The sequence below is a fragment of the Streptomyces sp. NPDC002206 genome (assembly GCF_053593595.1).
Map to the genome: position 1 here is coordinate 286,737 of NZ_JBSFCW010000006.1, position 55,050 is coordinate 341,786.

Genomic DNA, 55,050 nt, shown 5'->3' on the forward strand with positions numbered 1-55,050 from the left:
CACCGCCCCTTCCCCGGCGAATTCGGGTTCCGTTTGGGCTTTCGGGCCGTCAGAGGCAAGACTGCTCCCGTGACGTCCCGTACCCCGCGCGACTCCAGGCTGCGACTTGTCCGCCCGCGACCCCTTGCCACCGCCCACAAGGTCGTGACCACCCGGCGCACCAGGCCGGCCCCCCGCCCGCCCGAGGGCACCCCGCCCCGGGCGGAACTGGCCCGCCAGGCCAGGGCTGCGCTGGCCGACGCCGTACGGATCGCCCGCTGGGCCGCCGACGGCGCGAGCCCCGGCACAGCCCTGCTCGCCGCCCACGCTCTCGAACGGGCCGCGGCCGCACTGGAATTGTCCCCGGCGCAGGTGCGCTCCGGATGGGACCGGGCCCGCCTGGCCGGCCTCGTGGAGCTGCACGGCGAGACCGCACGGCCGGGCTGGCGGCTGCGGGCCTGGGACCGCGACGACTCCGCAGTGCTCCGCGGTTGGGTGGCGCTCTTCGACGCCTGGTCGCTCGTCCACCCGGCGCCCGAGGACATCGAGGCCACCGCGGTCGCCGAAGCCGTCGAGGCCGTGCCCCAGGTGCTCTCCCTCCTCCAGCTCTCGGCGGGCCCGGTCACCGTGCCCGCCCTCCTCGATCTTCTCGGTCAGCGCGTCGCGGAACTCCACGAGGAGCGCTGCGAGGTGCCGTACGGGCCGCAGGCGCTGCCCGAACCGGCCGAGCCCGCCCCCACCGCACACCCCGCCGCCCTGGTGGCGCGCCTCCTCGACTGGGCCCTGGAGGGGCTGGCAGCCGTCGGCGCACTCACGCTCGGCGTCGGCCACGCCACCCTCACCCCGCTCGGCAACTGGGCGGTCTGGGTCAAGCTGGAACAGATCTGCGTCGCCGCCCAGAGCCCGGCCGGGAACATCGAGCAGTCCGCCGCCGACATGCTGCTCGGCTGCGCCCGGCTCACCCCGGGGCCGGCCCGCGCCGAGTACCGTGCCTGGCTCGCCGCCCGCCCCGTCGGCAGCGCCGTCGCCGAACTGCTCGCCGTCGCCCGCGGTGAGGACGCACTGCTGCGGGGACTCGCCTTCGAAGCGCTCCGGGTCGTCGGCGCCCCCGCCGAGCCCGTGGTGCGCTCCGTCGTCACCGATGCGTCGCTGCGTCCGTACGCACTGATCTGGCTGGCCGAGTACGACGGAGCCGACCCCGAGGACGCCCAAGAGGTTCTCAGCCGCGAGGAGTCCACCTGGCTCTGGGTCGACACGGCGGCGGCCGTCGCCGACCACGGCGAGACCGCGCTGCTGGTCCGCCATCTCGACTCGGCCGTCCAGGGCACCGTCCCGGCCCTGCTCGAAGAGGTACGGGCCGTCGGCCACCCGCGCACGGTCCAGGTGCTGGTGGCGCTGGCCGCCGCCCACCCGGATCCGGCCCTGGCCAAAGCCGTCCGCCGCGCAGCGTTCCAGGTGCACACCGGTGGCGCCTGACCGACCCGCGGCCGGCCGGGGACGCGGACGCGTCAGTGCCTGTCCTCGGCCCCGGCCCCGGCCCGGGGCCGAGGCCGAGGACACATGTGCTCAGTCCGCGGACCCCGGGGCGTACGTCCCGAAGCTCCACACATTGCCTTCCGCGTCCCGCGCCATGTAGTCGCGCGAGCCGTAGTCCTGGTCCGTGGGCGGCATCAGGATCTCCACCCCGTGTTCCACGGCCCGGGCATGGTGCGCATCGACCTCGTCCACCACGACGTACACACCGCTCGGCCCCGCGCCCGCCATCGCCTTGGCGAAGACCCCTTCGCGGCCCTTCGACCCCAGCATCACCCTGCCGTTGCCGCAGGACAGCTCCGCGTGCAGCACCGTGCCGTTCTTGCCCTCGTACACCGCCTCCTCGGTGAACCCGAGGCCCTCCGTGAGCGTCCTGATCGCGGCCTTCGCGTCGTCGTACAGAATCGTCGGATAGATCGTCGGAACCCCGGCCGATGCGCCTGCCATGGCGCTCACCTCATTTCGCACTCCGCTTGGCCCTCTGCTGTGATCTCCGTCTCAGTCTTCCATCGGCCACTGACAACGGCCCGGACCGGCTCAGCGGAAGGTGTTGCAGTCGGCCATGTCGCCGCTGCGGAAGCCGGTGGTGAACCACCGCCGGCGCTGCGCGGCCGAGCCGTGCGTCCAGGACTCGGGGGTGACCCGGCCCTGGAACCTCTCCTGGATCCGGTCGTCGCCCACCGCCGCGGCCGCGTCGAGCCCGTGTTCGTGTCCTGGCCGGTCCGGCAGCTCTGCTCGACCTGCGCCGCCGAGGACGCGGTCGCCGTCGTACCCGCGTTGCCCGACGAAAGGCCCAGCTGGTCGGGGCCGACACCGAAGAACAGCCCCAGGATCAGCGCGATGGCACCGATGATGCCGCCGCCCACCGTGGCCTTGCCGCCCGGAATCCGGCTGCCGCGCACATCCCGGACCTCGGACGTGTCCAGATCGGCGTCGTCGTCGAACTGCGTGGGGCGCCACTCTCTGCTCAGGCCGCAACTCACCGACCTTCGCCGAGTATCGGACAGTTCATCCACACCTGCCCCTTTTTGGTAACAGGGTGCAGTGGGCCGACGGCACTGGGCGAGCGCCCGGCGGTTCCGGTGGGGCAGCGGCGCCGGCACGCGGAAAAGCGGTTGCACACCGCCAGTAGACTGACCCCTATGGCAATTCTCCTTGTGCACTAGACGGCGTCGAGATAACTCCGCCCGTCGTCCCGCCCGCCGTCCATACCGCCCTGGAGTTTTACCCGTGATCACCGCTTCCGGCATCGAGCTGCGTGCCGGCGCCCGCATCCTCATCGAGTCCGCCTCCTTCCGTATCGCCAAGGGCGACCGCATCGGTCTCGTCGGCCGCAACGGGGCGGGCAAGACCACCCTCACCAAGTGCCTCGCAGGCGAAGGTGTGCCCGCCGGCGGCACCATCACCTGCTCCGGCGAGGTCGGCTACCTCCCGCAGGACCCGCGCACCGGCGACCTCGACATCCTCGCCCGCGACCGCATCCTCTCCGCCCGCGGTCTCGACGAGATCCTGCGCAGGATGCGTGAGAACGAGGAGCGGATGGCGAACGGCAAGGGCGCCACCCGCGAAAAGGCCATGAAGAAGTACGAGCGGCTGGAGACGGAGTTCCTCACCAAGGGCGGTTACGCCGCCGAGGCCGAGGCCGCCACCATCGCCGCCGCGCTCAGCCTGCCCGACCGAGTGCTCGGACAGCCGCTCCACACCCTCTCCGGCGGGCAGCGCCGCCGTGTCGAGCTGGCACGCATTCTCTTCTCGGACGCCGACACCCTGCTCCTCGACGAGCCGACGAACCACCTCGACGCCGACTCGATCGTCTGGCTGCGGGACTACCTGAAGAGCTACCGCGGCGGCTTCATCGTGATCTCCCACGATGTCGACCTCGTCGAGACAGTCGTCAACAAGGTCTTCTACCTCGACGCCAACCGCTCGCAGATCGACATCTACAACATGGGCTGGAAGCTCTACCAGCAGCAGCGCGAGGCCGACGAGAAGCGCCGCAAGCGCGAGCGTCAGAACGCCGAGAAGAAGGCCGCGGCCCTCAACTCGCAGGCCGACAAGATGCGCGCCAAGGCCACCAAGACCGTCGCCGCGCAGAACATGGCCAAGCGCGCCGAGCGGCTGCTCTCCGGCCTGGAGGCCGTCCGGGTCTCCGACAAGGTCGCCAAGCTGCGCTTCCCCGAGCCCTCGCCGTGCGGCAAGACCCCCCTGATGGCGGAGGGGCTTTCCAAGTCCTACGGCTCGCTCGAAATCTTCACCGATGTGGATCTCGCCATCGACAAGGGCTCCCGCGTCGTCATCCTCGGCCTCAACGGTGCGGGCAAGACCACCCTGCTCCGGCTCCTCGGCGGCGCCGAGAAGCCGGACACCGGCGAGGTCATCGAGGGTCACGGGCTCAAGCTCGGTTACTACGCGCAGGAGCACGAGACCCTCGACCCGGAGCGCTCCGTCCTGGAGAACATGCGCTCCGCCGCCCCGGACCTCGACCTCGTCGAGGTCCGCAAGACGCTGGGTTCGTTCCTCTTCTCCGGCGACGACGTCGACAAGCCGGCCGGGGTGCTCTCCGGCGGTGAGAAGACCCGTCTCGCGCTGGCGACCCTGGTGGTCTCCTCCGCCAACGTGCTGCTCCTCGACGAGCCGACGAACAACCTCGACCCGGCCAGCCGTGAGGAGATCCTCGGCGCGCTGCGCACGTACAAGGGCGCGGTCGTTCTCGTCACGCACGACGAGGGTGCGGTCGAGGCGCTCCAGCCCGAGCGGATCATCCTGCTGCCGGACGGCGTCGAGGACCTGTGGGGCGCGGACTACCGGGACCTGGTCGCACTGGCCTGATCCACTTCGACTGGATCATTCGGCCCAGACGTGATCCATCATCTGTGTGAGGACCTCTCATACCTCGGCGCGGCGCCCGGCAGATACCTGCCGGGCGCACTCATGTGGGGCCGAAGCCCCCCGTACGGCCCTGACCTGGCCGTTCATCTCGGACCCGCGGCCGCTCGCCCCCATCGCCCCACGGAACACCGGATTCCGGTTGTGATGGCGTATTCCCGCGGTGCCAAACCGGTTGTACGGACCTTGCCGAATGGGTGGCCAGGAAGCCCGCGAGGGGTGATCATGAGAGTCCAGAGCGCACTTCCCATGAGGAGGCACGGGTGGCCGAGACTCTGAAGAAGGGCAGCCGGGTTACCGGCGCCGCGCGCGACAAGCTCGCGGCAGACCTGAAGAAGAAGTACGACTCCGGTGCGAGCATCCGGGCGTTGGCCGAAGAGACCGGCCGCTCCTACGGATTCGTCCACCGGATGCTCAGCGAGTCCGGAGTCGCGCTGCGAGGGCGTGGCGGAGCAACACGAGGCAAGAAGGCCGCCGCGGCCTGACGGCCGTCGGCGGATCGGGACACGTCGCAGGACGGACGCGTTCCGAGGGCTCACCGGTTTCGGCGGTGGCCACCCGGTAGATCGCGTGATCGACCGGGTGGTTACTGTTCAGTCACTTAGCTCGACATGCTGACTGCACCCGATCCCGGAGGCGCCCCATGACCTCGCTCGACTCTGTGCTCGACCAGGACGGCGTACGACTCACCGTCGATGACGCGGTTGCCACAGTGACCCTCACCAACCCGGCCAAGCGCAACGCTCAGTCCCCCGCTCTGTGGCGGGCGTTGACGGCGGCCGGAAGGGCACTGCCCGGCAGTGTGCGGGTCGTCGTGCTGCGCGGCGAGGGGAAATCCTTCTCCGCCGGCCTCGACCGGCAGGCGTTCACCCCTGAGGGGTTCGACGGTGAGCCGTCGTTCCTGGACCTGGCGCGCGGCTCGGAGTCCGATCTCGACGCGACCATCGCCGAGTACCAGGAGGCGTTCACCTGGTGGCGCCGCAACGACATCGTGTCGATCGCGGCCGTCCAGGGACATGCCATCGGCGCCGGCTTCCAGCTCGCCCTCGCCTGCGATCTGCGGATCGTCGCCGAGGACGTGCAGTTCGCCATGCGCGAGACCAGCCTGGGCCTGGTCCCGGACCTCACCGGCACGCACCCTCTGGTGAACCTGGTGGGGTATGCCCGTGCGCTCGAAATCTGCGCCACCGGCCGCTTCGTGCACGCGGATGAGGCCGAGCGCACCGGCCTCGCCAACCTCGTCGTCCCCGCCGACCAGCTCGACGAGGCGGCCCGCGACCTGTCCGCAGCACTGCTGGCGGCCCCGCGCGACGCCGTCATCGAGACCAAGGCGCTGCTGAGCGGCGCCGTCTCGCGTACGTACGAGGACCAGCGCACCGCGGAACGCGCGGCACAGGGCCGCCGACTGCGCGACCTGGCGGGCGTCACCGACTGAGAGCACGGCACCGGCCGGGCGACGAGCCGCCCGGCCGCCCCTCTCAGTCCTCCTCCACCACCGCGGTGACCAGCACGGTGACCGGCGGATGCCCGTCCACGGCATCCGACACCGCCGTGCGCACCGCCAGCGCCACGTCGAGTGCCCGGTGCTCCCCGGACGTCGCCAGTTCGACCCGCACATGGTCCGGAGCCGTATGCACCGCGCTGCCCAGCACCCGGGTCAGTGTCGCGACGCCGGGGACCCCGGCGGCCGCGGTTCCCGCCACGCCCTCCGGCTCCGTTCCATGCACCGCGGACGGCTCCGGTGCCGGCCGTTCGGGGACCGTGTCCAGCAGCTCCGTCACCCGTAGGTCCACCTCGCCGACCACCAGTCCCAGCCGCTGTGCGGCGGCTGTCAGCAGCGCCGAGCGCAGTGCGGCAGCGGCGGTGGGCAGCGGCCGGTCGGCCGTTGCCGACATCGTTGCCTCGATCCGCAGCGGCCCGGGCGGCAGCGCACTGGGCGGGGCCGGCAGTGCCGGGTCCGGGGCGGAGCCGGGATCCGCCAGCGCGATCCGAACCTCACCGAGCACCGGGCCGGGTGCGCCCGCGGTCCGGCGCAGCACCGCGACGGCGGCCCGCTCCGAGATCCATGCGCCGTCCGCCGGACCGCCCAGAGGGAGCAATCGGCCCAGGCCGAGCCTCTGCCGTACCGCAGCTGTCCATCCGTCGGCCCTGTGGGGGCTGTCAGCCGTCGTCATTGCTCCAGCCTGCCGCATCCACGGCGCGAGATGGGGCAAGCGCACTTAATGTGGGCAACGAAGTCCGACCCTGCCCTGAAGGGAAGTGTGGCGATGACCGACACCCCACAGCGGAACCGGCCCGAGACCCCCGACCACGCGACGGGGGACGAGAGCAGAAGGAGCCCGCTGACCAAGCGCGGTGGGGGAGATCCCGCCACCCGTGGCCGTACCACCATCGCCGACGGTGTGGTCGAGAAGATCGCCGGCATGGCGGCGCGCGACGTGGTCGGTGTCCATGCGATGGGAAGCGGCCTCTCCCGTACCTTCGGCGCGGTGCGCGACCGGGTCCCCGGCGGCGGCAAGTCCGTGACCCGCGGCGTCAAGGCGGAGGTCGGCGAGTCGCAGACCGCCCTCGATCTGGAGATCGTCGTCGACTACGGCGTTTCGATCTCCGATGTCGCCCGTGATGTGCGGGAGAACGTCATTGCGGCGGTCGAACGGATGACTGGGCTCGAAGTCGTCGAGGTCAATATCGCGGTCAGCGATGTGAAGCTGCCCGACGAGGAGGACGAGGACCAGTCCGAGCCACGTCTGCAGTAGGCCTCCCACCCGAGGCAGTTGAGGAGCGCACGATGAGCATGGCTGTGGTCGGCCTGGTGGCCGGCATGGCGCTCGGGTTCGCCGGTTACTTCGGCGGATTCGGGGCCTTTCTGCTGGTCGCGGCGTTGGGAGCGGTCGGCTTCATCGCCGGTCGCTTCCTCGACGGCGATCTGGAACCCGGCGACTTCTTCCGGAGTCGCGAGCGCGGCGATCGACGGCGGTGACGGCGTTGTCGGGGGTACTCGGCCGGATCGCCGCCGCGGAACGCGGGGAGACCAGGATCGCCGACCGGGTGGTCGCGAAGATCGCCGCACAGGCGGCGAAGGAGGCGATCGACGAGCCGCCGAAGGAGGGTGCGTCCCCGCGTGCCACCGTCACGGTGCACCGAGACACCGCACGGGTACGGGTCAGTCTGGAACTCGGATACCCCAGCGACATCGGCCGCCAGTGCGGTGCCGTGCGTCGGCGGGTCATCGAACGGGTAAGAGCGTTGGCGGGGATGGAAGTGCCCGAAGTGGCCGTACAGGTCGAGCGTCTGCACCCCGCGGGAGCGAGCGCCGCGGCACAGGGGAGGATCAGATGACCGAACCCCAGGACCCGGGGGACAGCACGAAGCGCCTGCCCACCGTCGACCCTGTGGAACACGGCGGAGCGGTGGCCCTGGACCAGTCGGCCTCCGCCGCCTCGTACGACCCGGCACCGACGAAGGAAGGCGGCGGCAGTGCCGGCCGCTTCTGGTCCGCGCGCCGCATCCCCGCCGGCCTCGTCGCACTGGTGGTCCTCGGCGGCGCCGGCCTGCTGCTGTACGACGTGGCGGCGGTACGGGCCGACCATCCGGCGATGCGGTGGCGCCGCTCGCTCGCCGACGAACTGGCGCAACGCCCGCTGAACAACGTGTGGGTGCTGGTCGGAGCGGGCGTCGCCATGGCGATCGGCCTGTGGCTCGTCGTCCTCGCCGCCACGCCCGGCCTGCGCGACCTGCTGCCGATGCGCCGCGACCGTCCCGGTGTACGGGCCGGGCTCGACCGGACCGCCGCCGCCCTGGTCCTGCGCGACCGGGCGGTGGAGGTGTCCGGTGTGCAGTCGGTACGGGTCCGGATGGGGCGTGCCAAGGTCGCGGTGCGCGCCGTCTCGCACTTCCGTGAACTCGACGACGTACGGGCCGACTTGGACACCGTACTGACAACAGGCATCGACGAACTGGGCCTGGCCAAGCCGCCGAGCCTGTCGGTGCATGTCCGCCGTCCGGCCAAGAAGGGGTGACCGCGGTGCTCAGTACCGTCAACCGGGTACTGCTCGGGCTCGTCGGCCTGGTGCTGATCTGCGGCGGCGGCGCGGTACTCGCCGCCGGGCTCGGTCTCTCCGTACCGTCCTGGTGGCCGTGGGACGGCAAGGCCGATGTGCTGCTCTCCCAGGCCGACCGGGACCGCTGGCGCGCCGACGGCTGGTGGTGGCCGACCGTCATCGTGGTCCTCGCCGTGCTGGTCGTCCTCGCGCTGTGGTGGTTCTTCGCCCAGCTCCGCCGCGCCCGCCTCGCCGAGGTGCTGGTCGAGAGCGGCGACGGCGAGGGGGCGCTGCTGCGCGGCCGGGCCCTGGAAGGCGTGCTCGCCGGGGAGGCGGGGACGCTGGACGGGGTGGCACGTGCTCAGGTGATGCTGGTCGGCCGGCGCAGTTCGCCGCAGGCCCGGATCAGGCTGCTGATGGAACCGCACGCGGCACCGGGCGAAGCGCTCAGCCGCCTCACGGACGAGGCGCTGGCCCATGCGCGGGACTCGGCGGGGCTGGCGCAGCTACCGGCCGAGGTGCGGCTGCGGGCCGTCAAACACCGCGCAGAACGCGTGAGTTGACGGCGGGGGCGTCCGGCAGCGCACAATCGTGCCCGTCGAGGACCTCTCCCGCGCCCTTGAGACCGTGCGAGAGGTCGAGGACAGGATCGGCCACCGGACGGCCCCGGCGCTCGCTCAGAACCCGTGCCGTACACCGCCGTCCACGGGCACCATGATCCCGGTCAGATACGACGCCGCGGGCGACAGCAGGAAGGCCGCCGTCCGGCCGAACTCCTGCGGCGTACCGTACCGGCGCAACGGAATGCGCGCCTCGGCCGCCGCACGGGACGCCTCCGCGTCGCCCGACAGCGCGTCCAGCTCACGCACCCGGTCCGTGTCGATCCGGGCCGGCAGCACGCCCACCACGCGGATGCCCCGCGGGCCGAGCTCGTCGGCCAGGGACTTGGCGAATCCGGCCAGGCCCGGTCGCAGACCATTCGAAATGGTCAGCCCGGCGATCGGCTCATGGACCGAGCCGGACAGCACGAAGCCGATCACCCCGCCCTCGCCGAGCGACGCGGCCGCCGTACGGGCCAGCCGCACCGCACCCAGGAACACCGAATCGAATGCCGACTGCCACTGCTCGTCCGTGTTGTCCGCGACGAAGCCGGGGGCGGGCCCACCGACGCTGATCAGGATGCCGTCGAGCCGCCCGAACCGCTCATGGGCGGCGTTCACCAGCCGCTGTGCGGCGGCGGGCTCCGCATTGTCGGCGGCGAAGCCGACGGCGTCCGGCCCCAGTTCGGCGGCGGCCGCCTCGACCCGCTTCTCGTCACGGCCGGTGATGATCACCTTCGCGCCGTCCGCCACCAGCTCCCGCGCCGTGGCGTTGCCCAGCCCCCGGGTCGCGCCGGTGACGATGTACACACGGTCCTTCAATTCAAGATCCATGGCCCCTATCCTGCCGTCTCGGCCTCCAGCATGTCCTCCCCGGTCAGTGCGACCGCGGTGCCCACCAGTCCGATATGGCTGAATGCCTGCGGGAAATTGCCCAGCTGCCGCTCCGCCACGGTGTCGTACTCCTCGGCGAGCAGCCCGACATCGTTGCGGAGCGCGAGGAGCCGCTCGAAGAGTTCGGTGGCCTCCTCGGCGCGCCCGGTCAGGCGCAGCGCGTCCGCCAGCCAGAACGAGCACGCCAGGAACGCCCCTTCGCCGCCCGGCAGCCCGTCGATCGAGACACCCTCCGTGCTGTAGCGGCGGACCAGACCGTCGCTGCCCAGCTCGTCCCGGACCGCGTCGACCGTGCCGACGAGTCGAGGATCGTCCGGCGGCAGGAATCCGGTCCGGGCGATCAGCAGCGTCGCGGCGTCCAGGTCCCGGGAGCCGTACGACTGCGTGAACGTGTTCCGTACCGGGTCGTACCCCTTCTCACACACCTCCCGGTGCACGGCGTCCCGCATCACCCGCCACCGTTCGGCGTCCCCGGCCAGCGACGGGTTCGCCTCCAGGGTGCGCACCGCGCGGTCGGCGGCGACCCAGGCCATCACCTTCGAGTGCACGAAGTGGCGGCGCTGGCCGCGGATCTCCCAGAGTCCCTCGTCCGGCTCGCGCCAGGTGGACTCCAGGAACCCGAGCAGGCTGAGCTGCAGGCTCCAGGCGTGTGGTTGATCGGCAAGGCCCGCCTCGCGCGCGAGCCGGAGCGAGTCGATGACCTCTCCGTACACATCGAGCTGCCGTTGCCGGACCGCCGCGTTGCCGATGCGGACCGGGCTGGAGTTCTCGTATCCGCTCAGCCATGGCAGCTCCGCCTCGGGCAGCCGCCGTTCGCCCGACAGGCCGTACATGATCTGCAGATCGGCGGGGTCCCCGGCGACGGCGCGCAGCAGCCAGTCCCGCCAGGCGGCGGCCTCCCCCACATAGCCGGCCGAGAGCAGCGCGTTGAGCGCCAGGGTGGAGTCCCGCAGCCAGCAGAAGCGGTAGTCCCAGTTCCGTACGCCGCCGATCTCCTCCGGCAGCGATGTGGTGGGGGCCGCCACGATGCCGCCGGTCGGGGCGAAGGTGAGCGCCTTGAGGGTGATCAGCGAGCGGATCACGGATTCCCGGTACGGGCCCCGGTACTTGCAGCGGGCCGACCACTCGGCCCAGTCGGAAAGGGTGTTCTTCAGCGCCTCGTGCGGATCGACGAGATCGGGGCGCGGCGAGTGCGAGGGGTGCCAGGTCAGTACGAAAGCCACCTGCTCGCCCGCGGAGACGCTGAACGACGAGCAGGTGGAGAACTCCTGGCCCCACGTCTTGACCGGTGGCTCGCTGCGCAGCCAGACCGAGTCGGGTCCGGCGACCGCCACCCGGTGACCCTGCGAGCGGCGCACCCACGGCACGATGGAGCCGAAGTCGAAGCGCAGCCGGATCACCGATGTCATGTCGACGGTGCCGCTGATCCCCTCGACGATCCGCATGACATCGGGTTCCTGGTCGCGCTGCGGCATGAAGTCGATGACCTTGACGGTGCCGGTGCGGGTCTCCCAGAACGTCTCCAGGACGAGGGAGTCACCCACGTAGCCGCGCCGGGTGCAGGTGTCCGCGCCCTTCGGGGCGATGCGCCAGTGGCCGTTGTCGTCGTCGCCGAGCAGGGCGGCGAAGCAGGCGCCCGAGTCGAAGCGGGGCAGACAGAGCCAGTCCACAGAACCGTTCCTGCCTACCAGGGCGGCTGTCTGCAGATCGCCGATGAGGGCGTAGTCCTCGATGCGTGGGGTCACGTTCTGCCGTGTTCCCGAACCGGGGCCTCGCTAAGCAGCCGGTGTCCCACGGGCGGCCGCAGACTCCTGCCGCGGAGCCCGTCGAGCGGCCACCGGTCGAGCTGTCGCGGGCACTGTGTCAGGCCGTCGCCGGCTCGGGCTTCTCCGGCTCTCCCGACGCCTCGGCCTTGGCCGCGGCCTCCACCCGGTCGCGCTTCTCGCGCCGGGCCAGCACCACATATCCGACCGGGACGCCGGAGGCGAACAGCCACCACTGGACCGCATACGCCATGTGCGGACCGATGGAGCTGTCGTCGGGGGCCTCGATCAGCTCGGGGACGTCGCCGGCCGGTTCGGGCCCGGTCTGCTCGATGTAGCCGCCGAGGACCGGCCGGGAGAGCGCCTTGGCCTGCTGGGCGCTGTTGATCAGCATCACCTGGCGGTCCGGCAGGTCCGACAGATCCTTGATGCCGCTTGTTCCCGTCGTCTCGTCGGCCTTGAGCCGCCCCGTGACGGTCACCTCGCCCTTGGGCACGGCCGGGACGTCCGGGAAGGCGCGCTGGTCGTCGGCGGCGGGGACCCAGCCGCGGTTGATCAGGACCGTACCGCCGCCCTTGAGGTCGAGCGGGATCAGTACGTGGAAACCGATGCTTCCGTCGGTGGAGGTCCGGCGGCGCACGACGACCTCGTGCTCCGTGTCGTACGTCCCCGTGGCCGTCACCGCACGCCAGTAGTCGGAGCGCGGGATCGTGTGACCCGGGGAGGTGAGCGTGGCGACCGGAACCGGCTTCGCCTTGAGGTTGTGCGAGATCAGAGCGTTCTGCGCCACCCGGTGCTCATGCCGGTGCAGCTGCCAGAAGCCCAGCTCGACCATCGTGGGAATGAGGACGAGGGTGAGGAGGGCGAGGATCAGCCACTGCCGGGTCAACAGGAAGCGGTACACCCCACGACGGTACAACTGCGTCATGGGGTGCATCGCGGAGGGGGTGGCGGAACGGGGCCGTGCGGCCGGTGGTCAGACTTTGTCGATGATGCCCACCTTCCCCTCGGCCCGGGCGCAGTGACCGCCGCAGAACCAGTGCCCGTCCACCTCGACACCCTGGCCGATGACCTGGACCCTGCAGTGCTCACAGATGGGCGCCATCCGGTGAATGGCGCAGGAGAAACAGTCGAAGACATGCACCGCGCCCTGCGCGTGCACCTCGAACGACATGCCGTAGTCGTTTCCGCAAACTTCACAACGTGCCATGCGCCACAGGGTGGGACGCGGGGGCGCCGGGCGGCGAGCGGCGGACGGGCGAGTCGCCCCCGGTTCACTCCGATGACGGCGTCGGCAGGGCGGGAGCCACCGGGGCCCCCGTCGTCGTCGACACCTGTGCCACATCCCGCAGCAGATGGGTGAAGGCGCTCTCGTCCACGATCGGTGTGCCGAACGCCTTTGCCTTCACGGTCTTCGACGTCGCCGCGTCGGGGTCGTTGGTGACCAGCAGGCTGGTCAGCCGGGAGACGCTGGTCGCCACATGCAGCCCGGCCTCGATCGCCCGGTCCTCCAGCAGCTCACGGTCGATGGAGGTGTCCCCGGAGAACGCCACCCGCATGCCCTGCATGAGTGGTTTGTCCTTGTTGTACCGTCCCGGGTTCGGATACGGGCAGGCCGGCCGCTTGCGCGAAGGGCGCCAGCTGCTCTGGCTGCCGTACGACGGCTGATAGCCGACCCGCGGGGTGACCGGGGAGTCCGACCACTCGGTCAGCGGGCGGCACTCCAGCAGCGGCAGCCGCACCCCGTCGCGCGCCGCCGCATGCAGACTCGGCCGGAACGCCTCGGCCAGCACCCGGGCATCGTCCAGCGCGTGGTGCGCATGCTGCTGTACGACTCCGAAGTGCGCGGCCAGTGACTGCAGCTTGTGGTTGGGCAGCGGCAGCCGGAGCTCCTTGGAGAGCGCGATGGTGCAGAGCCGGTGCTCGACCGGGGCGACGACCGCGGCGCGCGCGTACTCCCGGGCCAGCATCGACCAGTCGAAGGCGGCGTTGTGCGCGACGAGCACGCGGCCCGCGAGCCGCTCGGACAGCTCGGCGGCGACTTCCGGGAAGAGCGGGGCACCCTCCAGGACATCGCTGGTCAGGCCGTGGATCCAGACGGGTCCGGGGTCCCGCTCCGGGTTGACGAGGGTGTACCAGTGGTCCTCGACGTTGCCCTGCGCGTCCAGCCGGTAGACGGCAGCGGACACTATCCGGTCGTCCCGGGCGAGTCCGGTGGTCTCCACGTCGACGACCGCGTACCCCTGTGGGTAGGCGGTCGGCCACGGTGCTGCGGTCTGGCGGTCGTCGAGCATGGTCACAGAGAATACGGGCCGGGACTGACAGCCCCCCATCCGGGAGCGTTCTGTTCGAGCCGCCCGGCGAGGGTCCGGCTAGCTTCCACCGGTGGCGAGCAGTCCGTTCACCAGCGCCCGCATCGACGCCGTGAACAGTCGTTCCTGGTCGGCGGGGAGAGCGAGCGCGCGGGCCAGCGCCGGGTCGTGCTCGGCCGTGACCGCGTCCCAGAGATCACTCTCGCCGGGGGACTGGACCGGGGAGCGTTCCCGGTTGCGTTCGACGAGCAGGAAGCCGACGGTCTGGAACTGCACCGCCCGTACCGCGTCGGCGGCCCGCGCCCCGCGCAGCCCCGCGGCGTGCACCTCGTGGACGAGGGCCTGCTGAGCGGGCAGGAACATCCGCTCCGTGAGACCGCGTTCATGGACCATCGCGATCAGATGGGGGCGGGCGCGCAGTTCGCGGCGCAGACCCCGGGCGACGGAGACGATCCGGGCCGCCGGGGTCCGTCCGGCCGGGCGGACGGCGCCCATCTCCTGGACGGTGCGCTCCACCAGGGCGTCGAGCAGCGACTCGCGATTGCCGACATGCCAGTAGATCGAGGTGACCGCCGTGCCCAGCTCGGCGGCCAGCTTGCGCATGGTGAGGGCCTCCGGGCCGTGCTGCCGCACCAGGGCGGCAGCGGCCTCCAGAACCTCTTCGCGGGTCAGCGACGTTCGCGCCACGGTACTCCCAGCTCTCCGAACTCCATTACGTGCACGCCTATTTACCCTTCATTCGCGCCGGTGTAACTGTGTTACAGAACCCGGGCACGGACAACCGAGAAGGGTGGTACGTCCATGGCACGTGTACGGTACGGTGCGCGCACCGACGCCGAGATCGCGACGGCCCGCACAGCCCGCTCCAAGCTCCCCGACATCTGGTCCACGGGGGTGGTCGCCGTCTGGGAGAGCGACCCCGACGCGGTGGCGGCGGTCCTGCCACCGCCCCTCAAACCCGCTGGACGCCCGCTCGTCCGCGCCGCCATCAGCAAGGTCGACCTCCCCGGTTATCCGCTCGGTGCGGGCTCCGTCGCCGTCGCCGCCGTCCACGACGGGCACGAGGGCTGGTATCCGCTCGTCATGCCGATGACCCACGAGCGGGCACTGATCGGCGGCCGTGAGGTCTTCGGCGAACCGAAGAAGCTGGGTGAGGTGACTGTCGAACGCGACGGACTCGTCGTCCGGGCCGCGCTCGTCCGGCACGGCATCGCGTTCGTCGAGATACGCGGCGCGGTCGGCGAGCAGCTGCCGCTGCCCGAACCGGCGGAGAAGCTCGACTTCTACTTCAAGTTCCTGCCCGCCGTGGACGGTGAGGGCTTCGACGCCGATCCCGTACTGATCCACTGCATCCGCCACGAGAAGGTCCGCAAGCTGGAGCGGATCTCGGGCGATGTGGTGCTGCGTGAGTCGATGTACGACCCGGTCGCCGACCTCCCCGTGCGCCGGCTGATCGATCTGAGCATCGGCGAGAAGACCAGCGACCAGCAGGGCAGGGCCGTCGAGCGGGTGAGCGCCGAGGCGCTGCTGCCGTACATCCACCAGCGCTACGACGACCCGCAGCAGATCCACGACGGCCCGCCGCAGGGGAGTGTCCGATGAGGCTGGGGGAGGGGCAGGTCGCTGTCGTCACCGGCGCCGCGAGCGGCATCGGGCTCGCGATGGCCCGCAGGTTCGCGGCCGAGGGACTGAAGGTCGTCCTCGCCGACGTGGAGGAGGGCGCGCTCGACAAGGCGGCGGGGGAGCTGCGCGAGGACGGCGCGCAGGTGATGGCGCGGGTGGTCGACGTCAGCGAGCAGGACTCCGTCCAGGCACTCGCCGACGCCGCGTACGACACCTTCGGCGCCGTCCATGTGCTGTGCAACAACGCGGGCGTCGGCTCCGGTGCCGAGGGCCGGATGTGGGAGCACGAGCCGAACGACTGGAAGTGGGCGTTCGCCGTCAATGTGTGGGGTGTCTTCCACGGCATCCAGGCCTTCGTGCCCCGGATGATAGAGGGCGGCGAGCCAGGCCGGGTCGTCAACACCTCGTCCGGCGACGGCGGCATCGCCCCGCTGCCGACCGCCTCCGTCTACGCGGTCACCAAGTCCGCCGTCGTCACGATGACCGAGTCGCTCTACGCGCATCTGAAGGCGGAGGGCGCGGCCGTCGGCGCCTCGGTGCTCTTCCCCGGCCCGAACATGCTCCGTACCGGACTGTGGGAGTCGCACCGCAACCGGCCCGAGCGGTACGCCAAGGAGCGGCCGCGCCGGACCCCGTACCGCAGCCTCGACCAGTGGGAGTCCGCCATGAGGGCGGCGGGCCACGAGGTCGAGTTCACACCGGTGGAGGAGGTCGCGGGCACGGTCGTGGACGGGATCCGCGCCGACCGCTTCTGGCTGCTGCCGCCGAGCGAGCACAGCGACCGGCAGATCCGTGCCAGGTCGCAGTCGATGCTCGACCGGGCGAACCCGTCGTACCTGGAGAGCTTCATACTCGACTGAGGGGCGAGCGATGACCGACCCGTATCTGATCATCTCCTCCGACTGCCACGCCGGACTGCCCACCGAGGAGTACCGGCCCTATCTGGACGCCCGCTTCCACCGGGAGTTCGACGACTTCCTCGCCGGTCGCGACCGCCGCCGCGAGGAGATGACCCGCCTCGGCGTACGCAACGAGGCCTTCGCCGACAAGTGGTTCCACGACAACGAGGAAGGGCTGAGGGGTGGTTGGGACGCCGCGCAGCGGCTCAAGGAGCTCGACGGCGACGGGGTGGCAGCCGAGGTCGTCTTTCCGGACGCGGACGCCGTCGACAGCCGGACCGCCGCCCCGTTCGGCGTCGGTCTCGGCCTCTCCGGCGACCAGGACCCGGAACTCGGCATGGCCGGCGCACAGGCCCACAACCGGTGGCTCGCCGACTTCGTCTCACAGAACCCCGAACGGCACTGCGGAGTCGCCCTGTTGCCCGTCACGGGCGAGGTCGACCGTGTCGTCGCCGAGATCCACCGGGCCAAGGAGTCCGGTCTCGGGGCGCTGATGATCCCCTCCATGTGGGTGGACAAGGCCCCGTACCACGACCGCCGTTACGACCCCGTGTGGGCGGCTGCCGCCGAGACGGCGATGCCGGTCGTCACCCACTCCGGCGCGGCCCCGCGCCACGAGTACGGCGACCACCTGGGGATCTACGTCTCCGAGGTCACCTGGTGGCCGTCCCGCCCGCTCTGGTTCCTGCTCTGGTCGGGCGCCTTCGAACGCCACCCGGGGCTGAGGTTCGGCGTCGCCGAGTCAGGCTGCTGGTGGCTGCCGAACCTGCTCTGGTTCATGGACCGGCTCTACCTGGGCGCCCACGGCGGAAAGAAACTCTCGCCGTTCGCCGAGCTGAAGCGGCCCCCGCACGAGTACCTGGACCGCCAGGTCTTCATCTGCGCCACCAACACCAAGCGCCGCGAGCTCGCCCAGCGGTACGAGATCGGCGTCGACAACATCCTGTGGGGCAGCGACTTCCCGCACCCCGAAGGCACCTGGCCGAACACCGCCGGCTGGCTGCGCGCCACCTTTCACGACATCCCGGTGGCCGAGACCCGCAGGATGCTGGGACTCGCCGCCGCCGAGGTCTTCGGCTTCGACACGGCGAAGCTCGCGCCGATCGCCCGGCGCATCGGCCCGACCCCGCAGGAGCTGGGCCAGAGCGCCGACCGGACGGCGGTCGAAGCGTCCTGGGCACGCTCGCGCGAGGTGGGCCGGCACTGGCTGACCGACCACGACTTCCCGGTCCTGGGGGTCGGCTGATGTCCCGCGAGCGCTACACCGTCATCTCCGCCGACTGTCACGCGGGCGCCGATCTCCTCGACTACAGGCCGTACCTGGAGTCCAGGTACCACGACGATTTCGACGCCTGGGCGGCCGGCTACGTCAATCCGTACGCGGACCTCCTGGCCGACACCGCCGACCGCAACTGGAACTCCGCACGCCGCCTCGCCGAGCTGGCGGCGGACGGCATCGTCGCGGAGGTCGTCTTCCCCAACACCATTCCCCCGTTCTTCCCCTCGGCCTCCCTGATGGCTCCCGCTCCCTCAGCGGAGGAGTACGAACAGCGCTGGGCCGGCCTGCGCGCCCACAACCGGTGGCTCGCCGACTTCTGCGCCGACGCGCCCGGCCGGCGGGCGGGCGTCGCGCAGATCCTCCTCAACGACCCGGCGGAGGCGGTCCGCGAGGTCCGCCGCACCAGAGACGCGGGGCTCACCGGCGGCATCCTGCTGCCCGGAACCCCGCCGGGATCCGGCATCCCGGAGCTGTACTCCCAGGTGTACGACCCGCTGTGGGCGGTCTGCGAGGAGCTGGACGTACCGGTGAACCACCACGGCGGATCGGCCTCCCCGCCGCTCGGCGACGAACCCGCGGCGCGCGCCGTCTTCATGGTGGAGACGACCTGGTTCTCCCACCGGGCGCTGTGGCACCTGATCTTCGGCGGGGCTTTCCGCCGCCACCCCGGACTGAAACTGGTCCTCACCGAACAGGGCTCCGGCTGGATCCCGGGCGTCGTCGAGATGCTCGACTACTACCACGGCCGCCTGGTCGCTGCGGCCTCCCGGGCCTCAACCGCCGAGTCCAAGTTCGGTGCGGGGCTTGCCGCTTCGATGGGAGCGAGTCCCGGCGAGGTCTGGCGCGACAACTGCTTCGTCGGCGCCAGCTTCATGCGTCCCCACGAGGTGCCGCTGCGCGACCGGATCGGACTCGACAAGATCATGTGGGGCAGCGACTACCCGCACGACGAGGGCACCGCCCCCTATTCACGGGAGGGCCTGCGGATCGCGTACGCCGGACTCCCGCCCGACGAGATCGCGGCGATGGTCGGCGGTAACGCGGCCCGCGTCTACGGCTTCGACCTGGCCGCACTCGACCGCATCGCTGCGACGGCCGGCCCGACGGTCGACGAGATCGCCGAGCCCCTGAAGGAGGTCCCGTCCGACGCGACCAGCCCGGCCTTCGCGCCGGGCGGGTCGGTCCGCGTGTGGTGACGGGACCCGGTGAGGTGAGAGCATCCCCGGGTGACGGATACCCAGGCGCATGACGAGTCCCACGGCAACGGCCTCGGCGCGCGGCTGAACTGGCTGCGCGCCGCGGTCCTCGGCGCCAACGACGGCGTGGTCTCCACGGCGGGCCTCGTCGTCGGCGTCGCCGGAGCCACCGATGACCGCGGGGCCCTGCTGACGGCGGGCCTCGCCGGGCTGCTGGCCGGCTCCATGTCGATGGCGGCGGGCGAATACGTGTCGGTGTCCACCCAGCGCGACTCGGAGCAGGCCGCGCTGGCGATGGAGAAGCGGGAGCTGCAGGAGACCCCGGCGGCGGAACTCGCCGAGCTGACCGGCCTGTTGGAGGGCAAGGGGCTGAGCCGGGAAGTCGCCCGCGAGGCCGCCCTCCAGCTCACCGAGCGCGACGCGCTGCGCGCCCACGCGGAGGTGGAGCTGGGAATCGACCCGGACGACCTGACGAACCCGTGGCACGCCGCCGGCGCGAGCTGCCTGGCGTTCACGGCGGGTGCGCTGCTGCCGCTGCTGGCGATCGTGCTGCCACCGGCGCCGCTTCGGCTGGTCATCACGGTACTGGCGGTCCTGGCGGCGCTGGCGCTCACCGGGTGGTGGAGCGCGCGGCTGGGCGATGCGGCGGTGGGGCGCGCGGTGCTGCGGAACATGGGCGGGGGAGCGGTGGCCATGGGGGTCACCTATGCGGCGGGGGCGTTGCTGGGAGCGGTCGGGGTCTGATCCGGCCCGCGTTGGCAGAAGTCACCAAAGGTTGCTGACATTGCGTCTCGCATACTTGTTGGTAACAACGTCTGGTCCCCGGTCGACCCGCGCTCTACGGTGCTCGCATGGAGCCGAACCTGCCCGATGTCGTGCTGTGGTCCATACCGGCCTTCGTCCTGCTCACCGTTGTCGAAATGGTCAGCGCCCGCATTCACCCCGACGAGGACGCCGCCGGGTACGAGACCAAGGACGCCGTCACCAGCGTCACCATGGGGCTCGGCAGTCTCGTGTTCGATCTGCTGTGGAAAGTGCCCATCGTGGCGATCTACTCCGCGGTCTACGAGCTGACCCCGCTCCGCGTTCCCGTCCTGTGGTGGACGATCCTGCTGATGCTGCTCGCGCAGGACTTCTTCTACTACTGGTCCCACCGCGGCCACCACGTCATCCGGATCCTCTGGGCCTGCCATGTGGTCCACCACTCCAGCCGGAAGTTCAACCTCACCACCGCGCTGCGCCAGCCCTGGACCTCGCTGACCGTCTGGCCGTTCTACGTTCCGCTCATCGCCTGCGGTGTCCATCCGGCGGCACTGGCGTTCTGCTCGTCGGCCAATCTCGTCTACCAGTTCTGGGTGCACACCGAACGGATCGACAAGCTGCCCAGGCCCTTCGAGTACGTACTGAACACGCCCTCCCACCACCGGGTGCACCACGCCTCCCAGGGCGGCTATCTCGACCGGAACTACGGCGGCATCCTGATCCTGTGGGACCGGCTCTTCGGCTCCTTCGCAGCCGAGACGGAGCGGCCCGTCTACGGGCTCACCAAGAACATCGCCACCTACAACCCGCTGCGCGTCGCGACGCATGAGTACGCCGCGATCGCCCGGGACGTGCGGGCGGCGGACAGCTGGGGCGAGCGGGCCGGCCGGATCTTCCGCGGGCCGGGCTGGCAGCCGGCGTCGACGGCCGCCTCGACCACCGCCTCCGGCGCTGCCTCCACCGCCGTTCCGGTCCGGGAGAGCACCGGATGAGCGCCGGAGCCGGCACGGACGTCCGAGCACGGTTCGTACGCCCCCTGCTCATCGCGTTTCTCGTCGCCTCCGCCGTCGATCTCGTCGGCGTTCTCGCCGATGTACGGATCGCCCACCTCGTCGCCAAGCCGCTGCTGATGCCGCTGCTCGCCGGGTATGCCGCCGCCCGCCGCGGACCCCGGCTGCTCATCGCCGCGCTGCTCTTCGGCTGGGGCGGCGACACATTCCTGCTGCCCGACGCCGATGCCGCCTTCCTCATCGGCATGGGTTCCTTCGCCGCAGGCCATGTCTGCTATCTGTGGCTCTTCGGGCGGGCCCGCAGCTCCCTGCTGCTCGGCGCGGGGTACGCCGCGGTCCTCGTCGGCTTCGTCGCCCTCATCTGGGGCGGGCTCCCCGCGGACCTGCGGATCCCGATGGCCGGGTACAGCCTGCTGCTCACCGCGATGGCCTACCGGTCCAGTACCCGCGGCCGGTACGCCGCGCTCGGCGGGGCGCTCTTCCTGCTGTCCGACGCGCTCATCGCCACCGGCATCGCCGACTGGCCGCAGCTGCCCGCGCCGGACTTCTGGGTCATGCTCACGTACATCGTGGCGCAGTTCCTGCTGACCGTCGGGGTGCTCACACCGGGCCCGGAACGGACCGCTGCCACCCCTGGGGCGTACGGTGAACGGAGTATCAGCATCTGAGATCAGCAAGGACCCCACGCATGCGCGCCACTGTCATCCACGCCCCCCACGACATCCGTGTCCAGGAGGTGCCGGACCCGACGATCCAGCACCCCACCGATGTGGTGCTGCGGGTCCTTCGGGCCTGTATCTGCGGCAGCGACCTGTGGGCGTACCGCGGCGAGTCCGCCCGCCAGCCCGGCCAGCGCATCGGCCACGAGTTCATCGGAATCGTCGAGGAGGCGGGACCGGAGGTCAACGGTTTCGCGGCCGGTGACCTCGTCGTCGCCCCCTTCGTCTGGTCCGACGGCACCTGCGAGTACTGCGCCGAGGGCCTGACGACGTCCTGCCCGCAGGGCGGCTTCTGGGGCTCGGTCGGCTCCGACGGCGGGCAGGGCGAGGCCGTGCGCGTCCCGTTCGCCGACGGCACGCTGGTCAAGCTCCCGGCCGCCGCCGCGTCCGACGATCGCCTGCTCACGGCACTCCTGGCCCTGTCCGACGTGCTCGGCACGGGGCACCACGCCGCCATCGGCGCGGGCGTGAAGCCCGGCACCACGGTCGCGGTCGTCGGTGACGGGGCGGTCGGCCTGTGCGGCGTCATGGCCGCGAAGCGGCTCGGCGCCGAGCGGATCATCGCGCTCGGCCGCCACCAGGTGCGCACGGACATCGCCCGCACCTTCGGCGCCACGGACGTCGTCGCCGAGCGCGGCGAAGCAGCCGTCGCCGCCGTACGGGAACTGACCGGCGGCGCGGGCGCCCACGCCGTGATCGAGGCCGTCGGCACCGAGCAGTCGATGCGCACGGCGGTCGGGATCACCCGCGACGGCGGCTCGATCGGCTACGTCGGCGTGCCGCACGGCAGCGGCACCGGCCTGGACCTCGGCGTCATGTTCGACCGGAACATCGCTCTGCGCGGCGGCGTCGCCCCCGTGCGCACGTACATTCCGGAACTGCTCCCCGACGTCCTGGCCGGCACGATCGACCCGTCGCCCGTCTTCGACCTCACCATCGGCCTCGACGACGTCCCCGCCGGCTACAAGGCCATGGACGAGCGCACGGCCCTGAAGGTCCTCATCAAGCCGTAGCGGTACGCCACTTCGGCGCATCCGCGCCCAACCGGCCCGGCGGACGCGACCAGTCCGTCGGGCCGCCCGCGAAGGAGACCGGCGGCAGGGCATACCGCAGCCGGCCCGGCGCGCTGTCCGTGGAGCCGAGATACTTCTCGGGGTCGTACGTCTCCGAGAGGTCGTACGCCCCTGACGGGCCGTACGAGTCCTGGGTGCGGGTGAGCCCGCCGCAGAGCCAGTGCGCCGTCTGCCCCAGCGCCAGCCACAGCAGCCGCGAACCGCCGTCGTCGTGCTGCTCGGTCAGAGCCCGCAGCACGCCCGCCGCCAGCAGATAGCCGGTGCCGTGGTCGAGGGCCTGCGCAGGTAGCGCACCCGGCGCCCCGGCGTCCCCCTCCACGGCCGCGATCCCGGTGGCCACCTGCACCAGACTGTCGAAGCCGCGCCGTTCGTGCCACGGCCCGTACCGCCCCCACGCGGACACCTGCGCAAGGACCAGACCGGGACGGCGTACGGCGAGCGCCTCCGGCGTCAGGCCGTACGCCTCCAGCGCGCCCGGCCGGTATCCGGTGACCAGGACGTCGGCGGCGGCGAGCAGCTCGTCGAACGTCGTCCGGTCCGCCCGGTCGCCCAGATCCAGGGAGACCGACCGCTTGCCGAACCCCGTGTCGTTGTGGGCGTCCTGGCTCTCCGGCAGCTGCGGCGCATCGATCCGCAGGACGTCCGCGCCCAGCAGCGCCAGCGTGCGGGTGGCCACCGGACCGGCCAGGACACGGGTCAGATCGAGAACCCGGAGTCCGGTCGCGGGCAGCAGCGGCGAACCCGACACGGCGGGAAGGCGGCGTGGACCCACCTGGCCCGGCCCCTCGGTCCGGTCGAGCGTCAGCAGCGGGCGTGTGGCGATCGCGGCGCCCTGCTCGTGCGCCGCCCACTCCTCGGGGGTACGCAGTGCGACGGCCAGACCGCCCGCGGCGTACACCGTCTCCTCGACCTCCACCGCCCGCCGCTCGGCGAGCACCGCGGCCACCGCGTCCACTCCGGCATCGGCGGGCAGGCCGAGTGCGGTGAGCAACCGGGGCCGGTGGTGCGGGTAGTTGGCGTGGGTGCGGACCCAGCCGTCGGCCGTCCGCCAGAACCGGGACAGCGGGGCGAAATTGGTCGGCGCGCGCCCGTCGACCCGCAGATGGCGCTCGCTGAGGAACGCGGTGGCCACCGCACCGTCGTCGACCCGGACCCGCTCCACCGGTCCGGCGGCGCTGCCTGCACGGCGCGCGGCCAGTTCGGCGGCGGCCAGCGCGCAGACCGCGACGGTGGAACGGGCCAGCTCCATGACGGGCAGCCGCGCGGGCAGCAGCCCGGCCGGTCCGCCGCCGTCGATACGGTCCAGAAGCGCCGGATCGCCGCCGAGGGCGGCCCATGCCTGCTCCGTACCGGAGCTCTGCGTGTCGATCACATCAGCCATGACCGCACTATGGCACCCAGTGCCACCGCAGTGCGAGGGAAGGGCCGGGGACAGTCGTCCCCGGCCCTTCCCCCGATACGCGTGGTGACTACCTGCGGACCGCGTCCAGCGCGTCCACCACCCCGGCACCGTAGAAACCGTTGTGGTTCCTGGAGCCCTCGCAGACGGCGTCGATCTTGCCGTCACCGTTGATGTCGTACGGGTCGCCGCACGCGGTGGCGTCCGCCTCGTTCACCAGCAGCGCCTTCACCGCGGCCGCCGAGGCGTGCGGGTGCGACGACTTGATCAGGGCCACCACACCCGCGACATGCGGGGAGGCCATCGACGTGCCGGCCTTGTAGCCGTACTTGCCGCCCGGCAGCGTCGACAGGATCAGACCGCTCGTGGCCGGCGGTGCGGGCGTCTGGTAGACCGTCGAGTCGCCGCCCGGGGCGGCCACATCGATGATTCCGTCACCGTAGTTGGAGTACGAGGCCTTCAGGCCCTTGGCGCCGGTCGCGGAGACCGTGACGACACCCGGCAGCATCGTCGGGATGTCGAGGCACTCCCGCGGGTCGATCGTCCGGGTCACCGGCGTGGTGTCGTTCGGGCTGGTCGAGTCCCCCAGCGTGTCGGCGGCCAGGTCCTCGCGGCTGTTGCCGGCCGCGGCGACGTTGACCGTGCCCTTGCGCTCTGCGTACTGGCTGGCGCGGGTGACCGCTTCCACCAGGGCGCCCTGGTCGGGGTCGTTCTTGCAGTTGTACAGCCAAGGGTCGGTGTAATAGCTGTTGTTCGTGACATCGACACCGTGCTCGGCGGCCCAGACGAAGCCGCAGACGACGGCCTCGGTGTAGAAGAACCCGCTCGAGGTCGCCACCTTGATGCCCGCAACCTTCACACCCGGCGCGACACCGGTCACGCCGATGCCGTTCTTCGCGGCGGCGATGGTACCCGCGACATGCGTGCCGTGGTCGCTCTCACCGGTCTGCGGACGCCAGGCGCCGTCCGTCGTGTCCGGTGCGCCGCTCACACAGTTCGCCGATGCCCCGCGGTCGAAGTTCGGAGCCAGGTCCGGGTGCGTGTCGTCGACACCCGTGTCGATGACCGCGACCGTGACCTTCTTGCTCCCCAGCGACACCTGGTGCGCCTGGTCCGCCTTGATGGCGGGCAGGTCCCACTGGAGCGGCTCCAACGGATCCTGATCCGCCGTCGCCTCCGCGGCCGCGGCCCGCGCCTGCTCGGCGGAGAGCGACTCCTCGACCCCGATGTCCTTGGTGGCCTGCGGAACGATGGGGTTGGTGCGGGTGGCCCCCGCCGACTCGACCCCCCTGAGCCGGCGGATCGACTGCGCGAACTCCGGGTTCTGCGAGTGGACGACTATGACACCGATCTGCTCGTAGGCGATCACCACCGTGCCACCGGCCTGGGCTATCGCCTTCTTCACCTGCTCGACGGTGCCTTGACCGCCGCGGGTGTTGACGACGTACGACAGCTTCGGGCCGTCCGTCGAGACCGCCGCCGTGGGCAGTCCGTCCGACGGGGCGGCGGATGCGGCACTCGTCGGCAGGAAGCCGAGCGAGGCCGTGAGGGCCAGTCCGACAGGCAGCGCCAGTGCGCGCGTCCGTCTGGATCCCAGATGAGCCATGGGGTCTCCACATCATCCGTGCCAGGCGGCCGGACACGGGGTGTGTTCGGCCGTGTACATGAAGAGCGAAGCTATCGCTGATCATCCCGGCTCATCAATGAGTTGACGGAACTCTGTTCGGAGGCGGCTCCGAACGGATGGGTTCAAGAATAGGCAAACCGCGGTGAACCACTTCGCCGTTCTCTCCGTGCCGTTGTCAGGGGAGGCGCACCACCGACCCCCCGACACCGAGGTCTTCCTGTGAAATCCACCGTCCCCACCACCGCACCCGCATCGCGAGGAGATTCCGTGGCTACCGATGCATCGCCGCCCAAGGCCATTCCTGACACCGGCCCTGCCCAGCCCACGACCGAGGAGTTCGTCGAGGTCCAGGAGAGCGCGGAGTTCGCCGAACTGCGCCACGCGCACCGCTCGTTCGCCTTCCCCCTGACCATCGCCTTCGTCCTCTGGTACCTGCTCTACGTGCTCCTGTCGAACTACGCGGGCGGCTTCATGGGCACCAAGTTGTTCGGCAACGTCAACGTGGCGCTCGTCTTCGGTCTCGCCCAGTTCCTCACCACGTTCCTCATCGCCTGGCTCTACTCCCGCCACGCCGCCACGAAGCTCGACCCGAAGGCCGCCGCGATCAAGTCCCGTATGGAGGCCGACGCATGAGCGCCGCCCACGCCGCGTACCCCACCGTCCAGCTCGCTGCCGAAGGCGCGAGCGAGCACCGGCCGCTGATCATCACGCTCTTCGCGTGCTTCGTCGTCGCGACTCTGTTCATCACCGTGTGGGCAGGCCGGCAGACCAAGGACGCCTCCGACTTCTACGCGGGCGGCCGCCAGTTCACCGGCTTCCAGAACGGCCTCGCGGTCTCCGGTGACTACATGTCCGCCGCATCGTTCCTCGGCATCGCGGGCGCCATCGCGCTCTTCGGCTACGACGGCTTCCTGTACTCCATCGGCTTCCTCGTCGCCTGGCTCGTCGCCCTGCTGCTGGTTGCGGAACCGCTGCGGAACTCCGGCCGCTACACGATGGGCGACGTCCTCGCGTACCGCATGCGCCAGCGCCCCGTCCGTACCGCGGCGGGCGCCTCCACCATCGTCGTCTCGATCTTCTACCTGCTCGCGCAGATGGCGGGCGCCGGTGTGCTGGTCTCGCTGCTGCTCGGCATCACCAGCGACGGCGGCAAGATCGCCATCGTCGCCCTGGTCGGTCTACTGATGATCGTGTACGTCACCATCGGCGGCATGAAGGGCACCACCTGGGTGCAGATGGTCAAGGCCGTCCTGCTCATCGCGGGCACCGTGCTCATCACCTTCCTGATCCTGCTGAAGTTCCACTTCAACATCTCCGACCTGCTCGGCAGCGCGGCGGAGAACAGCGGCAAGGGCAAGGCGTTCCTGGAGCCCGGTCTCAAGTACGGCGCCACCAGCACCTCGAAGCTGGACTTCATCTCGCTCGGTATCGCCCTGGTCCTCGGCACCGCCGGGCTCCCGCACATCCTGATCCGCTTCTACACCGTGCCGACCGCCAAGGCCGCCCGTAAGTCCGTGAACTGGGCGATCGGCATCATCGGCGCCTTCTACCTGATGACGATCGTGCTCGGCTTCGGCGCCGCGGCGATCCTCAAGCCCGGCGACATCATCGCGTCGAACAAGGCGGGCAACACGGCGGCCCCGCTGGCCGCCCTGGAGATCGGCGGCGGCTCCGGCTCCACCGGCGGTGCCATCCTGCTCGCCGTCATCTCCGCGGTCGCCTTCGCCACCATCCTCGCCGTCGTCGCCGGCCTGACCCTGGCGTCCTCGTCGTCGTTCGCGCACGACATCTACGCCAACGTCATCCGCAAGGGCAGGGCCACCGAGAAGGAAGAGATCCGCGCGGCCAAGTGGGCGACCGTCGCCATCGGCATCGTCTCCATCGGCCTCGGCGCCCTCGCCCGCGATCTGAACGTGGCCGGACTGGTCGCCCTCGCCTTCGCAGTGGCCGCCTCGGCGAACCTGCCGACCATCCTGTACAGCCTGTTCTGGAAGCGGTTCACCACCCAGGGCGCCCTCTGGTCGATCTACGGCGGCCTGGCCTCGTCCGTCCTGCTGGTGCTGTTCTCCCCGGTCGTCTCCTCCAAGCCCACGTCGATGTTCCCCGACGCCGACTTCGCCTGGTTCCCACTGGAGAACCCTGGCCTGATCTCCATTCCGCTGGGCTTCCTGCTCGGCTGGCTCGGCTCCCTGCTCTCGAAGGAGGAGCCGGACAAGGGCAAGTACGCCGAGTTGGAGGTCAAGTCCCTCACCGGCGTCGGCGCGCACTGACGAGAAGGAATCGACCGAGGAATTCGCGTCACGCACCGCGCGGTTCCCGCGGCCGCGTCGTAGAGTCCTACGACGCGGCCGCGCCGCCCCTCGTGTCAAACGGGCCACCTCCCTGTCACAGATGTCGCGTAGTCTCGGGAGAGTCAGATCCGCAACCGGGGATCACCGGGGGAGGGGGCGCACCATGCTCATCGACACCTACGATCGGGTCGCCACCGACCTGCGCGTTTCACTGACCGACCGCTGCAATCTGCGGTGCACGTACTGCATGCCCGAAGAAGGCCTGCAGTGGCTGGCCAAGCCGGACCTGCTCAGCGACGACGAAATCGTCCGGCTCGTCCGTATCGCCGTGACCCAGCTCGGAATCAACGAAGTCCGCTTCACCGGCGGTGAGCCGCTGCTGCGCCCGGGCCTCGTCTCCATCGTCGAACAGTGCGCGGCTCTGACCCCCCGGCCGAAGATGTCGCTCACCACCAACGGCATCGGGCTGAAGCGCACGGCGGCCGCCCTCAAGGCCGCCGGCCTCGACCGGGTCAACGTCTCGCTGGACACCCTGCGCCCCGACGTCTTCAAGACCCTCACCCGTCGCGACCGCCACCACGACGTGCTGGCAGGCCTCGAAGCCGCCCGCGATGCCGGCCTCACCCCGGTCAAGGTCAACACCGTCCTGATGCCCGGGCTCAACGACGACGAAGCCCCCGACCTGCTCGCCTGGGCCGTGGAACACGGATACGAGCTCCGCTTCATCGAGCAGATGCCGCTCGACGCCCAGCACGGCTGGAAGCGCGACGGCATGATCACGGCAGGCGACATACTCACCTCCCTGCGCACCCGCTTCACGCTCACCGCCGAGGGCGACGGCGAGCGCGGCTCAGCCCCCGCCGAGCGCTGGCTCGTCGACGGTGGACCCCATCGGGTCGGTGTCATCGCCTCCGTCACCCGCCCGTTCTGCCGGGCCTGCGACCGCACCCGGCTCACCGCCGACGGCCAGGTGCGGACCTGCCTGTTCGCCCGCGAGGAGACCGATCTGCGCGGCGCGCTTCGCTCCGAGGCCCCGGACGAGGAGATCGCCCGCATCTGGCGGCTCGCGATGTGGGGAAAGAAGGCCGGATCCGGTCTGGACGACCCGTCCTTCCTGCAGCCCGACCGCCCGATGTCGGCGATCGGCGGCTAGGAGGACGGGCGTCAGTCCCCGGCGGCCGAGGACTCCCACTCCGCCAGCGTCACGACATCCTTCAGAAAACCGCGCACACCCAAGAACGAGGAGAGATGTTCCCGGTGCTCGTCGCAGGCCAGCCAGGTCTTACGGCGCTCCGGGGTGTGCAGCTTCGGGTTGTTCCAGGCCAGCACCCATACGGCGGCCGCACGGCAGCCCTTGGCGGAACAGATCGGTGCGGCGGAAGCAGCGCTCTCGGCGGCATTTTCGGGGGAGTCCGGGAAGTTCACGGACTCAACCCTAGGCCAGCCGCGGGGTCGGCCTACTGACGCATCCCCTGCCGGAGAAAACGACGCCGAGCAGCCACGGGGGGAGCTGCCCGGCGTCGGTCTGTCGCTCCGACGGGGGATGCGGAGCGCGTAGGAAGTATGTCACGCGGACCGGGGTGCGGTGCACCCGAACTTTATGATTGATCTGAGCTTTTCTTGAGGATTCGGCGTGCCGTGAGCTCAGCTGTGCTCATGCGGATCCGGGGCGCTACGGGCCCGGTCGGAGTCCGCCGGACCGGTCGGCGGGGCGGCCTCGAGCGTCGGCCTGGCGGGTGGCGGCACGAAGGTCGAAGGCAGCGAAGGAGTGTTCTCCCGGCCCGCGTTGGCGATGACCACGGCGACGTACGGGAGCAGCGCACCCAGCGCGAGCGCCACGATGGCCACGGGCTTCTCGATGTTCCACAGCACGGCGGCCAGGATCACCGAAACCGTCCGTACGGACATCGAGATCACATAGCGTCGCTGCCTGCCGCGGACATCGTCCGCGAGGCTCTGCCGGGCTCCCGTGATCCGGAAGACCTCCGCACCACTCTGCTTCCGCATCACGTTCCCGTCACCCTTCCCCTGGCTCTTCACGAGCCGTTCCACGGTACGCCCGGCATCCGGAGGCAGCGAGACCGGGGCACGCAGTATTCGTGCACATCAGCACACTCATGGCACGTATGGACCTGTTCGACATGCGTCGTACCGCTTGTGCGCCAAGACTTGCGCACATGCGCGACACCGCGCCGCACCAGGAGGCGACATGAGTTGGCTGTGGGCGATCATCGTGGGTCTGGTCCTCGGCCTGATCGCGAGGGCGATCCTGCCGGGAAAGCAGCAGATCCCACTCTGGCTGACGACCATTTTCGGCATCATCGGCAGCGTCATCGGCAACGCCGTCGCGACGTGGATCGGCGTCAACGAGACCAAGGGGATTGACTGGACGCGCCATCTGCTCCAGCTGATCGGCGCCGTGGTCATCGTCGGCGTCGGCGACATGCTCTGGACATCGATGCGCGGTACCAGAAAGCAGAAGGCCTGAGTGCAGGCGCGGCCGCAGGACGTCCGACGCGGCGGCGGCCGGGCACGCATGTCGCGTGCCCGGCCGCCGTGTGCCGTCCGCTGCCGGTCAGCCGGCCGTGACCTCGATGGCCGCGAGGTTCTTCTTGCCCCGGCGCAGCACCAGCCAGCGCCCGTGCAGCAGCTCCTCGCGGGCCGGTGCGGCCTCGCCGTCCACGACCTTGACGTTGTTCACGTAGGCGCCGCCTTCCTTGACCGTACGGCGGGCCCCCGACTTGCTCGGCGCCAGACCGACCTCCACCAGGAGGTCCACCAGCGGGCCCAGCTCGGTGACCTCGGCGTGCGGCACCTCGGAGAGCGCCGCGCTCAGCGTGGCCTCGTCCAGATCGCCCAGCTCACCCTGGCCGAACAGCGCCTTCGAGGCCGCGGTGACAGCGGCGCACTGCTCGGCGCCGTGCACCATCGTCGTCAGCTCCTCCGCCAGCGCCCGCTGAGCGGCGCGCGCCTGCGGGCGCTCCTCGGTCAGCTTCTCCAGCTCCTCGATCTCCTCGCGGGACTTGAAGCTGAAGTTCCGCAGGAATTTGGAGATGTCCCGGTCATCGGCGTTCAACCAGAACTGGAAGAAGGCGTACGGAGTGGTCCGGTCGGCGTCGAGCCAGACCGTGCCGGACTCCGTCTTGCCGAACTTCGTGCCGTCCGCCTTTGTGATCAATGGCGTCGCCAGCGCGTGTGCAGCGGACTCGGGCTCGACCCGGTGGATCAGATCGGTGCCCGCGGTCAGATTGCCCCACTGGTCGCTGCCGCCGGTCTGCAGCGTGCAGCCGTACCGACGGTTGAGCTCCAGGTAGTCCATGCCCTGCAGGATCTGGTAGCTGAACTCGGTGTAGCTGATGCCCGCGTCGGAATTGAGCCGCCGCGAGACGGCCTCCTTCGCGATCATCTTGTTGACCCGGAAGTACTTGCCGACGTCGCGCAGGAAGTCGATGGCCGACAGGCCCGACGTCCAGTCCAGGTTGTTGACCATGATCGCGGCGTTCGGGCCCTCGAAGTCGAGGAACCGCTCGATCTGCCCGCGCAGCCGCTGCACCCAGGCGGCGACGACCTCGGGGTCGTTGAGCGTGCGCTCCGCATTCGGCTTCGGGTCGCCGATCAGCCCCGTTGCACCGCCGACCAGACCCAACGGCCGGTTCCCGGCCAGCTGGATCCGGCGCATGGTGAGGATCTGGACCAGATTGCCGAGGTGCAGGCTGGGCGCGGTCGGGTCGAAGCCGCAATAGAACGTGACGGGACCGTCCGCGAACGCCTTGCGCAATGCGTCCTCGTCAGTGGACAGGGCGATCAGCCCACGCCACTGCAGTTCGTCGACGATGTCCGTCACGGTTCTCGTGTCTCCTTGGATGTGCTTACAGACTCCTCCGAGGTTATACGCCCTGGCTCACCGAACTCATATTGAAGTCCGGGATCCGCAGCGCCGGCATCGCGGCCCGGGTGAACCAGTCGCCCCACTCGCGCGGCAGCGTCTTCTCGGTACGGCCCGCCTCGACGGCCCGCGACAGAAGATCGACCGGCGACTCGTTGAACCGGAAGTTGTTCACCTCGCCGACCACCTCGCCGTCCTCCACCAGATACACCCCGTCCCGGGTGAGCCCGGTCAGCAGCAGTGTCGCCGGATCGACCTCCCGGATGTACCAGAGGCAGGTCAGCAGCAGGGCCCGGCCGGTCGTCGCCGCCACCATGTCGTCCAGCGACCGCTCACCACCGCCGTCGAGCAGCAGGTTGTCGATCGCCGGAGCCACCGGAAGCCCGGTCAGTCCGGCCGTGTGCCGGGTGGTCGTCAGACGGTCCAGCCGGCCGTCCCGGATCCAGTCGGTCGAGGACAGCGGCAGCCCGTTGTCGAAGACGGAAGCGCTGTCCCCGGAGGAGTGGGCGATAACGAACGGCGCGGACTCGAGCCCGGGCGCGTTCGGGTCGCTGCGCAGGGTCAGCGGCAGCTCGGACAGCGTCTCGCCGAGCCGGGTGCCACCCCCCGGCTTGGAGAAGACCGTCCGGCCCTCGGCGGCGTCCCGGGCCGTCGACGACCACAGCTGGTAGATCAGCAGATCGGCCACGGCGGTGGGCGGCAGCAGCGTCTCGTACCGCCCGGCGGGCAGCTCGATACGGCGCTCGGCCCAGCCCAGCCGCTGTGCCAGCTCCGCGTCCAGCTCGGCCGGGTCGACATCCTTGAAGTCCCGGGTGGCCCGGCCGGCCCAGGCGGAACGCGAGCGGTCGGGGGACTTGGCGTTCAGCTCCAGCGTCCCGTTCGGCTGGTCGTGGCGCAGCCGCAGCCCCGTCGACGTGCCCAGATACGTCGACGTCAGCTGGTGGTGCGCGAAGCCGTACAGCTCGCGGCCGCCGGCCCGGGCGCGGGCGAACGCGTCACCGAGCGCCGGGGCGAACTCCGCGAACACCTCGGAACTCGTCTCGGCCGGGGCATCCGTGAAATCGGGGGACGAGGGCACGCCGGTGACCAGCGGCTGCGCGTCCTCGGCGGGCCCGGCCCCGCGCGCGGCGGCCTCGGCGGCCCGCACCAGCGGCTCCAGGTCGTCGGCGGTGACTGCGGAACGGGACACCACACCGGACGCCGCGCCCTCGGCGCCGTCGACCGTCGCGATGACCGTCAGGGTCCGTCCCCGGGTCACCCCGTTCGTGGTGAGCGCGTTGCCCGCCCAGCGCAGATTGGCGGAGGAGTCCTCGTCGGCGATGACCACACAGCCGTCGGCGGTGGACAGTTCGAGCGCGCGCTCGACGATCTCGTACGGCTTGCTGACGCGGCTCATCGGCCCGCCTCCTGCGTCGTGTTGAGGATGTTCACGCCTCGGAAGAGAGCGGAGGGGCAGCCGTGCGAGACAGCCGCGACCTGGCCCGGCTGGGCCTTGCCGCAGTTGAAGGCGCCGCCCAGGACGTACGTCTGCGGGCCGCCGACCTTCTCCATCGAGCCCCAGAAGTCCGTCGTCGTCGCCTGGTAGGCGACATCGCGCAGCTGACCGGCGAGCTCGCCGTTCTCGATGCGGAAGAACCTTTGCCCGGTGAACTGGAAGTTGTAGCGCTGCATGTCGATCGACCAGGACCGGTCGCCGACCACATAGATCCCGCGCTCCACCCCGCCGATCAGATCCTCCGTGGACAGTCCGCCCGGATCCGGCTGCAGCGACACGTTCGCCATCCGCTGTACGGGGACATGGCCCGGCGAGTCGGCGTACGCACACCCGTTGGACCGGCCGAGGCCCGTCAGCTTCGCGATCCTCCGGTCGAGCTGGTAGCCGACCAGCGTCCCGTCCTTGATCAGGTCCCAGGACTGGCCCTCGACACCCTCGTCGTCGTAACCGATGGTCGCGAGCCCGTGCTCGGCGGTGCGGTCGCCCGTCACGTTCATCACGGGCGAGCCGTACGCCAGCTTGCCCAGCTGGTCGAAGGTGGCGAACGAGGTCCCGGCGTACGCCGCCTCGTATCCCAGCGCCCGGTCCAGTTCCGTGGCATGGCCGATCGACTCATGGATCGTCAGCCAGAGATTCGACGGATCGACGACCAGGTCGTACGTCCCCGCCTCGACGCTCGGCGCGCGCATCTTCTCGGCGAGCAGACCCGGGATCTGCTCCAGCTCGGAGTCCCAGTCCCAGCCGGTGCCCGTGAGGTACTCCCAGCCGCGCCCCACCGGCGGTGCGATGGTCCGCATCGAGTCGAACTCACCGGTCGTCCCGTCCACGGCGACGGCGGTGAACTGCGGATGCAGCCGCACCCGCTGCTGGGTGGTGACGGTGCCCGCCGTGTCCGCGTAGAACTTGTTCTCGTGGACGGTCATGAGCGAGGCGTCCACATGCGCGACACCCTCCGCGCCGAGGAGCCGGCTGCTCCACTCGGCCAGCAGCCCCGCCTTCTCCTCGTCCGGTACGGAGAACGGGTCGACGTCGTACGCCGACACCCAGGTCCGCTCGCCGTGCACCGGCTCGTCCGCCAGCTCCACCCGCTCGTCGGACCCGGCCGCCGCGATCACCTTGGCCGACAGCTTCGCCATGGCGACCGCCTGGGACGCGACCTTCGCCGCCGCGTCCATGGTGAGATCCACGCCGGACGCGAACCCCCACGCCCCGCCGTGCACCACACGCACCGCGTACCCGAGATCGGTGGTGTCCGAAGTCCCGGCGGGCCGGGCGTCCCGCAACCGCCAGGACGCACTGCGCACCCGCTCGAAGCGGAAGTCCGCATGGACGGCGCCCAGCGCTCGGGCCCGGGCCAGCGCCGCGTCGGCGAGGGCCCGTAGCGGCAGGGCCAGGAATGACTGATCTACCTCATGGGGCACGTCGGCTTTCCCCTTCTCGACCTGTGCGATGTGTCTCCGCAGTGAATCATGCGGTGCGAGCCCGTCAGGGGCCTCTGTTTTTCCCGTATTTTTCCGCAGCCGATCCGGCGGCGCGGGGCGCGGCACTGTAGGAACCCCACAGTGCCTTGCGGAAGCCACTGTCAGGGGCCGATTCCCCGTGGAGCACCTGGTACCGATAGGTTTTCGAGGTACCAGACCGCTATCGAAAGGGTGATCCGTTGAGCCGCTCGGTTCTCGTCACCGGAGGAAACCGGGGCATCGGCCTCGCCATCGCCCGCGCTTTCGCCGACAACGGCGACAAGGTCGCGATCACGTACCGCTCGGGCGAGCCGCCCCAGGCCCTCACAGAGGCGGGCGTTCTGGCCGTCCGGTGCGACATCACCGACGGCGAGCAGGTGGAGCAGGCCTACAAGGAGATCGAGGAGAAGCACGGTCCGGTCGAGGTGTTGGTCGCCAACGCCGGTATCACCAAGGACCAGTTGCTGATGCGGATGTCCGAGGAGGACTTCACGTCCGTACTCGACACCAACCTCACCGGCACCTTCCGGGTCGTCAAGCGCGCCAACCGCGCCATGCTGCGCGCCAAGAAGGGCCGCGTCGTCCTCATCTCCTCCGTCGTCGGTCTCCTCGGCTCGGCGGGGCAGGCGAACTACGCCGCCTCCAAGGCCGGTCTGATCGGCTTCGCCCGGTCGCTGGCGCGCGAGCTCGGCTCGCGGAACATCACTTTCAACGTCGTCGCGCCCGGTTTTGTCGACACCGACATGACCCAGGCGCTCACCGAGGAGCAGCGCAAGGGCATCGTCGCCCAGGTGCCGCTGGCCCGCTACGCGCAGCCCGAGGAGATCGCCGCCGCGGTGCGCTTCCTCGCCTCCGACGACGCGTCGTACATCACTGGAGCCGTCATCCCCGTTGACGGCGGATTGGGCATGGGTCACTGACCACCATGATCGGAATTCTCGACGGCAAGCGCATCCTCATCACCGGTGTGCTGATGGAGTCGTCCATCGCCTTCCACACCGCCAAGGTGGCCCAGGAGCAGGGTGCCGAAGTCATCCTGACCGCCTTCCCCCGGCCCACGCTGACGGAGCGCATCGCCAAGAAGCTGCCCAAGCCCGCCAAGGTCATCGAGCTGGACGTGACCAACACCGAGCACCTGGACCGGCTCGAAGGCCTGGTCCGTGAGGAGCTCGGTTCGCTGGACGGCGTCGTCCATTCCATCGGCTTCGCGCCGCAGGACGCGCTCGGCGGCAACTTCCTGAACACCCCGTTCGAGTCCGTCGCCACCGCGATGCACGTCTCGGCGTTCTCGCTGAAGTCGCTCGCCATGGCCTGCAAGCCGCTGATGAGCGAGGGCGGCTCGATCGTCGGTCTCACCTTCGACGCGCAGTTCGCCTGGCCGCAGTACGACTGGATGGGTCCGGCCAAGGCCGCGCTGGAGGCCACCTCCCGTTACCTCGCCCGCGACCTGGGCAAGGACGGCATCCGCTGCAACCTGATCTCTGCGGGCCCGATCGGCTCGATGGCCGCCAAGTCCATCCCGGGCTTCTCGGAGCTTGCGGACGTCTGGAACACCCGTTCCCCGCTCTCCTGGAACATGGCCGACCCGGAGCCGGCCGGCCGCGGCGTCGTCGCGCTGCTCTCGGACTTCTTCCCGAAGACCACGGGCGAGATCATCCACGTCGACGGTGGCGTGCACATGATGGGTGCCTGACCTCGTAGAACCCTGTACGAAACGGCCGCGTACCACCTCCGAGCGGATGGTGCGCGGCCGTCGTACGTCCCCGCCCGGCCGCTCGCCGCTCAAGTCGAAAAGATGGTCGATGCACCGCAGAATGTGGTGGAACCGGACTTTTGGTCAGGCTGCGGGGAGGAGGTCGCTGTGCGCCCCATACGTCGCCGAACCTGGGCCCTGCTGGCGGCCTCGGTCGCCGTCGCCGCACTTGTCGTCGCCATGGGCATATCCGGTCTGGGGTGGCTCGGGACGTCCGCGCCGACCGCCCCCCTCCCGGACCCGCATGGCGCCGACTGCCGTACGTCGGTCCAGGGCTCCTGGGTGGTCGCCTACTGCCACAACCCGTACCCGACCAACGACCGGGTACAGCTGCACACCGAATGCGACCGCTGGTGGGACATAGACGCGGACGGCGTACCCGTCGACGTCGCCCCCGGACAGACGGTACGGCTCGACGACCGCTGCTGGAAGGAAGTCGCCTCCGTCTGGATCACCCACCAACGGATCTAGGCGAACCCCTCTTCCGGCCCCTCCGGAACATTCGGATCAGACCCGGTCCACCAGGCAGCTGAGCGCATGACTCGCGGCCTCGGCGGCCGCCGTCTCCGCGTCACCGGCCCGGATCGCCTCGACCAGCCGAGCGTGGTCCATATGGTTCTCCGGCCGTAGCTCGTGCCCGACATCGACCCGCAGATAGTCGCGCAGCAGATCCCCCAGGTCGGCGTAGAGGCCCGTCAGCACGTCATTGTGCGAGGCGGCGACCACGGCCAGGTGCAGCGTCGCATCCGCGGCCACGAACGCCTCGGCGTCACCCGCGGCCCAGGTCTCCTCGCGACGCGCCATGAGCGCGTCCAGTTGCCTCAGATCCCGCTCGGTGCGCCGGGCGGCCGCCAGCCGGGCCGCTGACGACTCCAGCGTCGACCGCAACTCGGCGACATGACGCGGGTCGGAATCCGCGAACCGGCGGTGCATCACTCCGGCCAGCTCACTGGTGGCGACGACGTACGTGCCCGACCCCTGCCGGATGTCCAGCAGCCCGTTGTGCGCGAGCGCCCGCACCGCCTCGCGGACGGTGTTACGGGCCACCCCCAGCTGCTCCACCAGTTCGGGTTCGGTCGGAATCCGGGAACCGACGGGCCACTCGCCCGAGGTGATCTGATTCCTCAGCTGTGCGATCACCTGGTCGGCGAGTGCCGACCGCCGCGGGGACGTCAAAGCCATGATGCTCCTTGCTCGGATCCTCGGGGCTTCCGGATTCTCCGGTTCCCGGGTTTCTCGGAGGTTTCCGAAGGCTCTCGGAGGAGTGGACAATCAATCATCCCATGATTCTATGATGGACCCCATGCCCGAAGACGAGACCCAGCCCCAGACCCGGACCCAGAGCCCGCACACCGGCACGGCGACCGCCTCAGCCATGGAGTCCCCGGCACCGCAGACCGCGCAGACCACCTCCGGCCCGGCCGGCCCCGCCCCCTGGGTGCTCCGTCTGGTCGCCGTCGGCCTCGTCCTCACCGCGCTCAACCTCCGCCCCGCCATCACCAGCCTCGGCGCTCTGCTCGAAGAGGTACGGGACGGGCTGCACATGAGCGGCAGCGTCGCCGGTGTCCTCACCTCCGTGCCGCCGCTCTGTTTCGCGGTCTTCGGCATCATGGCGCCGCGCCTCGCCCGCCGCTTCGGCCCCGGTGCGGTCGTCTGCGCCGGCATGGTCGCCATCGCGACCGGTCTGGTGATCCGGCCGTTCGTCGGCTCCACGGCCGGTTTCCTCGCCGCCAGCGCGCTCGCCCTCATGGGCATAGCCGTCAGCAACATCCTGATGCCGGTGATCGTCAAGCGCTGGTTCCCGGACCGGGTCGGCTCCATGACCGGCCTCTACTCGATGGCGCTGGCCCTCGGCACCGCGCTCGCCGCAGCCGTCACCGTGCCCATGACCGATGCGCTCGGTGGCAGTTGGAAGGCCGGCCTCGGAATCTGGGCCGTGCTCGCCGTCGCCGCGGTGCTGCCCTGGATCCCGCTGTTGCGGGACAGTCGCGGCGCCCCCGGACAGGCCACCGCCCAGCAGCACGGGGATGCCCCGGCACTGCGGATCACCCGCAGCCGCACCGCCTGGGGGCTCGCCTGCTTCTTCGGCCTGCAGGCCACCGCCGCCTACATCGCCATGGGGTGGATGCCGCAGATCTTCCGCGACGCCGGGGTCTCGGCGGGCACGGCGGGCGTCCTGCTCGCCGTGACCATGGCGATGGGTGTGCCGCTCGCCTTCGTCATCCCGCGGGTCGCCGCCCGGATGAGGAACCAGGGCCCGATCGTCGTCTTCCTCTGCGCCTGCGGCCTGGTCGGCTACGCGGGCCTCTACCTTGCACCGGCCGGCGGTGCCTGGGCCTGGGCGGTGCTCCTCGGCATCGCCAACTGTGCCTTCCCGCTCGCCCTCACCATGATCGGCATGCGTTCCCGCAGCGGCGCCGGAGTGGTCCGGCTGTCCGCATTCGCCCAGTCCACCGGCTATCTGATCTCGATCCCCGGTCCGCTGCTCGTCGGCGTGCTGTACCAGCACAGCGGCGGCTGGGGACTGCCGATCGCGCTGATGGCGGGCCTGATGGTGCCGCAGATGGTGGCGGGGATCCTGGCCGGCCGGGACCGGACGATCGAGGACGAATGCTGAGATGCGAGACTGGCCCCATGCCAGTTCTCGATCCGAATCCCCAGAACGGTCAGAAGAAGCTTCTCCTCGTGCTCGGGGCGATGCTCCTGATCACGGTGATCATCGGAGTGATCGCCTCGGTCGCCTCCCCCTGACGCTTCTCTCCGACGCCTCGGACCGCGCCGCCTCCCTCCCGGCCCGCACTCCTCGTGCGTTCCGCCGCCGGGGCCGATGGTGGGGCTAGCACCACCATCCCCTAGGGGGCCAGGGTCAGGGTGAAGTGGGTGGGTCGCCGGATGGGACCGGCACCCCCGCATCCGTAAGTTCTGAGTATCAGAACCGATGGCCCACGGAGGCGGACATGGCGGCCCGTACCTACACCCGATCCCCCCGCCCGGCCTCGGCCGGTGTCGAGGTCAGGCTGCCGTGGTGGGCCGTCGCGCTGCCCGCAGTCGCGTTCGCCGCACTGCTGCTGCTGATCTCCGGATCCGGCGAGGCGCACGCCGCGACGGGCGACTCGGCGATCGGTCAGCTGCTTGAGCGAATCGTGGACCTGCTGGCCCGCTGACCCCGTTCACCCGCAGTGGGGGAGCCCTCCAACACCCTGCGCCGGGCGGCTCATTTCGTGCGAAGCTGAGGTGTATGAGCGTCGATACACCTCGCAGGATCGTCCTACTCAGGCATGCAAAGGCGGAATGGTCGCAGGACTCCGACCATGAGCGGCCGCTCGCGGAGCGTGGCCGCAAGGATGCCCCCGTGGCAGGCCGCAAACTCGTCGACTCCGGCATCGTCATCGATCTGGCCCTGTGCTCGACCGCCGTCAGGACGCGCGAGACCTGGAAGCTGGCGGTGCACGAGATGCCTCACCGGCCCAAGACCGTGTACGAGGAGCGGCTGTACGAGGCCTCCCTCGGCGAGCTGATCGTCCTGCTCAACGAGACCCCCGACGACGTACAGAACCTGCTTATCATCGGCCACAACCCCGGCATGCATGCCCTGGCGGACGCCCTGGCCGGTTCGGCGGAGGGCGAGACCATGGCCCGGATGACCCGCGGCGGCTTCCCGACCGCCGCGTTCGCCGTGATCGAGTTCTCCGGTTCCTGGAAGGGCGTGGAGCACGGGGTGGGCAAGCTCGTCGAATACTGGACGCCGAACGACTGATCACGCCGCAGTACGCGGAAAGGCCCCGGCACGGGACGCATGGTCGGTGCCGGGGCCTGTCCCGTACGCGAGGTACGAGGCCGGTCGGTCAGTCGACGAGACCGTCGGCGGCCTCGACCTCCTCACGAGTGATCCCGAGCAGATACAGCACGGTGTCCAGGAACGGCACGTTCACCGCGGTGTGCGCGGCCTCGCGGACGACCGGCTTGGCGTTGAAGGCGACCCCGAGGCCGGCCGTGTTCAGCATGTCCAGGTCATTCGCGCCATCACCGATCGCGACGGTCTGTGCAAGCGGCACCCCGGCCTGCTCGGCGAAGCTGCGCAGCAGCCTGGCCTTGCCCGCCCGGTCCACGATGTCCCCGACGACCCGGCCGGTGAGCTTGCCGTCGACCACTTCCAGGGTGTTGGCAGAGGCGAAGTCGAGCCCGAGCCGTTCCTTCAGATCGTCGGTGACCTGGGTGAACCCGCCGGAGACGACGCCCACTTGGTAGCCGAGCCGCTTCAGCGTACGGATCAGCGTGCGGGCGCCGGGCGTCAGTCGCACCTCGGCGCGCACCTTGTCCACCACCGACACGTCGAGCCCCGCCAGCAGCGCCACCCGCGCGTGCAGCGACTGCTCGAAATCGAGCTCGCCGCGCATCGCCTGCGCGGTCACCTCGGCGACCTTGTCCTCGCAGCCGGCGTGGGACGCGAACAGCTCGATGACCTCGTCCTGGATGAGCGTCGAGTCGACATCCATGACGACCAGCCGCTGCGCACGCCGGCTGAGTCCGGCCGATACGACGGCGACATCGACCCCGATCCCGGCGGCCTCGGTGGCCAGCGCGGTCCGCAGCTCCGCGGTCGCGGTGCCGGACACGGCGAACTCGACGGCCGTGACCGGGTACTTCGCCAGCCGGAAGATCCGGTCGATGTTGCCGCCCGTCGACGTGATCGTGGCCGCTATGGCTGCGGTCGACTCGGCGGTCAGCGGGTGTCCGAGCACGGTCACATGGGAGCGCCCGTAACCACGCGGCCGGTTGTCACCGGTCCCGGAGATGATCTCGGCCTGCAGTTTCAGCGATTCGGCCCAGCTGTGCACGGTCGCCCGCAGATCGCCCTCGGTGGTGCCGGCCGCGGCGGTACCACCGGTAGGAGCGGTGACCAGCGCGCACAGGACGATCCGGCCACGGGTGACGACCTGCTCGATGTCGATGACATCGACCGCGTAGGCGGCGAGCGTGTCGAAGAGCCCGGCGGTGATGCCGGGACGGTCCTTCCCGAAGATCTTGACGAGAAGGGTGGGGGTGTCGGCGCCCTGACGGGACGCAGGGGCCTCAGGGGGCTCAGGAGACGGGGAGGACTGAGGGGGCTGAGATGCGCTCATGGTGCCTCCACCGTATCGGTCCGCCTCACACGCCCGAAGCCCCGTCCCGCGGACCGGACACCGGGAAGGGATTCCCGACCGGCGCGTTTCCAAGCCGGTCCGGCGCCCGGGAACGGAGCTTTCACCTGGCGTTCTCGCGCCCGCCCGGCGGTCGAGGAATCCCGTTCACCCCCGCGCGGGCGGCCGGTCGGGCGGGGGTACCCCGTCCGGCCTCCCGTCCCGCGGCGCCGGCCCGGGCCCCGGGGGTGGCACCTTCGGCGCGGTGGGCGGGACGATCGGTCCCACCACCGTCGGCGCCCCATGGATCGCGTCCGCCGGATGCGGGCGCAGATACGGGTTGGTCTCCTCGTGCGACGGCCGGTACGGCCGCGACGGCGTATACGGCCCAGGCACCGGACCACCCTCACCGCCTTCGTCGCCGCCCCAGCCCGATGATTCCGCCGGAACCGCAGGCACCGCTCCCGCCCCGCACGCCACCAGCGCCCCCACCCCACCCGCAACCGCACCCCACACCGCACCCAGTACCGCGGCCGTCCCCGGATGCCCGTGCAGCTCGATCCCGGCCCCGAACGCATCGAAGCCCAGCACCGAAAGCGATCCATCGGCGGACACCTGCGTCAGCCACACCAGCAGTGGCAGGGCCACCGCCGTCACGCCTCCGAGCCGCAGCGCACACCGCCCCGCGAACCGGGCGGCGGTCGCCTCCCCCCGGTCGGTACGTGTCGCGGCCAGCACCCCCGCGTACAGCATCATCACCGCGGCGGCGACCGCCAGCAGCCAGACCCGGTGGTCCAGTTCGGCCAACCGCCCGACCGTCACCGGTTCGTCGGCGGACACCCGCAGCAGCTCGTCCAGCGGATCGGGAAGCAGCTTGGCCAGCTCGCCGGTCGCCTGTCCGTCCCACGGCACGAAGAGGCCGAGCGGCACCCCGAGCCACGTCCCGTTCGGCGCCCCGAGCAGCGCGGCGCCCGCGATCCGCTTCGGGTGGTCGTCGCCGACCGCCGCGTACGCCGCGGCCGCGCACCCGGCGACCACCGCCACGAGCAGCACCGACACCAGCGCGGACACCGCCGGACGTACGGTCCGGTGCAGCCATGCCAGACGGGACGGCAACGGCGTACGACGCGAGGCCAGAACTGCGACCACCAGCACCCCGAGCACCCAGCAGGCCCCGCCCACCAGCGACTTCACTGTGTCGACCGTGAACCCGACATGGGCCTGCGCCCGTGCGAGATCCGCCAGCCGGTCCGGCAGCAGCCCGCCGAGGTCACCCGGATCGCCGAGCCCGCCCGGCAGCAGGTCCCCGATTCCCCCGGCCCCGCCGGGGGCATCACCGTCCGCCCCCGGCACCTCGTCCAGACCCAGCGACGCCCCGTCGATCGTCACGACATCGTGACCGGCCCAGGCCAGCCCGCCGAGCACGGCGACGAACATCACCGCCACCGCCCCCGCGCGGGCCGCGAGTTCGGCACCGGGCAGCGCCGCCCCCGCCCCGCGCAGCGACCGCAGGAAGAAGAAGGAGAGGAACAGCGCACCGGCCAGCCCCACCCCCAGCGGTGTGACCGACAGGGCGGCGTGCGCCTCGGCCCCGTCCAGCCCGAACGCCGAGACATCGCCCGACGGAGAGACCGATCCGCCCGCCCCCAGCACCACCACGGCTGCCGTCATCGGCCCCAGCGCCCCCGCCGAGTCGGCGCCGAGCAGATGCAGTCCGAGGGCCGCCGTCCCCGCCATCGCGACCATCGCCCAGCTGACCGAGGCGATGGCGGCCAACACCACGTCCCCCCAAGGGATGTGCCCTGTACCGCCGCCGCCCCCGCGCACGTCCCTCGCCATCAGGACCCCCTCAATCCGCACCGAGATGCCCTGAGTTGACCTATTCGCTCATGATCCGTACGCACTCATGGGCGCTTACCACTCTCCGAGCATGTTTCGCCCGAGTCAACGGCGCGTGGGCGCAGGTCTCGTCACGGTCCTGAACCGGCCTGACTTTCGTATCGGGGACTGCTCCTGGAATAGTTCCTCACGATGTTCAGCATCCCTAGACTCCCTGTGATGGGGGTAACTCGGGGGACAACTAGTGGGGCGCGGAGTGCCGGAACTCGTACTGGAATTGAATGGAAGGACCTGGACGCTCGATCCGTCCAGGCCATACACCCTCGGGCGCGATCCGCAGGGCGACCTGTCGATCGACGACGCCAGGGTGTCGTGGCGGCATGCCACGATCAGCTGGGGGGGCCGGAGTTGGTTCATCGAGGACCACGGCTCCACCAACGGCACCTATGTGCGGGGTCAGCGGATCCACCAGATGGACATCGGGCCGGGCTCCGCCGTGTACCTGGGCAACGCCACTGACGGACCGCGGCTGAGCTTCAGCGGATCCGCCGCGGGTGCCGATGTGCACAGCGGTCAGGGTGCGGGCGCGCAGCAGGCCCCCGCCCAGCAGCCCCAGCAGAGTGGTGCCGGCTGGCCGGATCCCGCATCGCAGCAGCCCCAGCACCAGCAGAAGGGCTGGCAGCAGGCGCCCCAGGGCCAGCCGCAACAGCACCAGCAGCCTCACGTGCCGCACCAGCAGGGCATGGCACAGACACCCGGCGCAGGTGGTCCCGGCGGTGCCGCGGGGGCCCCGCCGGTCTACGGCGACCGCAGCCCGACCACGTTCCATCAGCTGGACCTCGGCCGCGTGATGCGCATCGGCCGTGCGCTGGAGAACGAACTCGTCGTCTCCGACCTCCAGGTCTCGCGCCACCACGCCGAGTTCCACGCGACCCCTGACGGCCGCTTCGAGATCCGCGATCTCGGTTCCCACAACGGCACGTACGTCAACGGTCAGCCGCTCCACAAGTCCGGCTCCGCGCTGATCGGTCCGAACGACATCGTCGGTGTCGGTCACTCGACGTTCCGTCTGGTCGGCGACCGGCTCGAGGAGTTCGTCGACACCGGTGAGGTCTCCTTCTCCGCCCGGCACCTCACGGTGACGGTCGACGGCGGGAAGCAGATTCTCAAGGACGTCTCGTTCGGCGTCCCGGAGAAGTCGCTCATCGCGGTCATCGGCCCGTCCGGTTCCGGCAAGTCCACCCTGCTCAAGGCGCTCACCGGCTACCGGCCCGCCAACCAGGGCGACGTCCTCTACGACAACCGGAACCTGTACAAGCAGTTCGCTGAGCTGCGCCAGCGTATAGGCCTGGTCCCGCAGGACGACATCCTGCACAAGGAACTGACGGTCACCAAGGCCCTCAAGTACGCGGCCAAGCTGCGCTTCCCTGCGGACACCACCGAGGCCGAGCGCCAGTCCCGGATCCATGAGGTCCTCGCCGAGCTCAAGCTCGACATCCACAAGGACAAGAAGGTCACCTCGCTCTCCGGTGGCCAGCGCAAGCGTGTCTCCGTCGCCCTCGAGCTGCTCACCAAGCCGTCGCTGATCTTCCTGGACGAGCCGACCTCAGGCCTCGACCCGGGCATGGACCGTGATGTCATGCAGCTGCTGCGCGGCCTCGCCGACGACGGCCGTACGGTCCTCGTCGTCACGCACTCGGTCGCCGAGCTGGCGATCTGCGACAAGCTGCTCGTCATGGCGCCGGGTGGTTCCGTCGCCTACTTCGGCCCGCCGGAGGAAGCGCTCAACTTCTTCGGCTACACCACCTGGGCCGACGTCTTCTCCGCGTTCGAGAACTACCGCGACTACGACTGGGCGGGCCGCTGGCGCGGCTCGCAGCACTACCAGATGTACGCCGCGGACATCGACGCCGTCGCCGCACAATCCGTACACATGCCGCCGCCGCAGCAGATGCGTCCGCCGAAGCCGCAGGGCTGGATGACGCAGCTGTGGACGCTGATCCGTCGGTACACGTCGGTGATCGCGTCCGACAAGGGCTTCATGGGTCTGATGGTGATCCTGCCCGCGGTCCTCGGCATCGTCAGTGTGGTCATCCCGGCCGACTTCGGTCTGGCCCCTCCGAAGCCGCCGTCGAAGTTCAACGGAGACGCCGGAACGATCATGCTGATCCTTGCGGTCGGCATGTGTTTCTCGGGTGCGGCCAACTCCGTACGAGAACTGATCAAGGAACGCGTCATCTACGAACGGGAACGGGCCACCGGCCTCTCCCGCTCCGCCTATCTGATGTCCAAGGTGATCGTCCTCGGCGTGATCACGGCCATCCAGGGCGTCATCATCTGCGGCATCGGCTTCGCCACCCGCGACCTGCCCGAAGAGGGCCTGATCATGCCGCCGGCTGTCGAGCTCTGCGTCACGATCACTGCGCTGGGCTTCACCTCGATGATGTTCGGCCTGGTGATCTCCTCGCTGGTGAAGACCGCCGAGAAGACCATGCCGCTGCTGGTCATGTTCGCGATCGTCCAGGTCGTCTTCACCGGCATCCTCTTCCAGGTGTACGGATCGCCCGGCCTGGAGCAGTTCGCCTGGCTGATGCCGTCCCGCTGGGCCATCGCGGCCGCGGGCTCGACGCTCGACCTCGCGCACCTGATGCCGCCGTGGGACCAGAAGAACCCGACCGACCTCGACCCGCTGTGGGAGCACACGGCCGGTCAGTGGGGGATGAACATCGCGGTGCTGCTGTTCCTCGGCATCATCTGCGGCTTCGCGGTGGCGCGCCTGCTGCGCCGCCACGAGCCGGAAGTCATGCGCAAGTAGCACAGGGGCGCAGCGTGCACAGCACGCACGGAACGCCGAAGGGCGGCACCCGGAATGGGGTGCCGCCCTTCGGCGTTGTGCAAAGCGTCTCGGGTTGATCAGTACGCGCTGTTGACGTTGTCGATCGAGCCGTACCGGTCGGCGGCGTAGTTGGCCGCGGCGGTGATGTTGGCGACCGGGTCGTAGATGTTCGACGAGGTACCGGAGACGTGGTACGCGTTGAACGTCGGCTGGATGACCTGCAGCAGGCCACAGGACGGGGTGCCGTTCTGGGCGTTGATGTCCCAGCCGTTGACCGCGTTCGGGTTACCGGTGGACTCCCGCATGATGTTGCGGTGCAGGCCGTCATACGAGCCCGGGATGCCGTGCGCCTTCATGATGTCCAGCGCCTCGGTGATCCAGCCGTTCAGGTTGTCGGCGTAGACCGGAGTGCGGGCGACGGAGCGGCTGGCGGCCTGGGAGGACCGCTTCGCGACATCGGCCTTGGCCTTCGCGGCGGCCTTCGCCCTCGCCTTGGCCTTGGCGGCAGCCTTGGCCTTCGCGGCGGCCTTCGCCTTCGCCTTGGCAACGGCGGCCTGCTTCGCCTTGACGGCGTCAGCGGCCTTCACCAGCTTCTCGGCGGTGGAGTGCTGCTCGATGATGCTGGCCTGGATGGTCTTGGCCTGCGGAAGGCCCTCGATGACCACCGGTGCGGCGGAGGAGGCCTGCGGCTCGGCAGGGGTCTCGGCGTGGGCCGGGACGAGGGAGAGCGAGAGGGCGGCGCAGCAGGCAGCGGAGACACCCGCGGCAGAGAGCTTCTGGGTCTTGCTCAGACGACGAAGACGGCTGTGGATGCTGAACGTGGACATGCAGTCGTACCTCTTCGAATTGCGGGGTCCTCACGGAGGACGAAGACGGATGCGACGGGTTCGCATCTCCGTCGAGGACGAGAGCAATTCTTAGCGGCCGCAAAATGCTGTGGCAATCATGTGACGTACGACCTCGGATAGTGGATCACGGACCCGCTCGTACGTGACGGCCCGCTCTCATGCCCACTGATGTGGGACTTATGTATCCACTAGTGGGCTTCGTAAGTGATGTGCGTCCTATGCGCGGCCTCACATCGGCCGTGTAACAACCTCGCCATCCGTTGCTTCAGTAATTCGGAGTGTTACGTTCCGGATCGGGGAGCAGCAGATGCACGTCCCCGAACTCGTGCCAGAGGTACCGATGGCGCAGCGCCTCCGCGTATCCGCACTGCAGCGCCGCCCGCCCCGCGACCGCCTCCAGCATCAGCAGGTGAGAGGCCGCCGGCTCGTGCAACCCGGTCAGCAGCCCGTCCACCGCACGCACGCCGCGCTGCGGCGTCACCACCAGATCCGTCCAGCCGGCGGCCGCGCGTACCACCCCGTCCGCCCCCGCCGACGACTCCAGCGCCCGTACCGCCGTCGTACCGACCGCGACGACCGTCCCACCGCCTGCCCGCGCTGCATTGACCAGCCAGGCCGTCGCGCGCGGCACGACGAAGCGCTCCGGGTACGGCGGCTCGTGCGCCTCCGCCGATGCCACTCCCGTATGCAGCGTGAGCGGCGCGAACTGCACGCCGCGGCTCACCAGCGCGGCCACCAGCCGCGTGGTGAACGGCCGAGCGGCGCTCGGCATCTCCGCCGATCCGCTCCCGTCCGGGGAGTCCACGGCGAAGACCGTCTGATAGGCGGACAGCGGCTGGTCCCGCTCCGTATAGCCGTAACGGATCGGCCGCCCGTACTGCCGCAGCAGCCCCGGCACCTCCACCGACACCCGCGCCCACCACAGCCTGGCCCCCACCGTCGCACCCAGCGGCCCCGTGCCGTACCCGCCCGCGCCACTCAGCGGCTCCTCCAGCACCAGCCGTGAACCGCCCGGCAGATGGGCGACGGCCCCGGCCGGCCCACCGCGGCGCGGCACCGTCGCTCCCGTCCCGTCCGGGCGGCGCAGCTCCACCGCCCACCGCCCGTCCTCGCCCCGCGTCGAGAAGTGCACGACGACGCGCTCACCGCCCACCCGGCCGTTCACCGCGGCGGGCAGCGTCGGCGACGTATTGACCACGAGTACGTCCCCGGCCCGCAGCTGCCCCGGCAGGTCGCGGAACGCATGGTGCGAGACCTCCTGCCCCCGTGACACCAGCAGCCGTACGTCATCACGCCCCGCACCCCGCTGCTCCGCCGGCACCCGTGCCGAGAGCTCCGCGGGCACCTGCAAGGCATCCAGTGCGGTCACAGTCCCACCCCCGACAACGCCGACCCGGCCGGCTCGGAATCGTCCGGCTCCGACTCCGCCGGCCACGGCGCCGTATACCGCCCGCTCGCCGGCCGCCGCTCCAGCAGCCGCAGGAACGTGGGCACCGCACTCTCCGGAAGCGGTCGCGGGTCGTCGTCGTCCGGTACCGCCGCCGCATAGAGACCGGTCTGCATGTCTCCCGGATCGACCGCCCACACCCGCAGCCCCGGCTCCTCCACCCCCAGCACCGCGGCCAGCTGGTCGAGTGCCGCCTTCGAAGCCCCGTAGCCGCCCCAGGTCGCGTACGGCTCCGCCGCCGCATCCGAACTCACCACCACAACCGCGCCCGCCGCCGAGGCCCGCAGCAGCGGCAGCGCCCCCTGCACCAGACCGAGCGCCGCCACCAGATTGGTCTCCAGCGCCTGCCGCAGCCCGTCCAGCGGCAGCGCATCGAGCCGCACGAGCGGCTCGGCGCCCAGCGCACTCGCATTGCTCACCAGCAGATCGAGTCCGCCGAGCTCCCCGGCGGCGGCCATCAGCTCCCGGCGGTGCCCGGCGTCCGTGACATCCCCGGGCACCGCGACCACCCGCGCCCCGTACCCCGCCAGCTCCTTCGCCGTCCCCTCCAGCACCTCGGCGGTCCTGGCGTCCAGCACCAGATCCCAGCCCCGCTGCGCGAGCGCCTCGGCCAGCGCACGGCCCAGCCCCTTCGAAGCGCCCGTGATCAACGCGACAGGCATGACAACCGTCCCCTTATTGCGTCGGCAATGGCCGATGAACCCTCGGCACAGCCACCGTAGGAACGCCCCCACACGCCGCGCCTCGGCCATGAGCCGCACCCCCGCAAGGAACTTCGACCTAGGCCCAGAGCCCTGGGCACCCGCCGTCCACAGGCCGATACGGCGCGGCCACCCCGCCGGTACGGTGAGGCCATGAGTCACAGCCCACCGTCGGGCCTCGCAGCGGTCAGTGCCGCGCTGCTCGCCATGAGCCGGCACCTCGAAATGCGTGACGTCCTGAAGACGATCGTCGCCTCGGCCCGCGACCTGCTGGACGCCGAGTACGCGGCCCTGGGCGTCCCCGACGACCACGGCGGTTTCGCCCAGTTCGTCGTCGACGGCGTCAGCGACGAGCAGTGGAAGGCCATCGGCCCGCTGCCCCGGCAGCACGGCATCCTCGCTGCGATGCTCCACGAGGCGAAGCCCCAGCGCCTCGCCGACGTCCGCAAGGACCCCCGCTTCGAGGGTTGGCCCGATGCCCACCCCGACATGTCCGATTTCCTCGGCCTGCCGATCAGGGACGGCGACGAAATCATCGGCGCGCTCTTTCTCGCCAACAAGCGGTGCCCCAAGCCACAGGGCGGCTGCGGCTTCACCGCACAGGACGAGGAGCTGCTGTCGATCCTCGCCCAGCACGCGGCGATCGCCCTCACCAACGCCAGGCTGTACGAGCGCAGCCGTGAGCTCACCATCGCCGAGGAACGGTCCCGGCTCGCCCACGAGCTGCACGACGCGGTCAGCCAGAAGCTGTTCTCCCTGCGGCTGACGGCCCAGGCCGCCGCCGCCCTGGTCGACCGCGACCCGGCCCGCGCCAAGGGCGAGCTCCAGCAGGTCGCCGCGCTGGCCGCCGAGGCGGCGGACGAGCTGCGCGCCGCCGTCGTCGAACTGCGCCCCGCCGCGCTCGACGAGGACGGCCTCGTCGCGACGCTCCGCACCCAGATCCAGGTCCTGGACCGCGCCCACACCGCCCGGGTCACCTTCGAGAGCCTCGGCGTACGGGCCATGCCCGCCGCCCAGGAGGAGGCGCTGCTCAGGGTCTCCCAGGAAGCCCTGCACAATGCGCTGCGCCACTCGGGCGCCGAACAGGTCGACGTCACGCTGGCCCGGCGCGGCTCCGGCACCGTACTGCGGATCACCGACGACGGCAGCGGATTCGAACCCTCGGCAACCCGGCAGGCCGGCCGCCATCTGGGTCTGGTGTCGATGCGGGACCGCGCCAGCGGTGTCGGCGGAAGGCTCACCGTTGAATCGGCGCCCGGCAAGGGCACCACGATCGAGATGGAGGTACCCGGTGGCTGACAAGATCATCAGGGTGCTGCTGGTCGACGACCACCAGGTGGTCCGCCGCGGTCTGCGTACGTTCCTGGAGATCCAGGACGACATAGAGGTCGTCGGCGAGGCGGCCGACGGCGCGGAGGGCGTGGCCAGGAGCGAGGAGCTGCGCCCCGACGTGGTCCTGATGGACATCAAGATGCCGGGCACGGACGGCATCGAAGCGCTCCGCAAGCTCCGGGAGCTGGAGAACCCGGCCAAGGTGCTGATCGTCACCAGCTTCACCGAGCAGCGCACGGTGGTCCCTGCCCTGCGCGCGGGCGCCTCCGGTTACGTATACAAGGACGTCGACCCGGACGCACTGGCCGGCGCCATCCGCTCGGTGTACGCGGGCCATGTCCTGCTCCAGCCGGAGGTCGCCGGAGCCCTGCTCGCCCAGGAGGACGCCGGTGGCGGTACGGGCCGGGGGAGCACTCTCACCGAACGGGAGCGGGAAGTACTGGGCCTGATCGCCGACGGCCGTTCCAACCGTGAGATCGCCAGGGCGCTGGTCCTCTCCGAGAAGACCGTGAAGACGCATGTCTCGAACATTCTTATGAAGCTGGATCTGTCGGACCGCACCCAGGCCGCCCTCTGGGCCGTCCGACATGGGGCGGCAGGCTGATCAGGACTGAAGCGGACCGGTTCCCTCCAGGCTGAGATTCATACTGTCGGGTGTATGTCACCCATACGGCGCATCCTGTCCGGCCCGGGAGCGTTCTCCATGGGGTGCTGCGGCGGCTGGCCGCAGCGACGCTAGGAGGATCCTGAAGTGAAGAACCTGAAGAAGGCCGCTGCCGTCACCGTGATCGCCGGTGGCATCATCGCCGCGGGCGCGGGCGCGGCCTCCGCCACCGGCCACGGCGCGGGCGCCCACGGCGCAGCGACCCACTCCCCGGGCGTGGTCAGCGGCAACGTCATCCAGGTCCCGGTCCATGTTCCGGTGAACGTGGTCGGCAACACGGTCAACGTGATCGGCCTGCTCAACCCGGCCTTCGGCAACTTCGGTCTGAACGGCTGACCAGCACAAGCCAGTTGATGCCGGACGGACCCGACCAGGGACCCGTCCGGCATCAACCATGCAGCACCACATCCCAAGTGGCGGCCCATCAACCTCAACCGTCGATCCCGTCCGGCGGTCGAGGACGGAGCAGCCACCGGACGGCCCCAGTGCTACCCCCGCTCCCGGCTCTCCACATAAGCGTTGTACGCGGCCACCTGAGCGCGCCGGGCCACTCGCTCCACCGGCCGCAACGCATCCGCCCGCGCCGCGATCTCCGACGCGCTCACCGCCCCGCCGTGCCCGTTCTCGTACGCCACCGAGATCAGCAGCCCCACCCGCTGAGCCAGCTCCAGCACGCGTACCGCCCGTGGCGGATACCCGGGAGCGAGTACCTCCCGCCCCCGCTCCGCCCGCGCCCGGTACGCATCCACCGCTGCCTCCGCCACCGGCCCCGAGCCGGCCACGTCCAGCCGCGACAGCACTACCGTCGCATCCCGCAAGGCCTCCGCGAGCTCCCGCTCCGCCTCGCTCAGCGACGGCACATCGGCCGGCGGCGCCTCCCGCACCGGCAGACAACGCCACACCACCTCGACGTGCAGATCCCCGGCCGGCCCCACCTCCCGGACCTCGGGCACCAGCCCGTACGGCACACCGGAAGCGATCACCGCCTCCTCCGCCTCCAACGCCCGAGCGTTGAATTCCGGCGGACCGCTGAGCCCCAGCGGATGCCCCGGTACCGGCAGTGCGACCCGGAAGCCCGTCGCCCCCAGCCCCCGCAGCCGCCCCAGTGCGAGCGTGAGCCCGACCGGCCCCGCCTCACCGGGCAATCCCTCGACGCGGTGCACCGCGTCCTCTCCGACAATCGCGAGCGCCGCGTCGTCCGGCGACACAAGTCCGGCCAGAAGCGCGTTGCCCCATGCGGCCAGCAGCCCTGAGCGTGGTTCCGAAAGCATGGGAACAGCCTAGGGAACCGGACCTAGGAGCCGGAGCACTCCTGGGGTGGCGTAAGTTTTGCCTGGGAGCTGTGCCCGCAGGCACGCGACGATCTCGAGACTGTATGGGGAGACAACGCGCTCATGAGCGATGTACTGGAGCTGGTGGACGTATCCGTGGTCCGCGACGGACGCGCTCTGGTGGACGACGTCTCCTGGTCGGTCAAGGAGGGGGAGCGCTGGGTCATCCTCGGCCCGAACGGCGCCGGCAAGACCACTCTCCTCAACATCGCGTCCAGCTACCTCTTCCCCACCAAGGGCACCGCCAAGATCCTCGGCGAGCAGCTCGGCGGCGTCGGCACCGACGTCTTCGACCTGCGCCCCCGCATCGGTATCGCGGGTGTCGCCATGGCCGAGAAGCTTCCCAAGCGCCAGACGGTCCTGCAGACGGTGCTCACCGCCGCATACGGCATGACCGCCACCTGGCACGAGAACTACGACGCCGTCGACGAGGACCGCGCCCGCGCCTTCCTCGACCGGCTCGGCATGACCGAGTACCTCGAGCGGAAGTTCGGCACCCTCTCCGAGGGTGAGCGCAAGCGCACGCTGATCGCCCGCGCCATGATGACCGACCCCGAGCTGCTCCTCCTCGACGAACCCGCCGCCGGTCTCGACCTCGGTGGCCGCGAGGACCTGGTCCGCCGCCTCGGCCGGCTCGCCCGTGACCCGTTCGCCCCCTCCATGGTCATGGTCACCCACCATGTCGAGGAGATCGCACCGGGCTTCACCCACGTCCTCATGATCCGTCAGGGCAAGGTCCTCGCCGCGGGTCCCATGGAGACCGAGCTCACCTCCCGGAATCTCTCCCTCTGCTTCGGTCTGCCGCTCATCGTCGAGCACGCCAGCGAGCGATACACCGCGCACGGCCTTCCGCTGTCCTGAATGTCCTGATCGCAGCCCTGTCGGCGAAGGGACCCGCGGTCCTACCATGACCACGTGGACATCGATGCGTGGGTGTGGTGGCTGATCGGCGCGGTCGGGCTGGGCATTCCGCTCGTGCTGACCGCGATGCCCGAGTTCGGGATGTTCGCTGTCGGAGCGGTCGCCGCGGCAGTCGTCGCGGCGCTGGGCGGCGGCATCGTGGCCCAGGTCCTGGTCTTCGTCGTGGTATCCGTCGCGCTCATCGCGGTGGTCCGCCCGATCGCCGCCAGACACCGCGCGGACCGGCCCCGACTCGCCACCGGCATCGACGCGCTGAAGGGCCGTCAGGCCGTCGTCCTGGAACGGGTCGACGGCAACGGCGGCCGCATCAAGCTGGCCGGCGAGATCTGGTCCGCCCGCGCATACGACGGGGAGCAGAGCTTCGAACCCGGCCGGCACGTGGATGTCGTGGACATCGACGGGGCCACGGCCGTGGTCATGTGACCGAACCGCACACACGGCGGACCGCGGTCTGCCAGACTCGATGTCGATCATCATGAGATCCGGACCTCATGATGATCGACCCCGATCATCGCGATCCGTCGGCAACCGAAGGGCACGAGGAACACGATGCAACCGATCATCATCGTCCTGATCATTCTGGTGGTGCTCGTCTTCATCGCCCTGATCAAGACGATCCAGGTCATCCCCCAGGCCAGCGCAGCCATCGTGGAGCGCTTCGGCCGCTACACCCGTACGCTCAACGCGGGCCTGAACATCGTCGTTCCATTCATCGACACCATCCGCAACCGGATCGACCTCCGGGAACAGGTCGTCCCGTTCCCGCCCCAGCCGGTGATCACCCAGGACAACCTGGTCGTCAACATCGACACCGTCATCTACTACCAGGTGACGGACGCGCGCGCCGCGACGTACGAAGTCGCCAGCTACATCCAGGCGATCGAGCAGCTCACCGTCACCACCCTCCGCAACATCATCGGCGGCATGGACCTGGAGCGGACCCTGACCTCCCGCGAGGAGATCAACGCCGCCCTCCGCGGAGTCCTCGACGAAGCCACCGGCAAGTGGGGCATCCGCGTCAACCGTGTCGAGCTCAAGGCGATCGAGCCGCCCACCTCCATCCAGGACTCGATGGAGAAGCAGATGCGCGCCGACCGGGACAAGCGCGCAGCGATCCTCCAGGCCGAAGGAACGAGGCAGTCCGCGATCCTCACCGCGGAGGGCGAGAAGCAGTCCGCGATCCTGCGCGCCGAAGGTGAGGCCAAGGCCTCGGCCCTGCGCGCCGAGGGCGAGGCTCAGGCCATCCGTACGGTCTTCGAGTCGATCCACGCCGGCGACCCGGACCAGAAGCTCCTCTCGTACCAGTACCTCCAGATGCTCCCGAAGATCGCCGAGGGCGACGCCAACAAGCTCTGGATCGTGCCCAGCGAGATCGGCGACGCCCTCAAGGGCCTCAGCGGCGCCTTCGGCAACCTCGGCAACGGTGTCCCGGGCTTCAACACCGGCAAGGAGCGCCGCGAGGAACCCCCGGTCGACTGACGCGTACACACTCCCCCAGGCCTGATCAGTGCGCCGTTCACCGATCATGCCGGG

57 protein-coding genes and 1 pseudogene are annotated in these 55,050 nt (G+C 70.4%); 35 read left to right on the forward strand and 23 right to left on the reverse strand.

From position 1 onward, the window contains the following. Positions 1-144: 144 nt before the first annotated feature. Complete coding sequence (locus ACWCP8_RS15270; RefSeq protein WP_030920059.1) at positions 145-1,455, forward strand: hypothetical protein; 1,311 nt, start codon at positions 145-147, stop codon at positions 1,453-1,455. Between the two features lie 90 nt (positions 1,456-1,545). Here ACWCP8_RS15270 and ACWCP8_RS15275 read toward each other — a convergent pair whose 3' ends face one another. Continuing rightward, positions 1,546-1,959: a VOC family protein gene (locus ACWCP8_RS15275; protein ID WP_352264638.1), complete on the reverse strand. Its 414-nt coding sequence runs from the start codon at positions 1,957-1,959 to the stop codon at positions 1,546-1,548. A gap of 90 nt (positions 1,960-2,049) precedes the next feature. Further along, positions 2,050-2,483 (reverse strand): annotated as a pseudogene (locus tag ACWCP8_RS15280) (neutral zinc metallopeptidase). 259 nt (positions 2,484-2,742) lie between these two features. On the opposite strand from ACWCP8_RS15280, the gene ACWCP8_RS15285 reads away from it, so the two are divergent. The 3 genes from ACWCP8_RS15285 to ACWCP8_RS15295 all read left to right on the forward strand — a co-directional run bounded on the left by ACWCP8_RS15285 (position 2,743) and on the right by ACWCP8_RS15295 (position 5,833). Then, on the forward strand, positions 2,743-4,341 hold the full coding sequence (locus ACWCP8_RS15285; RefSeq protein WP_352264639.1) for an ABC-F family ATP-binding cassette domain-containing protein: 1,599 nt from the start codon (positions 2,743-2,745) through the stop codon (positions 4,339-4,341). Between the two features lie 320 nt (positions 4,342-4,661). Continuing rightward, entirely contained in the window at positions 4,662-4,883 is a 222-nt protein-coding gene (locus ACWCP8_RS15290; protein ID WP_215031909.1) for a helix-turn-helix domain-containing protein, read from the forward strand. A 158-nt stretch (positions 4,884-5,041) separates the two neighbouring features. Then, positions 5,042-5,833 carry an enoyl-CoA hydratase/isomerase family protein gene (locus ACWCP8_RS15295; RefSeq protein WP_451116313.1) on the forward strand — a complete coding sequence of 264 codons (792 nt, stop codon included), beginning with the start codon at positions 5,042-5,044 and terminating at the stop codon, positions 5,831-5,833. 43 nt (positions 5,834-5,876) lie between these two features. On the opposite strand, the gene ACWCP8_RS15300 is transcribed toward ACWCP8_RS15295, so the two are convergent. Continuing rightward, entirely contained in the window at positions 5,877-6,572 is a 696-nt protein-coding gene (locus ACWCP8_RS15300) for a hypothetical protein (RefSeq protein ID WP_451116315.1), read from the reverse strand. 93 nt (positions 6,573-6,665) lie between these two features. Between ACWCP8_RS15300 and ACWCP8_RS15305 the strand changes: the two genes are divergently transcribed. Genes ACWCP8_RS15305 through amaP form a run of 5 tightly spaced genes read left to right on the forward strand, consistent with a single transcriptional unit; the run spans position 6,666 to position 9,001 of the window. After that, positions 6,666-7,154: an Asp23/Gls24 family envelope stress response protein gene (locus ACWCP8_RS15305; protein WP_326602935.1), complete on the forward strand. Its 489-nt coding sequence runs from the start codon at positions 6,666-6,668 to the stop codon at positions 7,152-7,154. Between the two features lie 32 nt (positions 7,155-7,186). Further along, a complete protein-coding gene (locus tag ACWCP8_RS15310) occupies positions 7,187-7,378 on the forward strand; it encodes a hypothetical protein (protein WP_030920082.1) in 192 nt (63 codons plus the stop codon). A 5-nt stretch (positions 7,379-7,383) separates the two neighbouring features. Then, complete coding sequence (locus ACWCP8_RS15315; RefSeq protein ID WP_382831369.1) at positions 7,384-7,737, forward strand: Asp23/Gls24 family envelope stress response protein; 354 nt, start codon at positions 7,384-7,386, stop codon at positions 7,735-7,737. Further along, positions 7,734-8,417, forward strand: a complete 684-nt coding sequence (locus ACWCP8_RS15320) for a DUF6286 domain-containing protein (RefSeq protein ID WP_352264646.1) — start codon at positions 7,734-7,736, stop codon at positions 8,415-8,417. The genes ACWCP8_RS15315 and ACWCP8_RS15320 overlap by 4 nt, the downstream gene beginning before the upstream one ends. Further along, positions 8,414-9,001 carry an alkaline shock response membrane anchor protein AmaP gene (amaP, locus tag ACWCP8_RS15325; RefSeq protein ID WP_352264648.1) on the forward strand — a complete coding sequence of 196 codons (588 nt, stop codon included), beginning with the start codon at positions 8,414-8,416 and terminating at the stop codon, positions 8,999-9,001. Before ACWCP8_RS15320 ends, amaP begins: the two co-directional genes overlap by 4 nt. 114 nt (positions 9,002-9,115) lie before the next feature. On the opposite strand, the gene ACWCP8_RS15330 is transcribed toward amaP, so the two are convergent. The 6 genes from ACWCP8_RS15330 to ACWCP8_RS15355 all read right to left on the reverse strand — a co-directional run bounded on the left by ACWCP8_RS15330 (position 9,116) and on the right by ACWCP8_RS15355 (position 14,693). Next, on the reverse strand, positions 9,116-9,871 hold the full coding sequence (locus ACWCP8_RS15330; RefSeq protein ID WP_451116317.1) for an SDR family oxidoreductase: 756 nt from the start codon (positions 9,869-9,871) through the stop codon (positions 9,116-9,118). A 5-nt stretch (positions 9,872-9,876) separates the two neighbouring features. Further along, a complete protein-coding gene (locus tag ACWCP8_RS15335) occupies positions 9,877-11,676 on the reverse strand; it encodes a glycoside hydrolase family 15 protein (RefSeq protein WP_451116319.1) in 1,800 nt (599 codons plus the stop codon). A gap of 118 nt (positions 11,677-11,794) precedes the next feature. Further along, positions 11,795-12,598 carry an SURF1 family cytochrome oxidase biogenesis protein gene (locus tag ACWCP8_RS15340; RefSeq protein ID WP_451116368.1) on the reverse strand — a complete coding sequence of 268 codons (804 nt, stop codon included), beginning with the start codon at positions 12,596-12,598 and terminating at the stop codon, positions 11,795-11,797. Between the two features lie 72 nt (positions 12,599-12,670). After that, positions 12,671-12,904, reverse strand: coding sequence for a hypothetical protein (locus ACWCP8_RS15345; protein WP_078852816.1), 234 nt, complete (start codon positions 12,902-12,904; stop codon positions 12,671-12,673). Positions 12,905-12,968: 64 nt separating this feature from the next. Next, on the reverse strand, positions 12,969-13,994 hold the full coding sequence (locus tag ACWCP8_RS15350) for a DEDDh family exonuclease (RefSeq protein WP_451116321.1): 1,026 nt from the start codon (positions 13,992-13,994) through the stop codon (positions 12,969-12,971). A 72-nt stretch (positions 13,995-14,066) separates the two neighbouring features. Then, a complete protein-coding gene (locus ACWCP8_RS15355) occupies positions 14,067-14,693 on the reverse strand; it encodes a TetR/AcrR family transcriptional regulator (RefSeq protein WP_451116323.1) in 627 nt (208 codons plus the stop codon). Positions 14,694-14,807: 114 nt separating this feature from the next. Between ACWCP8_RS15355 and ACWCP8_RS15360 the strand changes: the two genes are divergently transcribed. The 8 genes from ACWCP8_RS15360 to ACWCP8_RS15395 all read left to right on the forward strand — a co-directional run bounded on the left by ACWCP8_RS15360 (position 14,808) and on the right by ACWCP8_RS15395 (position 22,507). Continuing rightward, complete coding sequence (locus ACWCP8_RS15360; RefSeq protein WP_352264657.1) at positions 14,808-15,608, forward strand: acetoacetate decarboxylase family protein; 801 nt, start codon at positions 14,808-14,810, stop codon at positions 15,606-15,608. Then, the gene (locus ACWCP8_RS15365; protein WP_352264659.1) at positions 15,605-16,489 is read left to right on the forward strand and encodes an SDR family NAD(P)-dependent oxidoreductase; all 885 of its coding nucleotides are present in this window, start codon (positions 15,605-15,607) and stop codon (positions 16,487-16,489) included. The genes ACWCP8_RS15360 and ACWCP8_RS15365 overlap by 4 nt, the downstream gene beginning before the upstream one ends. A 10-nt stretch (positions 16,490-16,499) precedes the next feature. After that, entirely contained in the window at positions 16,500-17,774 is a 1,275-nt protein-coding gene (locus tag ACWCP8_RS15370; protein WP_352264661.1) for an amidohydrolase family protein, read from the forward strand. Continuing rightward, entirely contained in the window at positions 17,774-19,003 is a 1,230-nt protein-coding gene (locus ACWCP8_RS15375) for an amidohydrolase family protein (RefSeq protein WP_451116326.1), read from the forward strand. Before ACWCP8_RS15370 ends, ACWCP8_RS15375 begins: the two co-directional genes overlap by 1 nt. A gap of 30 nt (positions 19,004-19,033) precedes the next feature. Then, the gene (locus ACWCP8_RS15380; RefSeq protein ID WP_451116327.1) at positions 19,034-19,747 is read left to right on the forward strand and encodes a VIT1/CCC1 transporter family protein; all 714 of its coding nucleotides are present in this window, start codon (positions 19,034-19,036) and stop codon (positions 19,745-19,747) included. Positions 19,748-19,854: 107 nt separating this feature from the next. Next, entirely contained in the window at positions 19,855-20,757 is a 903-nt protein-coding gene (locus tag ACWCP8_RS15385; protein WP_352264667.1) for a sterol desaturase family protein, read from the forward strand. Beyond that, complete coding sequence (locus ACWCP8_RS15390) at positions 20,754-21,443, forward strand: lysoplasmalogenase (protein ID WP_451116329.1); 690 nt, start codon at positions 20,754-20,756, stop codon at positions 21,441-21,443. The genes ACWCP8_RS15385 and ACWCP8_RS15390 overlap by 4 nt, the downstream gene beginning before the upstream one ends. Positions 21,444-21,463: 20 nt before the next feature. Continuing rightward, complete coding sequence (locus ACWCP8_RS15395; protein ID WP_352264671.1) at positions 21,464-22,507, forward strand: zinc-dependent alcohol dehydrogenase family protein; 1,044 nt, start codon at positions 21,464-21,466, stop codon at positions 22,505-22,507. Here ACWCP8_RS15395 and ACWCP8_RS15400 read toward each other — a convergent pair. After that, on the reverse strand, positions 22,497-23,948 hold the full coding sequence (locus tag ACWCP8_RS15400; RefSeq protein ID WP_451116331.1) for a CoA transferase: 1,452 nt from the start codon (positions 23,946-23,948) through the stop codon (positions 22,497-22,499). The two genes, ACWCP8_RS15395 and ACWCP8_RS15400, sit on opposite strands and share 11 nt — an antisense overlap. Positions 23,949-24,036: 88 nt before the next feature. Next, positions 24,037-25,572: a S8 family peptidase gene (locus ACWCP8_RS15405; RefSeq protein WP_451116333.1), complete on the reverse strand. Its 1,536-nt coding sequence runs from the start codon at positions 25,570-25,572 to the stop codon at positions 24,037-24,039. A 288-nt stretch (positions 25,573-25,860) separates the two neighbouring features. Here ACWCP8_RS15405 and ACWCP8_RS15410 point away from each other — a divergent pair, with 288 nt between their 5' ends. The 3 genes from ACWCP8_RS15410 (at position 25,861) to moaA (ending at position 29,037) form a co-directional block, all read left to right on the forward strand. After that, positions 25,861-26,226, forward strand: a complete 366-nt coding sequence (locus ACWCP8_RS15410; RefSeq protein ID WP_352264676.1) for a DUF485 domain-containing protein — start codon at positions 25,861-25,863, stop codon at positions 26,224-26,226. Further along, positions 26,223-27,863 carry a solute symporter family protein gene (locus ACWCP8_RS15415; protein ID WP_352264678.1) on the forward strand — a complete coding sequence of 547 codons (1,641 nt, stop codon included), beginning with the start codon at positions 26,223-26,225 and terminating at the stop codon, positions 27,861-27,863. Before ACWCP8_RS15410 ends, ACWCP8_RS15415 begins: the two co-directional genes overlap by 4 nt. A 184-nt stretch (positions 27,864-28,047) precedes the next feature. Then, positions 28,048-29,037 carry a GTP 3',8-cyclase MoaA gene (gene moaA / locus ACWCP8_RS15420; protein ID WP_352264679.1) on the forward strand — a complete coding sequence of 330 codons (990 nt, stop codon included), beginning with the start codon at positions 28,048-28,050 and terminating at the stop codon, positions 29,035-29,037. An 11-nt stretch (positions 29,038-29,048) separates the two neighbouring features. Here the strand turns inward: moaA and ACWCP8_RS15425 are convergent, their stop codons facing one another. Both ACWCP8_RS15425 and ACWCP8_RS15430 read right to left on the reverse strand, forming a co-directional pair. Further along, positions 29,049-29,309: a hypothetical protein gene (locus tag ACWCP8_RS15425; RefSeq protein ID WP_328628338.1), complete on the reverse strand. Its 261-nt coding sequence runs from the start codon at positions 29,307-29,309 to the stop codon at positions 29,049-29,051. 219 nt (positions 29,310-29,528) lie between these two features. Next, the gene (locus tag ACWCP8_RS15430) at positions 29,529-29,891 is read right to left on the reverse strand and encodes a DUF3099 domain-containing protein (protein WP_451116370.1); all 363 of its coding nucleotides are present in this window, start codon (positions 29,889-29,891) and stop codon (positions 29,529-29,531) included. Between the two features lie 202 nt (positions 29,892-30,093). Between ACWCP8_RS15430 and ACWCP8_RS15435 the strand changes: the two genes are divergently transcribed. Beyond that, positions 30,094-30,372: a GlsB/YeaQ/YmgE family stress response membrane protein gene (locus ACWCP8_RS15435; RefSeq protein WP_352264681.1), complete on the forward strand. Its 279-nt coding sequence runs from the start codon at positions 30,094-30,096 to the stop codon at positions 30,370-30,372. An 87-nt stretch (positions 30,373-30,459) separates the two neighbouring features. Here ACWCP8_RS15435 and tyrS read toward each other — a convergent pair whose 3' ends face one another. Genes tyrS through ACWCP8_RS15450 form a run of 3 tightly spaced genes read right to left on the reverse strand, consistent with a single transcriptional unit; the run spans position 30,460 to position 34,686 of the window. After that, positions 30,460-31,728: a tyrosine--tRNA ligase gene (gene tyrS / locus ACWCP8_RS15440; protein ID WP_451116336.1), complete on the reverse strand. Its 1,269-nt coding sequence runs from the start codon at positions 31,726-31,728 to the stop codon at positions 30,460-30,462. Positions 31,729-31,771: 43 nt separating this feature from the next. After that, positions 31,772-33,166 (reverse strand): metallopeptidase TldD-related protein, encoded by a 1,395-nt coding sequence (locus tag ACWCP8_RS15445; protein WP_451116338.1) that lies wholly within the window; start codon positions 33,164-33,166, stop codon positions 31,772-31,774. Next, positions 33,163-34,686 (reverse strand): TldD/PmbA family protein, encoded by a 1,524-nt coding sequence (locus ACWCP8_RS15450; RefSeq protein WP_326631330.1) that lies wholly within the window; start codon positions 34,684-34,686, stop codon positions 33,163-33,165. Before ACWCP8_RS15450 ends, ACWCP8_RS15445 begins: the two co-directional genes overlap by 4 nt. 239 nt (positions 34,687-34,925) lie before the next feature. Here ACWCP8_RS15450 and fabG point away from each other — a divergent pair, with 239 nt between their 5' ends. From fabG to ACWCP8_RS15465, 3 genes are all read left to right on the forward strand, one after another. Then, entirely contained in the window at positions 34,926-35,645 is a 720-nt protein-coding gene (fabG, locus tag ACWCP8_RS15455) for a 3-oxoacyl-[acyl-carrier-protein] reductase (RefSeq protein ID WP_352264685.1), read from the forward strand. Between the two features lie 5 nt (positions 35,646-35,650). Beyond that, on the forward strand, positions 35,651-36,418 hold the full coding sequence (gene fabI, locus ACWCP8_RS15460; RefSeq protein ID WP_352264687.1) for an enoyl-ACP reductase FabI: 768 nt from the start codon (positions 35,651-35,653) through the stop codon (positions 36,416-36,418). A gap of 168 nt (positions 36,419-36,586) precedes the next feature. Then, positions 36,587-36,949, forward strand: coding sequence for a hypothetical protein (locus ACWCP8_RS15465; RefSeq protein ID WP_352264689.1), 363 nt, complete (start codon positions 36,587-36,589; stop codon positions 36,947-36,949). A 36-nt stretch (positions 36,950-36,985) separates the two neighbouring features. On the opposite strand, the gene ACWCP8_RS15470 is transcribed toward ACWCP8_RS15465, so the two are convergent. After that, positions 36,986-37,660 (reverse strand): FadR/GntR family transcriptional regulator, encoded by a 675-nt coding sequence (locus ACWCP8_RS15470; protein ID WP_352264690.1) that lies wholly within the window; start codon positions 37,658-37,660, stop codon positions 36,986-36,988. Positions 37,661-37,781: 121 nt separating this feature from the next. Between ACWCP8_RS15470 and ACWCP8_RS15475 the strand changes: the two genes are divergently transcribed. The 4 genes from ACWCP8_RS15475 (at position 37,782) to ACWCP8_RS15490 (ending at position 40,235) form a co-directional block, all read left to right on the forward strand. Then, the gene (locus tag ACWCP8_RS15475; RefSeq protein ID WP_352264692.1) at positions 37,782-39,095 is read left to right on the forward strand and encodes a CynX/NimT family MFS transporter; all 1,314 of its coding nucleotides are present in this window, start codon (positions 37,782-37,784) and stop codon (positions 39,093-39,095) included. Positions 39,096-39,112: 17 nt separating this feature from the next. Continuing rightward, positions 39,113-39,229 (forward strand): SGM_5486 family transporter-associated protein, encoded by a 117-nt coding sequence (locus tag ACWCP8_RS15480; protein ID WP_267005888.1) that lies wholly within the window; start codon positions 39,113-39,115, stop codon positions 39,227-39,229. Positions 39,230-39,435: 206 nt separating this feature from the next. Beyond that, a complete protein-coding gene (locus tag ACWCP8_RS15485) occupies positions 39,436-39,642 on the forward strand; it encodes a hypothetical protein (RefSeq protein WP_326602903.1) in 207 nt (68 codons plus the stop codon). Positions 39,643-39,716: 74 nt separating this feature from the next. Then, complete coding sequence (locus ACWCP8_RS15490; RefSeq protein ID WP_451116342.1) at positions 39,717-40,235, forward strand: SixA phosphatase family protein; 519 nt, start codon at positions 39,717-39,719, stop codon at positions 40,233-40,235. Between the two features lie 88 nt (positions 40,236-40,323). Here ACWCP8_RS15490 and serB read toward each other — a convergent pair whose 3' ends face one another. After that, entirely contained in the window at positions 40,324-41,601 is a 1,278-nt protein-coding gene (gene serB, locus ACWCP8_RS15495; protein ID WP_352264695.1) for a phosphoserine phosphatase SerB, read from the reverse strand. Positions 41,602-41,766: 165 nt separating this feature from the next. After that, positions 41,767-43,437 (reverse strand): streptophobe family protein, encoded by a 1,671-nt coding sequence (locus ACWCP8_RS15500; protein ID WP_451116344.1) that lies wholly within the window; start codon positions 43,435-43,437, stop codon positions 41,767-41,769. A 244-nt stretch (positions 43,438-43,681) separates the two neighbouring features. On the opposite strand from ACWCP8_RS15500, the gene ACWCP8_RS15505 reads away from it, so the two are divergent. Further along, the gene (locus ACWCP8_RS15505) at positions 43,682-46,252 is read left to right on the forward strand and encodes an FHA domain-containing protein (RefSeq protein WP_451116346.1); all 2,571 of its coding nucleotides are present in this window, start codon (positions 43,682-43,684) and stop codon (positions 46,250-46,252) included. A gap of 98 nt (positions 46,253-46,350) precedes the next feature. On the opposite strand, the gene ACWCP8_RS15510 is transcribed toward ACWCP8_RS15505, so the two are convergent. The 3 genes from ACWCP8_RS15510 to ACWCP8_RS15520 form a co-directional block, all read right to left on the reverse strand. Continuing rightward, positions 46,351-47,100 carry a transglycosylase SLT domain-containing protein gene (locus tag ACWCP8_RS15510; RefSeq protein ID WP_355999732.1) on the reverse strand — a complete coding sequence of 250 codons (750 nt, stop codon included), beginning with the start codon at positions 47,098-47,100 and terminating at the stop codon, positions 46,351-46,353. Between the two features lie 286 nt (positions 47,101-47,386). Then, positions 47,387-48,490, reverse strand: a complete 1,104-nt coding sequence (locus ACWCP8_RS15515) for an S-adenosylmethionine:tRNA ribosyltransferase-isomerase (RefSeq protein ID WP_451116348.1) — start codon at positions 48,488-48,490, stop codon at positions 47,387-47,389. Continuing rightward, positions 48,487-49,230, reverse strand: a complete 744-nt coding sequence (locus tag ACWCP8_RS15520; RefSeq protein ID WP_451116350.1) for an SDR family NAD(P)-dependent oxidoreductase — start codon at positions 49,228-49,230, stop codon at positions 48,487-48,489. Before ACWCP8_RS15520 ends, ACWCP8_RS15515 begins: the two co-directional genes overlap by 4 nt. A 192-nt stretch (positions 49,231-49,422) precedes the next feature. On the opposite strand from ACWCP8_RS15520, the gene ACWCP8_RS15525 reads away from it, so the two are divergent. From ACWCP8_RS15525 to ACWCP8_RS15535, 3 genes are all read left to right on the forward strand, one after another. Beyond that, the gene (locus ACWCP8_RS15525) at positions 49,423-50,568 is read left to right on the forward strand and encodes a GAF domain-containing sensor histidine kinase (protein WP_451116352.1); all 1,146 of its coding nucleotides are present in this window, start codon (positions 49,423-49,425) and stop codon (positions 50,566-50,568) included. Continuing rightward, a complete protein-coding gene (locus tag ACWCP8_RS15530) occupies positions 50,561-51,205 on the forward strand; it encodes a response regulator transcription factor (protein WP_355999721.1) in 645 nt (214 codons plus the stop codon). The genes ACWCP8_RS15525 and ACWCP8_RS15530 overlap by 8 nt, the downstream gene beginning before the upstream one ends. Before the next feature lie 147 nt (positions 51,206-51,352). Further along, entirely contained in the window at positions 51,353-51,601 is a 249-nt protein-coding gene (locus tag ACWCP8_RS15535; protein ID WP_030974440.1) for a chaplin family protein, read from the forward strand. 152 nt (positions 51,602-51,753) lie between these two features. On the opposite strand, the gene ACWCP8_RS15540 is transcribed toward ACWCP8_RS15535, so the two are convergent. Beyond that, positions 51,754-52,536 carry a hypothetical protein gene (locus tag ACWCP8_RS15540; protein WP_352264709.1) on the reverse strand — a complete coding sequence of 261 codons (783 nt, stop codon included), beginning with the start codon at positions 52,534-52,536 and terminating at the stop codon, positions 51,754-51,756. Between the two features lie 123 nt (positions 52,537-52,659). Here ACWCP8_RS15540 and ACWCP8_RS15545 point away from each other — a divergent pair, with 123 nt between their 5' ends. The 3 genes from ACWCP8_RS15545 (at position 52,660) to ACWCP8_RS15555 (ending at position 54,996) form a co-directional block, all read left to right on the forward strand. Then, positions 52,660-53,457, forward strand: coding sequence for an ABC transporter ATP-binding protein (locus ACWCP8_RS15545; protein WP_352264710.1), 798 nt, complete (start codon positions 52,660-52,662; stop codon positions 53,455-53,457). A gap of 54 nt (positions 53,458-53,511) precedes the next feature. Continuing rightward, complete coding sequence (locus tag ACWCP8_RS15550) at positions 53,512-53,940, forward strand: NfeD family protein (RefSeq protein ID WP_030974434.1); 429 nt, start codon at positions 53,512-53,514, stop codon at positions 53,938-53,940. Positions 53,941-54,066: 126 nt separating this feature from the next. Further along, positions 54,067-54,996 (forward strand): SPFH domain-containing protein, encoded by a 930-nt coding sequence (locus tag ACWCP8_RS15555; RefSeq protein WP_352264712.1) that lies wholly within the window; start codon positions 54,067-54,069, stop codon positions 54,994-54,996. Positions 54,997-55,050 lie beyond the last annotated feature (54 nt).

Coding starts and splice junctions, on each gene's coding strand:
- ACWCP8_RS15275 (WP_352264638.1), bottom strand. CDS start 1,959: ATGGCAGGCGCATCGGCCGGGGTTCCGACGATCTATCCGACGATTCTG.
- ACWCP8_RS15470 (WP_352264690.1), bottom strand. CDS start 37,660: ATGGCTTTGACGTCCCCGCGGCGGTCGGCACTCGCCGACCAGGTGATC.
- ACWCP8_RS15360 (WP_352264657.1), top strand. CDS start 14,808: ATGGCACGTGTACGGTACGGTGCGCGCACCGACGCCGAGATCGCGACG.
- ACWCP8_RS15510 (WP_355999732.1), bottom strand. CDS start 47,100: ATGTCCACGTTCAGCATCCACAGCCGTCTTCGTCGTCTGAGCAAGACC.
- ACWCP8_RS15485 (WP_326602903.1), top strand. CDS start 39,436: ATGGCGGCCCGTACCTACACCCGATCCCCCCGCCCGGCCTCGGCCGGT.
- ACWCP8_RS15395 (WP_352264671.1), top strand. CDS start 21,464: ATGCGCGCCACTGTCATCCACGCCCCCCACGACATCCGTGTCCAGGAG.
- ACWCP8_RS15445 (WP_451116338.1), bottom strand. CDS start 33,166: ATGAGCCGCGTCAGCAAGCCGTACGAGATCGTCGAGCGCGCGCTCGAA.
- ACWCP8_RS15365 (WP_352264659.1), top strand. CDS start 15,605: ATGAGGCTGGGGGAGGGGCAGGTCGCTGTCGTCACCGGCGCCGCGAGC.
- fabI (WP_352264687.1), top strand. CDS start 35,651: ATGATCGGAATTCTCGACGGCAAGCGCATCCTCATCACCGGTGTGCTG.
- ACWCP8_RS15330 (WP_451116317.1), bottom strand. CDS start 9,871: ATGGATCTTGAATTGAAGGACCGTGTGTACATCGTCACCGGCGCGACC.
- ACWCP8_RS15500 (WP_451116344.1), bottom strand. CDS start 43,437: ATGGCGAGGGACGTGCGCGGGGGCGGCGGCGGTACAGGGCACATCCCT.
- ACWCP8_RS15415 (WP_352264678.1), top strand. CDS start 26,223: ATGAGCGCCGCCCACGCCGCGTACCCCACCGTCCAGCTCGCTGCCGAA.
- ACWCP8_RS15555 (WP_352264712.1), top strand. CDS start 54,067: ATGCAACCGATCATCATCGTCCTGATCATTCTGGTGGTGCTCGTCTTC.
- ACWCP8_RS15435 (WP_352264681.1), top strand. CDS start 30,094: ATGAGTTGGCTGTGGGCGATCATCGTGGGTCTGGTCCTCGGCCTGATC.
- moaA (WP_352264679.1), top strand. CDS start 28,048: ATGCTCATCGACACCTACGATCGGGTCGCCACCGACCTGCGCGTTTCA.
- ACWCP8_RS15520 (WP_451116350.1), bottom strand. CDS start 49,230: ATGCCTGTCGCGTTGATCACGGGCGCTTCGAAGGGGCTGGGCCGTGCG.
- ACWCP8_RS15345 (WP_078852816.1), bottom strand. CDS start 12,904: ATGGCACGTTGTGAAGTTTGCGGAAACGACTACGGCATGTCGTTCGAG.
- ACWCP8_RS15385 (WP_352264667.1), top strand. CDS start 19,855: ATGGAGCCGAACCTGCCCGATGTCGTGCTGTGGTCCATACCGGCCTTC.
- ACWCP8_RS15480 (WP_267005888.1), top strand. CDS start 39,113: ATGCCAGTTCTCGATCCGAATCCCCAGAACGGTCAGAAGAAGCTTCTC.
- ACWCP8_RS15540 (WP_352264709.1), bottom strand. CDS start 52,536: ATGCTTTCGGAACCACGCTCAGGGCTGCTGGCCGCATGGGGCAACGCG.
- ACWCP8_RS15390 (WP_451116329.1), top strand. CDS start 20,754: ATGAGCGCCGGAGCCGGCACGGACGTCCGAGCACGGTTCGTACGCCCC.
- ACWCP8_RS15310 (WP_030920082.1), top strand. CDS start 7,187: ATGAGCATGGCTGTGGTCGGCCTGGTGGCCGGCATGGCGCTCGGGTTC.
- ACWCP8_RS15295 (WP_451116313.1), top strand. CDS start 5,042: ATGACCTCGCTCGACTCTGTGCTCGACCAGGACGGCGTACGACTCACC.
- ACWCP8_RS15370 (WP_352264661.1), top strand. CDS start 16,500: ATGACCGACCCGTATCTGATCATCTCCTCCGACTGCCACGCCGGACTG.
- ACWCP8_RS15375 (WP_451116326.1), top strand. CDS start 17,774: ATGTCCCGCGAGCGCTACACCGTCATCTCCGCCGACTGTCACGCGGGC.
- ACWCP8_RS15525 (WP_451116352.1), top strand. CDS start 49,423: ATGAGTCACAGCCCACCGTCGGGCCTCGCAGCGGTCAGTGCCGCGCTG.
- ACWCP8_RS15400 (WP_451116331.1), bottom strand. CDS start 23,948: ATGGCTGATGTGATCGACACGCAGAGCTCCGGTACGGAGCAGGCATGG.
- ACWCP8_RS15320 (WP_352264646.1), top strand. CDS start 7,734: ATGACCGAACCCCAGGACCCGGGGGACAGCACGAAGCGCCTGCCCACC.
- ACWCP8_RS15305 (WP_326602935.1), top strand. CDS start 6,666: ATGACCGACACCCCACAGCGGAACCGGCCCGAGACCCCCGACCACGCG.
- ACWCP8_RS15475 (WP_352264692.1), top strand. CDS start 37,782: ATGCCCGAAGACGAGACCCAGCCCCAGACCCGGACCCAGAGCCCGCAC.
- ACWCP8_RS15430 (WP_451116370.1), bottom strand. CDS start 29,891: ATGCGGAAGCAGAGTGGTGCGGAGGTCTTCCGGATCACGGGAGCCCGG.
- serB (WP_352264695.1), bottom strand. CDS start 41,601: ATGAGCGCATCTCAGCCCCCTCAGTCCTCCCCGTCTCCTGAGCCCCCT.
- ACWCP8_RS15490 (WP_451116342.1), top strand. CDS start 39,717: ATGAGCGTCGATACACCTCGCAGGATCGTCCTACTCAGGCATGCAAAG.
- ACWCP8_RS15545 (WP_352264710.1), top strand. CDS start 52,660: ATGAGCGATGTACTGGAGCTGGTGGACGTATCCGTGGTCCGCGACGGA.
- ACWCP8_RS15300 (WP_451116315.1), bottom strand. CDS start 6,572: ATGACGACGGCTGACAGCCCCCACAGGGCCGACGGATGGACAGCTGCG.
- ACWCP8_RS15405 (WP_451116333.1), bottom strand. CDS start 25,572: ATGGCTCATCTGGGATCCAGACGGACGCGCGCACTGGCGCTGCCTGTC.